Annotated in this window: 58 protein-coding genes and 1 tRNA gene (1 of these 59 cut by a window edge); 15 read left to right on the top strand and 44 right to left on the bottom strand. The window is 57.8% G+C overall.

Going from position 1 to position 56,401, the window contains the following annotated elements:
* Positions 1–776 carry the 5' portion of a peptidoglycan editing factor PgeF gene (pgeF, locus tag ACM62Q_RS02270; protein WP_415033358.1) on the bottom strand. Its footprint begins 46 nt before the window's first position, so 776 of the gene's 822 nt are visible here — the first part of the coding sequence; its start codon is at positions 774–776; its stop codon lies off the left edge, out of view.
* Positions 769–1,722 carry a 23S rRNA pseudouridine(1911/1915/1917) synthase RluD gene (gene rluD / locus ACM62Q_RS02265; RefSeq protein WP_415033357.1) on the bottom strand — a complete coding sequence of 318 codons (954 nt, stop codon included), beginning with the start codon at positions 1,720–1,722 and terminating at the stop codon, positions 769–771. Before rluD ends, pgeF begins: the two co-directional genes overlap by 8 nt.
* On the opposite strand from rluD, the gene ACM62Q_RS02260 reads away from it, so the two are divergent.
* Complete coding sequence (locus ACM62Q_RS02260) at positions 1,721–2,560, top strand: outer membrane protein assembly factor BamD (protein WP_415033356.1); 840 nt, start codon at positions 1,721–1,723, stop codon at positions 2,558–2,560. The genes rluD and ACM62Q_RS02260 overlap by 2 nt on opposite strands.
* Positions 2,561–2,785: 225 nt before the next feature.
* Here the strand turns inward: ACM62Q_RS02260 and pnp are convergent, their stop codons facing one another.
* The 15 genes from pnp to ACM62Q_RS02185 form a co-directional block, all read right to left on the bottom strand.
* Positions 2,786–4,909: a polyribonucleotide nucleotidyltransferase gene (pnp, locus tag ACM62Q_RS02255; protein ID WP_415033355.1), complete on the bottom strand. Its 2,124-nt coding sequence runs from the start codon at positions 4,907–4,909 to the stop codon at positions 2,786–2,788.
* Positions 4,910–5,048: 139 nt separating this feature from the next.
* A complete protein-coding gene (rpsO, locus tag ACM62Q_RS02250; protein ID WP_415033354.1) occupies positions 5,049–5,318 on the bottom strand; it encodes a 30S ribosomal protein S15 in 270 nt (89 codons plus the stop codon).
* A 97-nt stretch (positions 5,319–5,415) separates the two neighbouring features.
* On the bottom strand, positions 5,416–6,333 hold the full coding sequence (gene truB / locus ACM62Q_RS02245; protein WP_415033353.1) for a tRNA pseudouridine(55) synthase TruB: 918 nt from the start codon (positions 6,331–6,333) through the stop codon (positions 5,416–5,418).
* Positions 6,334–6,335: 2 nt separating this feature from the next.
* Positions 6,336–6,713: a 30S ribosome-binding factor RbfA gene (rbfA, locus tag ACM62Q_RS02240; RefSeq protein ID WP_415033352.1), complete on the bottom strand. Its 378-nt coding sequence runs from the start codon at positions 6,711–6,713 to the stop codon at positions 6,336–6,338.
* 14 nt (positions 6,714–6,727) lie between these two features.
* Positions 6,728–9,565 (bottom strand): translation initiation factor IF-2, encoded by a 2,838-nt coding sequence (gene infB / locus ACM62Q_RS02235; RefSeq protein WP_415033351.1) that lies wholly within the window; start codon positions 9,563–9,565, stop codon positions 6,728–6,730.
* A 17-nt stretch (positions 9,566–9,582) separates the two neighbouring features.
* A complete protein-coding gene (gene nusA / locus ACM62Q_RS02230) occupies positions 9,583–11,055 on the bottom strand; it encodes a transcription termination factor NusA (protein ID WP_415033350.1) in 1,473 nt (490 codons plus the stop codon).
* Positions 11,056–11,088: 33 nt separating this feature from the next.
* Positions 11,089–11,541, bottom strand: a complete 453-nt coding sequence (rimP, locus tag ACM62Q_RS02225; RefSeq protein WP_415033349.1) for a ribosome maturation factor RimP — start codon at positions 11,539–11,541, stop codon at positions 11,089–11,091.
* 190 nt (positions 11,542–11,731) lie between these two features.
* Positions 11,732–12,688: a 23S rRNA pseudouridine(2605) synthase RluB gene (gene rluB, locus ACM62Q_RS02220; RefSeq protein WP_415033348.1), complete on the bottom strand. Its 957-nt coding sequence runs from the start codon at positions 12,686–12,688 to the stop codon at positions 11,732–11,734.
* A complete protein-coding gene (gene scpB, locus ACM62Q_RS02215) occupies positions 12,663–13,220 on the bottom strand; it encodes an SMC-Scp complex subunit ScpB (RefSeq protein WP_415033347.1) in 558 nt (185 codons plus the stop codon). The genes rluB and scpB overlap by 26 nt, the downstream gene beginning before the upstream one ends.
* A complete protein-coding gene (locus tag ACM62Q_RS02210; protein ID WP_415033346.1) occupies positions 13,189–14,127 on the bottom strand; it encodes a segregation and condensation protein A in 939 nt (312 codons plus the stop codon). Before ACM62Q_RS02210 ends, scpB begins: the two co-directional genes overlap by 32 nt.
* The gene (locus ACM62Q_RS02205) at positions 14,124–15,329 is read right to left on the bottom strand and encodes a tryptophan--tRNA ligase (protein WP_415033345.1); all 1,206 of its coding nucleotides are present in this window, start codon (positions 15,327–15,329) and stop codon (positions 14,124–14,126) included. Before ACM62Q_RS02205 ends, ACM62Q_RS02210 begins: the two co-directional genes overlap by 4 nt.
* Before the next feature lie 21 nt (positions 15,330–15,350).
* Positions 15,351–16,001 carry a site-2 protease family protein gene (locus ACM62Q_RS02200; RefSeq protein WP_415033392.1) on the bottom strand — a complete coding sequence of 217 codons (651 nt, stop codon included), beginning with the start codon at positions 15,999–16,001 and terminating at the stop codon, positions 15,351–15,353.
* 13 nt (positions 16,002–16,014) lie between these two features.
* Positions 16,015–16,641 carry an L-threonylcarbamoyladenylate synthase gene (locus ACM62Q_RS02195; protein ID WP_415033344.1) on the bottom strand — a complete coding sequence of 209 codons (627 nt, stop codon included), beginning with the start codon at positions 16,639–16,641 and terminating at the stop codon, positions 16,015–16,017.
* Between the two features lie 9 nt (positions 16,642–16,650).
* Positions 16,651–17,490, bottom strand: a complete 840-nt coding sequence (locus tag ACM62Q_RS02190) for a 3',5'-nucleoside bisphosphate phosphatase (protein WP_415033343.1) — start codon at positions 17,488–17,490, stop codon at positions 16,651–16,653.
* A 216-nt stretch (positions 17,491–17,706) separates the two neighbouring features.
* Complete coding sequence (locus tag ACM62Q_RS02185; protein ID WP_415033342.1) at positions 17,707–20,004, bottom strand: DNA translocase FtsK; 2,298 nt, start codon at positions 20,002–20,004, stop codon at positions 17,707–17,709.
* Between the two features lie 322 nt (positions 20,005–20,326).
* On the opposite strand from ACM62Q_RS02185, the gene trxB reads away from it, so the two are divergent.
* The 8 genes from trxB to ACM62Q_RS02145 all read left to right on the top strand — a co-directional run bounded on the left by trxB (position 20,327) and on the right by ACM62Q_RS02145 (position 27,327).
* Positions 20,327–21,286, top strand: a complete 960-nt coding sequence (gene trxB / locus ACM62Q_RS02180; RefSeq protein ID WP_415033341.1) for a thioredoxin-disulfide reductase — start codon at positions 20,327–20,329, stop codon at positions 21,284–21,286.
* A 239-nt stretch (positions 21,287–21,525) separates the two neighbouring features.
* A complete protein-coding gene (locus ACM62Q_RS02175; protein WP_415033340.1) occupies positions 21,526–23,568 on the top strand; it encodes a sodium-translocating pyrophosphatase in 2,043 nt (680 codons plus the stop codon).
* A 116-nt stretch (positions 23,569–23,684) separates the two neighbouring features.
* Positions 23,685–23,775: transfer RNA gene (locus ACM62Q_RS02170), tRNA-Ser, on the top strand.
* Positions 23,776–24,119: 344 nt separating this feature from the next.
* A complete protein-coding gene (locus ACM62Q_RS02165; RefSeq protein WP_415033339.1) occupies positions 24,120–24,470 on the top strand; it encodes a plasmid mobilization protein in 351 nt (116 codons plus the stop codon).
* Positions 24,470–26,368, top strand: coding sequence for a TraI/MobA(P) family conjugative relaxase (gene traI, locus ACM62Q_RS02160; RefSeq protein WP_415033338.1), 1,899 nt, complete (start codon positions 24,470–24,472; stop codon positions 26,366–26,368). The genes ACM62Q_RS02165 and traI overlap by 1 nt, the downstream gene beginning before the upstream one ends.
* A gap of 213 nt (positions 26,369–26,581) precedes the next feature.
* Positions 26,582–26,770 (top strand): hypothetical protein, encoded by a 189-nt coding sequence (locus ACM62Q_RS02155; RefSeq protein ID WP_415033337.1) that lies wholly within the window; start codon positions 26,582–26,584, stop codon positions 26,768–26,770.
* Between the two features lies 1 nt (position 26,771).
* A complete protein-coding gene (locus ACM62Q_RS02150) occupies positions 26,772–27,005 on the top strand; it encodes an antitoxin MazE-like protein (protein ID WP_415033336.1) in 234 nt (77 codons plus the stop codon).
* Positions 26,998–27,327 carry a hypothetical protein gene (locus ACM62Q_RS02145; RefSeq protein ID WP_415033335.1) on the top strand — a complete coding sequence of 110 codons (330 nt, stop codon included), beginning with the start codon at positions 26,998–27,000 and terminating at the stop codon, positions 27,325–27,327. Before ACM62Q_RS02150 ends, ACM62Q_RS02145 begins: the two co-directional genes overlap by 8 nt.
* A gap of 79 nt (positions 27,328–27,406) precedes the next feature.
* Here ACM62Q_RS02145 and traF read toward each other — a convergent pair whose 3' ends face one another.
* The 14 genes from traF to trbJ form a co-directional block, all read right to left on the bottom strand.
* On the bottom strand, positions 27,407–27,916 hold the full coding sequence (traF, locus tag ACM62Q_RS02140) for a conjugative transfer signal peptidase TraF (protein ID WP_415033334.1): 510 nt from the start codon (positions 27,914–27,916) through the stop codon (positions 27,407–27,409).
* Positions 27,916–29,811 carry a type IV secretory system conjugative DNA transfer family protein gene (locus tag ACM62Q_RS02135; RefSeq protein ID WP_415033333.1) on the bottom strand — a complete coding sequence of 632 codons (1,896 nt, stop codon included), beginning with the start codon at positions 29,809–29,811 and terminating at the stop codon, positions 27,916–27,918. Before ACM62Q_RS02135 ends, traF begins: the two co-directional genes overlap by 1 nt.
* Before the next feature lie 95 nt (positions 29,812–29,906).
* A complete protein-coding gene (locus ACM62Q_RS02130; protein ID WP_415033332.1) occupies positions 29,907–30,125 on the bottom strand; it encodes a hypothetical protein in 219 nt (72 codons plus the stop codon).
* Positions 30,122–31,357, bottom strand: a complete 1,236-nt coding sequence (locus ACM62Q_RS02125; RefSeq protein ID WP_415033331.1) for an ArdC family protein — start codon at positions 31,355–31,357, stop codon at positions 30,122–30,124. Before ACM62Q_RS02125 ends, ACM62Q_RS02130 begins: the two co-directional genes overlap by 4 nt.
* Before the next feature lie 27 nt (positions 31,358–31,384).
* Positions 31,385–32,008, bottom strand: a complete 624-nt coding sequence (locus ACM62Q_RS02120; protein ID WP_415033330.1) for a hypothetical protein — start codon at positions 32,006–32,008, stop codon at positions 31,385–31,387.
* 56 nt (positions 32,009–32,064) lie between these two features.
* A complete protein-coding gene (locus ACM62Q_RS02115) occupies positions 32,065–33,426 on the bottom strand; it encodes an LPD7 domain-containing protein (protein WP_415033329.1) in 1,362 nt (453 codons plus the stop codon).
* A 327-nt stretch (positions 33,427–33,753) separates the two neighbouring features.
* Complete coding sequence (locus ACM62Q_RS02110; protein WP_415033328.1) at positions 33,754–34,386, bottom strand: hypothetical protein; 633 nt, start codon at positions 34,384–34,386, stop codon at positions 33,754–33,756.
* A gap of 4 nt (positions 34,387–34,390) precedes the next feature.
* A complete protein-coding gene (locus ACM62Q_RS02105) occupies positions 34,391–35,713 on the bottom strand; it encodes a TrbI/VirB10 family protein (RefSeq protein ID WP_415033327.1) in 1,323 nt (440 codons plus the stop codon).
* A gap of 11 nt (positions 35,714–35,724) precedes the next feature.
* Entirely contained in the window at positions 35,725–36,777 is a 1,053-nt protein-coding gene (locus ACM62Q_RS02100; protein ID WP_415033326.1) for a TrbG/VirB9 family P-type conjugative transfer protein, read from the bottom strand.
* On the bottom strand, positions 36,774–37,430 hold the full coding sequence (locus ACM62Q_RS02095) for a VirB8/TrbF family protein (RefSeq protein ID WP_415033325.1): 657 nt from the start codon (positions 37,428–37,430) through the stop codon (positions 36,774–36,776). Before ACM62Q_RS02095 ends, ACM62Q_RS02100 begins: the two co-directional genes overlap by 4 nt.
* Before the next feature lie 49 nt (positions 37,431–37,479).
* Positions 37,480–38,904, bottom strand: a complete 1,425-nt coding sequence (locus ACM62Q_RS02090) for a hypothetical protein (protein ID WP_415033324.1) — start codon at positions 38,902–38,904, stop codon at positions 37,480–37,482.
* Positions 38,905–39,026: 122 nt separating this feature from the next.
* Positions 39,027–40,649: a P-type conjugative transfer protein TrbL gene (gene trbL, locus ACM62Q_RS02085; RefSeq protein WP_415033323.1), complete on the bottom strand. Its 1,623-nt coding sequence runs from the start codon at positions 40,647–40,649 to the stop codon at positions 39,027–39,029.
* A gap of 2 nt (positions 40,650–40,651) precedes the next feature.
* The gene (locus tag ACM62Q_RS02080; RefSeq protein ID WP_415033322.1) at positions 40,652–40,915 is read right to left on the bottom strand and encodes a hypothetical protein; all 264 of its coding nucleotides are present in this window, start codon (positions 40,913–40,915) and stop codon (positions 40,652–40,654) included.
* Between the two features lie 10 nt (positions 40,916–40,925).
* On the bottom strand, positions 40,926–41,627 hold the full coding sequence (trbJ, locus tag ACM62Q_RS02075) for a P-type conjugative transfer protein TrbJ (RefSeq protein ID WP_415033321.1): 702 nt from the start codon (positions 41,625–41,627) through the stop codon (positions 40,926–40,928).
* On the opposite strand from trbJ, the gene ACM62Q_RS02070 reads away from it, so the two are divergent.
* Positions 41,627–41,920, top strand: coding sequence for a hypothetical protein (locus ACM62Q_RS02070; protein ID WP_415033320.1), 294 nt, complete (start codon positions 41,627–41,629; stop codon positions 41,918–41,920). The genes trbJ and ACM62Q_RS02070 overlap by 1 nt on opposite strands.
* Here the strand turns inward: ACM62Q_RS02070 and ACM62Q_RS02065 are convergent.
* The 5 genes from ACM62Q_RS02065 to trbB form a co-directional block, all read right to left on the bottom strand.
* A complete protein-coding gene (locus ACM62Q_RS02065) occupies positions 41,914–44,355 on the bottom strand; it encodes a helicase HerA domain-containing protein (RefSeq protein ID WP_415033319.1) in 2,442 nt (813 codons plus the stop codon). The genes ACM62Q_RS02070 and ACM62Q_RS02065 overlap by 7 nt on opposite strands.
* Positions 44,355–44,663: a conjugal transfer protein TrbD gene (trbD, locus tag ACM62Q_RS02060; protein ID WP_415033318.1), complete on the bottom strand. Its 309-nt coding sequence runs from the start codon at positions 44,661–44,663 to the stop codon at positions 44,355–44,357. The genes ACM62Q_RS02065 and trbD overlap by 1 nt, the downstream gene beginning before the upstream one ends.
* A gap of 15 nt (positions 44,664–44,678) precedes the next feature.
* Positions 44,679–45,011, bottom strand: a complete 333-nt coding sequence (locus ACM62Q_RS02055; RefSeq protein ID WP_415033317.1) for a TrbC/VirB2 family protein — start codon at positions 45,009–45,011, stop codon at positions 44,679–44,681.
* Between the two features lie 674 nt (positions 45,012–45,685).
* Complete coding sequence (locus ACM62Q_RS02050) at positions 45,686–46,294, bottom strand: hypothetical protein (protein ID WP_415033316.1); 609 nt, start codon at positions 46,292–46,294, stop codon at positions 45,686–45,688.
* Between the two features lie 415 nt (positions 46,295–46,709).
* The gene (gene trbB, locus ACM62Q_RS02045; protein ID WP_415033315.1) at positions 46,710–47,666 is read right to left on the bottom strand and encodes a P-type conjugative transfer ATPase TrbB; all 957 of its coding nucleotides are present in this window, start codon (positions 47,664–47,666) and stop codon (positions 46,710–46,712) included.
* Positions 47,667–48,101: 435 nt separating this feature from the next.
* Here trbB and ACM62Q_RS02040 point away from each other — a divergent pair, with 435 nt between their 5' ends.
* Together ACM62Q_RS02040 and ACM62Q_RS02035 are read left to right on the top strand one after the other, a co-directional pair.
* Entirely contained in the window at positions 48,102–48,494 is a 393-nt protein-coding gene (locus ACM62Q_RS02040) for a hypothetical protein (protein WP_415033314.1), read from the top strand.
* A 31-nt stretch (positions 48,495–48,525) separates the two neighbouring features.
* Positions 48,526–49,269, top strand: a complete 744-nt coding sequence (locus ACM62Q_RS02035; protein ID WP_415033313.1) for a hypothetical protein — start codon at positions 48,526–48,528, stop codon at positions 49,267–49,269.
* Positions 49,270–49,280: 11 nt separating this feature from the next.
* Here the strand turns inward: ACM62Q_RS02035 and ACM62Q_RS02030 are convergent, their stop codons facing one another.
* Genes ACM62Q_RS02030 through ACM62Q_RS02015 form a run of 4 tightly spaced genes read right to left on the bottom strand, consistent with a single transcriptional unit; the run spans position 49,281 to position 51,672 of the window.
* A complete protein-coding gene (locus tag ACM62Q_RS02030) occupies positions 49,281–49,844 on the bottom strand; it encodes a lytic transglycosylase domain-containing protein (RefSeq protein WP_415033312.1) in 564 nt (187 codons plus the stop codon).
* A complete protein-coding gene (locus tag ACM62Q_RS02025) occupies positions 49,844–50,494 on the bottom strand; it encodes a hypothetical protein (protein ID WP_415033311.1) in 651 nt (216 codons plus the stop codon). The genes ACM62Q_RS02030 and ACM62Q_RS02025 overlap by 1 nt, the downstream gene beginning before the upstream one ends.
* A complete protein-coding gene (locus tag ACM62Q_RS02020) occupies positions 50,481–51,299 on the bottom strand; it encodes a hypothetical protein (RefSeq protein ID WP_415033310.1) in 819 nt (272 codons plus the stop codon). Before ACM62Q_RS02020 ends, ACM62Q_RS02025 begins: the two co-directional genes overlap by 14 nt.
* Positions 51,292–51,672: a hypothetical protein gene (locus tag ACM62Q_RS02015; RefSeq protein ID WP_415033309.1), complete on the bottom strand. Its 381-nt coding sequence runs from the start codon at positions 51,670–51,672 to the stop codon at positions 51,292–51,294. The genes ACM62Q_RS02020 and ACM62Q_RS02015 overlap by 8 nt, the downstream gene beginning before the upstream one ends.
* Positions 51,673–52,594: 922 nt before the next feature.
* Between ACM62Q_RS02015 and ACM62Q_RS02010 the strand changes: the two genes are divergently transcribed.
* The 3 genes from ACM62Q_RS02010 to ACM62Q_RS02000 are packed head-to-tail and all read left to right on the top strand — an operon-like array spanning position 52,595 to position 53,801.
* Positions 52,595–52,816, top strand: a complete 222-nt coding sequence (locus ACM62Q_RS02010; RefSeq protein WP_415033308.1) for a hypothetical protein — start codon at positions 52,595–52,597, stop codon at positions 52,814–52,816.
* Positions 52,813–53,184 carry a DUF4878 domain-containing protein gene (locus ACM62Q_RS02005; RefSeq protein ID WP_415033307.1) on the top strand — a complete coding sequence of 124 codons (372 nt, stop codon included), beginning with the start codon at positions 52,813–52,815 and terminating at the stop codon, positions 53,182–53,184. The genes ACM62Q_RS02010 and ACM62Q_RS02005 overlap by 4 nt, the downstream gene beginning before the upstream one ends.
* Positions 53,181–53,801, top strand: a complete 621-nt coding sequence (locus ACM62Q_RS02000) for a YiiX/YebB-like N1pC/P60 family cysteine hydrolase (protein WP_415033306.1) — start codon at positions 53,181–53,183, stop codon at positions 53,799–53,801. Before ACM62Q_RS02005 ends, ACM62Q_RS02000 begins: the two co-directional genes overlap by 4 nt.
* A gap of 105 nt (positions 53,802–53,906) precedes the next feature.
* Here ACM62Q_RS02000 and ACM62Q_RS01995 read toward each other — a convergent pair whose 3' ends face one another.
* Genes ACM62Q_RS01995 through ACM62Q_RS01980 form a run of 4 tightly spaced genes read right to left on the bottom strand, consistent with a single transcriptional unit; the run spans position 53,907 to position 56,323 of the window.
* Positions 53,907–54,719, bottom strand: a complete 813-nt coding sequence (locus ACM62Q_RS01995; protein WP_415033305.1) for a DUF6036 family nucleotidyltransferase — start codon at positions 54,717–54,719, stop codon at positions 53,907–53,909.
* Positions 54,709–55,029 (bottom strand): hypothetical protein, encoded by a 321-nt coding sequence (locus ACM62Q_RS01990; protein ID WP_415033304.1) that lies wholly within the window; start codon positions 55,027–55,029, stop codon positions 54,709–54,711. Before ACM62Q_RS01990 ends, ACM62Q_RS01995 begins: the two co-directional genes overlap by 11 nt.
* Positions 54,992–55,909, bottom strand: a complete 918-nt coding sequence (locus tag ACM62Q_RS01985; protein WP_415033303.1) for a hypothetical protein — start codon at positions 55,907–55,909, stop codon at positions 54,992–54,994. Before ACM62Q_RS01985 ends, ACM62Q_RS01990 begins: the two co-directional genes overlap by 38 nt.
* Before the next feature lie 48 nt (positions 55,910–55,957).
* Positions 55,958–56,323: a hypothetical protein gene (locus ACM62Q_RS01980; protein ID WP_415033302.1), complete on the bottom strand. Its 366-nt coding sequence runs from the start codon at positions 56,321–56,323 to the stop codon at positions 55,958–55,960.
* Positions 56,324–56,401 lie beyond the last annotated feature (78 nt).

The following is a 56,401-nucleotide window of genomic DNA, read 5'->3' as shown; positions in this document are numbered from 1 at the left end:
CGCCGATAGGAAAAGAAGCGCTCCCGCTCACGCACGGTACAGAATCCACCGCCGTAAATCGCACGGACGCCGGCGCGCGCTAGGCGCAAACGGGCGAGTTGATAAAGATCGCACCACCACTTTCCGGGCGCACCGGGGCGAAAAGCACGCGCGACATCGAGATCGAGGCACGCATCAAGAAACGCGCCAGACGGTATTTTGAGTGAATTACTTTGGGATTTTCTGGCTTCTTCTGTCGCGCCAAGCGCCGCACTTTCCAGAAAGGCTGCGCGCACTTCGTCGCCGACTTCAAAACTATCCGGCCCAATCGCCGGCCCCAGCCAAGCAAGAACGGTTTGCGGCGGCACGGCCATCGCGGCCAATGTATTTTCCAGAATCCCGGCCTGCAAACCGCGCCAACCGGCGTGCGCGGCGGCGACCACCGTCGCCGCCTCATCGCAAAACAACACCGGCAGGCAATCTGCCGTCATCACCGCGCAAACCTGCCCTGACTGGCGACTGAAACTGGCATCGGCGGCACTGCCGGGTGTCGTACATGCCACATCTACCACTTGCGTACCATGCACCTGCGCCAACCAGCATGGCGCTGCCGGCAGTTGCGTGGCCAAGCTGCGCCGATTGACCGCGACCTGCTCGGGCGCATCGCCGACGTGCTCGGCCAGATTGAAACCATCCCAGGGTGGCGCGCTGCCACCGCCCCGGCGCGTGGTTTGCAGGGTGCGCACCCGCGCCGGGGCCGGCCATTCTGGAAAAATAAAATCAGCCTGCTCAGGCATAGCCCAGCTCCGCCAATAATTGACGCATATCATCTGGCGGCGGCGCTTCCCATTGCATGTATTGCTGCGTCAAAGGATGCAAAAGCGCCAAACGCGTCGCGTGCAAGGCTTGGCGCGCAAACACCGGCAGACGAGGATCACGCTTGCCATAGACTGGATCGCCCACCAAGGGGTGCGCGATATGCGCCATATGCACGCGTATCTGGTGCGTACGCCCAGTTTCCAAAGTGCACTCGAGATAGGTGCAGCTGGGAAATATGAGCAAGGGCCGGTAATAGGTCAGGGCCGCTTTGCCGCCCCGGCTTTCCGGCACCACCGCCATTTTTACGCGCTGCACGGGGTGGCGGCCAATCGGCACATCAACGCCGCCGCTGCGCTCGATGCGCCCTGCCACCAAAGCAAGATACTGGCGCTTTACCGTGCGCGCCTGCAACTGGCGCACCAAATCGGTCTGCGCTTCCAGAGTTTTGGCCACCACCATCAAGCCGCTGGTATCTTTGTCCAGACGATGCACGATGCCGGCGCGTGGAATCTGGGCGCTGTCCGGCAGATAGTGCAGCAAGGCATTGAGGAGCGTACCTTCACGATTGCCGCTACCCGGGTGCACAACGAGTCCCGGCGGTTTGTTGATCACCAGCAAGGCATCGTCTTCAAACACGATATTGAGCGGGATGTTTTCGGCCAGCGCTTCATTTTTTTCACCCTCCGGCAAGGCAAGGCACAGGCGCTCGCCGCCGGCAAGCTTGTGTTTGACTTCCGCGATGACCGCACCGTCCAGCCGCAGCAGGCCTTCGCGTATCCAGCCTTGCAAGCGGCTGCGCGAATGTTGCGGCAAAAGTTCAGCCAACACCTGGTCGAGCCTGCGGCCGCCGCAAGCCAGCGGGACCACCCTGTCGAAAGCTTCGCTTAGGCTATAATCGCCCGCGTTCTGATAAGGATCATTCATGATGCGCAGTGTACCTGCAATTGCTTTCGTATTTTCCGCCCCTTCTTTCATTGTGCTGCGCCGCCTGCTGGCGGTTTTCGCCGTGATTGCCCTGAGCGCCTGCAGCAGCACCAGCGAATACGACGAAACCGCCGGCTGGTCGGCCAATAAACTGTATGGCGAAGCCAAGGAAGCGCAGGCCGAAGGTGCCTGGGAAAACGCCGTCAAATTCCTGGAAAAACTCGAAGCCCGCTACCCCTACGGGCGCTTCGCCCAGCAGGCGCAACTGGAATTGGCCTACGTGTACTGGAAAGCCGGCGAACCGGGTTCCGCGCTGGCCGCCGCCGACCGTTTCATCAAGCTGCACCCCAACCATCCCGCCGTGGATTACGCCTATTACCTGAAAGGGCTGGTCAATTTCAACGAAGACCTGGGCCTGATTTCCTACCTCAACACGCAGGATCAGACCGAACGCGACCCCAAGGCGGCACGCGAAGCCTTCGATACTTTCAAGGAACTGAGCACCCGCTTCCCCAAGAGCAAATACACGCCGGACGCCATCGCCCGCATGAATTATCTGGTGAATGCGCTGGCCTCGCTGGAAGTGCACGTCGCCCGCTATTATTTCAAACGCGGTGCCTACATCGCTACCGTCAACCGTGCTCAAAAAGCAATGGAAACCTACCCGCAGGCTCCGGCGATCGAAGAAGCGCTCTACATGATGGCGCTCGCCTACGACAAGCTCGGCATGCAGGATTTACGCGACGACGCCGACCGCGTGTTCAAGAAAAACTTCCCCAATAGCCGCTACATCAGCGACGGCCTGGAAAAAAAGACGCCGTGGTGGCAGCTTTGGTAAACGGCTGAGCGAAAATTAAGGCTATTCGTAAAAGTGGGTTGAAACGGGATCAAAGCTCACCCGCCTCGATCATGCGGATGAGTGTTGAAATGTCCGCACCGTAGTTCTTACGAATACCCAAAATTAAAAGCATAAAAAAGGCAGCCAAGGCTGCCTTTTTTATGCGCACTGTTTTTGCACGCCACATTGCCCCGAAGCGTGAAATACCCCGGGGCAATGGCTTTCTTACTCCTGGGCCGGAGCCTCGGCAGCGGCCGGGGCGTCTTCCAGCAAGGCCTTCATCGAGAGCTTGACGCGGCCGCGGTCGTCGGTTTCCAGCACCTTGACGCGCACGATCTGGCCTTCCTTGACGTAGTCCTCGACCTTGTTGACGCGCTCTTTGGCGATCTGCGAAATGTGCAAGAGACCATCTTTGCCCGGCAGCACCTGCACGATGGCGCCGAATTCGAGAATCTTGAGCACGGTGCCTTCGTAGATCTTGCCGATTTCGACTTCCGCCGTAATCGCGTCAATCCTGGCGCGGGCCAGTGCGGCAGCCTCGCCCGAGGTAGCGGCGATGGTGATGGTGCCGTCGTCCTGGATGTCGATGGTGGTGCCGGTTTCTTCGGTCAGGGCGCGGATCACTGCACCGCCCTTGCCGATCACGTCGCGGATTTTTTCCGGGTTGATCTTGAAGGTGTAGAGACGCGGCGCGTAGGCCGACATTTCTTCACGCGGGCCGGCGGCGGCTTCCTGCATCAGACCGAGGATGTGCAGACGGGCGTCCTTGGCCTGGGCCAGAGCGACCTGCATGATTTCCTTGGTGATGCCCTGAATCTTGATGTCCATTTGCAGGGCGGTGATGCCGCCGGTGGTGCCGGCCACCTTGAAATCCATGTCGCCGAGGTGATCTTCGTCGCCGAGGATGTCGGTGAGCACGGCGAAGCGGTTGCCGTCCTTGATCAGGCCCATGGCGATGCCGGCGACGTGCGCTTTCAGCGGCACGCCAGCGTCCATCAGCGCCAGACAGCCGCCGCAGACGGAAGCCATCGAGGAAGAGCCGTTCGATTCGGTGATTTCTGACACCACGCGCATCGAGTAGGAAAAATCTTCTGGCTTCGGCAACACGGCGAGCAGCGCGCGCTTGGCGAGGCGGCCATGGCCGATTTCACGGCGCTTGGGCGAGCCGACACGGCCGCATTCGCCGGTGGCGTAGGGCGGCATGTTGTAGTGCAGCATGAAGCGGTCGCGGTATTCGCCGGCCAGGGCGTCGATGATCTGCTCATCGCGGTTGGTACCCAGCGTAGCCACCGCCAGCGCCTGCGTTTCGCCACGGGTGAACAGGGCCGAGCCGTGGGTGCGCGGCAGGACACCGGAGCGCATGGTGATCGGGCGCACGGTGCGGGTGTCGCGGCCGTCGATGCGCGGCTGGCCGGAGAGGATGCGGCCACGCACGATGGCAGCTTCCATCTCGAACACCTGGTTGCCGACGGTGTTGGCGTCCGGCGCGCCGTCTTCGCCGGTGCACAGGGCGGCCACGGCTTCAGCATTGATTTCCTTGACGCGCTGGCTGCGCGCCTGCTTGGAGGTGATGCTGTAGGCTTCTTCCAGCTTGGCACCGATCAGTGCCTGCAGGCGGGCGACCAGGACTTCATCCTTGGCGGGCGCTTGCCATTCCCATTCGGGCTTGCCGGCTTCTTCCACCAGGGCGTTGATGGCATCGATCGCCTTCTGCATTTCGCTGTGGCCATAGACCACCGCGCCGAGCATGACGTCTTCGGAGAGTTGGTCGGCTTCCGATTCCACCATCAGCACGGCAGATTCGGTACCAGCGACGACCAGATCGAGCTGGCTGTCTTTCAGCTGGGAAAGCGTCGGACACAGTACATATTCGCCGTTGATATAACCGACACGGGCGGCACCAATCGGACCGGCGAAGGGAATACCGGAAATCGCCAGGGCGGCGGAAGCGCCGATCATGGCAGGAATGTCGGAATCAATTTCCGGATTCAGCGACATCACGGTGGCGACCACCTGCACTTCGTTATAAAAACCTTCCGGGAACAGCGGGCGGATGGGGCGGTCGATCAGGCGCGAGGTGAGAATTTCCTTTTCCGAGGGACGGCCTTCGCGCTTGAAGAAACCGCCGGGAATGCGCCCGGCGGCATACACTTTTTCTTGATAATCAACGGTCAGCGGAAAAAAATCCTGACCCGGTTTGGCGTTTTTAGCGCCGACAACGGTGACCAGAACAACGGTTTCTTCCATCGACACCACGACAGCACCGCCAGCCTGACGGGCGACTTCACCCGTTTCCAGAGTGACCTGGTGTGCGCCGTAAGCAAAAGTTTTTTTCACTTGATTGAACATGAACTTCCTTTCTCTCTCACAATAATCAACAATAACAACAAGTTACAACCCAAAAGAAAAACAAAAAGCGGCCGGAATCCCCTGGCCGCTTTTTCCTTGCGCTTTTTTGTTTGCGCTTTTTGTGTAATCACCCAGCAAATTACTTACGCAGACCGAGCTTGGTGATCAGGGTACGGTAACGCTCCACATCCTTGCCCTTCAGATAGTCGAGCAGTTTGCGACGTTGCGACACCAAACGCAGCAGACCACGACGCGAGTGGTGATCCTTCATATGCTCTTTGAAGTGCGGCTGCAGATCGTTGATGCGGGCGCTCAGAAGCGCCACCTGGACTTCCGGCGAACCGGTATCGCCCTTGGCTTGTGCATATTCAGCGACGATGCTCGCCTTTTGTTCAGTGGTCATTGCCATTTCAAAACCCTCTTTCGTAAAGCGACGCTGCCCCGGTTTGATAGAGCCTGCGCCAGTGGATAAACCCCAGACGGGGAAAGCGCGCGATTGTAGCAGATCAGACGTCCAAATGGAGTAATCTTTTCGGCCACAAACGGCCGTCAGCGCCCGCTTCACCAATACCAAGCAAGCGCCCCGCGCCATAAGCGCGAATTTTCCCCTGCAAACCGGGCGGCAAAGCCACCGGATTGCCATGACGAAAACGCTGCGCCGCCTCGGCATCCAGAGCGAGCGCCGGCAGGTTTTGCAACAAGGCATCGAGCGGCAGCAAAAACTGCCCGCGCGCGTTTTCCTCGCAGGCTTCCAGCGCGGCCAGACTAACCGCCGCGCGCAAATCCAGCGCGGCGACCTGGGTGCGGCGTAGCGCCGTCAAATGCGCGCCACAGCCCAAAGCCGCACCGATATCGGCGGCCAGCACGCGAATATAAGTCCCCTTGCTGCAGCGCACGCGCAAACGCAGGCGATCCCCTTGCAACCCCAAGTTGTCGATGGCATGAATTTTTACCGGCCGCGCCGCACGCTCGACACTAATCCCCTGGCGCGCAAGTTCATAGAGTGGCCTGCCATCCCGTTTCAAAGCAGAATGCATGGGCGGTATCTGCAAAATATCGCCGATGAAGGCCGGCAGCACGCGGGCAATGTCTAGCGCTGTGACCTGCACCGGCCCGGTGGCCAATATCTGCCCTTCGGCATCGCCCGAATCCGTCGTCACGCCGAGACAAAGTTCGGCTTCGTAGGTTTTGTCTGCATCGAGCAAATCAGCAGAGAACTTGGTGGCCTCGCCAAAGCACAGGGGCAAAAGGCCGCTGGCCAAAGGATCGAGGGTGCCGGTATGGCCGCCTTTGGCCGCCGAAAAAAGACGCCGCGCTTTTTGCAGGGCATCGTTTGAAGTCAAACCCAGGGGCTTGTCGAGAAGCAGCACGCCGTCGATCTTGCGCCAGATTTTTTTCGGGCGCTGCGGCAAAGATGTCGCCAAGCTCAATCTTCCGGCGTCTGGTCGCTGACCGCTTTTGCCTGCTCGATCAGAGCCGTCATGCTGGCACCGTATTCGAGCGAATTGTCATGCACGAAATGCAGTTCCGGCAGGGTGTGAATATGGATGCGCCGGCCCAGTTCGCGGCGCAAAAAACCGGCAGCGCGGCGTAAACCCTGCTCGATCTCCGGCAGTTGCGCCGAATTGAGCGTGCTGAAAAACACCTTGGCGTGCGCGTAATCCGGCGTCAATTCGACCGCCGTCAGACTGATCATGCCAATGCGCGGATCTTTCAATTCACTGCGAATCAGCTCGGCCAGATCGCGGCGCACCTGCTCCGCGACCCGATCCGAGCGTTTGAAACCATGGGTTTGGCGTTTCATCTTTCAGCGTTTCATCACAAGGAACGGGCGACTTCCTGGATTTCGTATGCTTCCAGTTGATCACCTTCCTGAATGTCGTTATTGCCGCGCAAAGACAGACCGCACTCGAAGTTGGAACGCACTTCCTTGACATCATCCTTGAAGCGCTTGAGCGACTCCAGCTCGCCATCCCACTGCACCACGTTGTTGCGCAGCAAGCGCACGCGCGAGGAGCGCTTGACCAGACCTTCCAACACATAACAACCGGCAATCGCGCCGACCTTGGAAACGTGGAACACCTGGCGGATTTCCACCATGCCGGTGACCTGCTCGCGTTTTTCCGGAGACAACATGCCAGAAAGCGCCGCCTTGATTTCTTCCACGGCGTCGTAAATCACGTTGTAGTAACGCAGATCGACGCCGAAGTTTTCCGCCAACTTGCGCGCCCCTGCTTCTGCACGGATGTTGAAGCCGATGATGACGGCACCGGAAGCCTGCGCGAGATTGACGTCGGATTCGGTAATCGCGCCCACCCCGCCGTGAATGACATTGACCCGTACCTCCTCGTTGGAAAGCTTTTGCAAGGTCTGCACCAAGGCTTCCTGCGAACCCTGCACGTCAGACTTGACCACCAGCGGCAGGGTTTTGACCTCGCCCTCTTCCATCTGCTGGAACATGTTTTCCAGCTTGGCCGCTTGCTGCTTGGCAAGTTTCACGTCGCGGAATTTGCCCTGACGGAACAGGGCGATTTCGCGCGCTTTTTTCTCGTCGGCGAGCACGATAGCCTCCTCACCAGCTGCCGGCACGTCCGACAGGCCTAGGATTTCTACCGGAATCGAGGGGCCAGCGACATCGATCGGCTTGCCGTTTTCATCGAGCATGGCGCGCACCTTGCCGAAGACCTGACCGGCCAATACGGTGTCACCGCGCTTCAAAGTGCCGGATTGCACCAGCATGGTCGCCACCACGCCGCGCCCCTTGTCAAGGCTGGCCTCGATGATCAAACCCTTGGCCGGCGCGTCCTTGGCGGCCGTCAATTCAAGCATTTCGGCCTGCAAAAGGACTTGTTCGAGCAACTCGTCGATACCCATGCCTTTTTTAGCCGATACCGGGCAGAAGGGCGAATCGCCGCCGTATTCTTCCGGCACCACGCCTTCGGCCACCAGCTCCTGCTTGACGCGGTCCGGGTTGGCTTCCGGTTTGTCGATCTTGTTCACCGCCACCACCAGCGGCACACCGGCGGCCTTGGCGTGGTGAATGGCTTCCTTGGTCTGCGGCATCACGCCGTCATCGGCGGCCACCACCAGAATCACGATGTCGGTCGCCTTGGCACCGCGCGCGCGCATCGCCGTAAATGCTTCGTGACCCGGCGTATCGAGGAAAGTAATCATGCCGCGCGCCGTTTCGACGTGATAGGCACCGATGTGCTGGGTAATGCCACCGAATTCACCGGAGGCCACCTTGGCGCGACGAATGTAGTCGAGCAAGGAGGTTTTACCGTGATCGACGTGGCCCATGACGGTAACGACCGGCGCACGCGGCTCCAGCACCACATCTTTGTGTTCGCCGCTGTCTTCGAGGAAGGCATCCGGATCGTCGAGTTTGGCGGCAAATGCCTTGTGCCCCATTTCTTCGACCAGAATCATGGCCGTTTCCTGATCGAGCACCTGATTGATGGTAACCATGGAACCCATCTTCATCAGGGTTTTGATCAGCTCGATCGCCTTCACCGACATCTTGTGGGCCAGATCGGCCACCGAGATGGTTTCCGGCACATGCACTTCGCGCGCCACCGGCTCGGTCGGGGCCTGGAAGCTGCCCTGGCCGTCATCGACACGCGCCGATTTCTTATTGCCGTGGCGACCATCTTTCCAGGCACTGCCGCTGTCAGAACCCCGCGTTTTGATGCCGGCTTTCTTCTTGCCCTCATCGCCCTGACGACCGCGTTCGCCCTTCTTGGCTCCCGGCGCATCCGGGCGCTTGTGCAACGTGCCTTTTTCGCCGCCTTCGGCATTACGCGCTTGCGCGGCGGCCGCATTTTTCGCTTGTTCGGCTTCCTTAGCTGCTGCCGCCGCAACTTCTGCTTGCTGGCGCAGCTGCGCCAACTGAATCTCGCGCGCCTGTTTCTCTTTCAACTCGCGCTCTTGAATTTCGCGCAGACGATTATGCCGACGCGCTTCTTCTTCGCGCGCCTTCAGCTCTTTTTCGCCAATGATGGCGGCGCGATCCAGCGTGCGGCGAACCGGCGCGGGCGCAGCCTCTTTGTTCCCTGGGGCAACGTCTGAGGCAGTTTCCTCGGCTTTTGGAGCAACTTCCGGGGCAGGCTCAGAGGCTGCCTCGAGAGTGGTTTCAACGGCGACTTCCGGCGCTGCGGCTTCTACGATTTCCGGCTCCGGCTCGGGGCTTAACTCCGGCAGCGGGTGCTCTTCCACCACTTCCGGCGCGGCACTCGATGTTTCGAGCAGCGGCGTTTCTACGGTGGCAGACAAATCGTTTTCTTCGCGCTCGGCAAGCAGATCAACTTCTGCCGCCAAAGCATCCCCTGCCGGTACATCGCCCCCCGCCGCATCCGGCGTATCGCGCTTGACCAAAACACGTTTCTTGCGCACCTCCACCTGCACCGTGCGGGCGCGGCCATGCGCGTCTTTCGCCTTGATTTCCGAGGTTGATTTACGGGTCAAGGTGATTTTGTTTTTCGGCTCGGCTTCTCCGTGCGAACGGCGCAAAAAATCGAGCAGATTGTTTTTGTCCTGGTCGGTCAGGCTGTCGTCAGGACCTGCCTTATTCACGCCGGCGCGGGCCAGTTGTTCCAGGAGCGCCGCAACCGGCATTTTGAGTTCACTCGCAAAGTGCGAGACTGTAGTCGTAGACATGTTGTTAGCTCCTTTACTCACTCGAACCAGTGAGCGCGTGCTTTAAGGATCAATTCCTTGGCACGTTCTTCATCGATACCGGTCATTTCGGTCAGTTCGTCGACCGCCAGTTCTGCCAGATCATCACGCGTCTTGATCTCGTGTTCGGCCAGTTGTGCGGCCAATTCCTTGCTCATACCTTCCAGACCGATCAAGTCTTCCGCCACGCTTTCCAGCTTTTCTTCCGTGGCAATCGCTTCGGTCAGGAGCGCATTGCGGGCGCGATTACGCAATTCATTGACGATAGCTTCATCCAGCCCTTCGATTTCCAGCATCTCGGCGAGCGGCACATAGGCCACTTCTTCCAGCGTGGAGAAACCCTCTTCGATCAGCAGATCCGCCAACTCTTCGTCGATATCGAGTTTTTCCATGAAGGTGATGCGGGTCACGGCGTATTCGGCTTCCGCTTTCTTCGCCGATTCGTCTTGCGTCATCAGGTTGATGGTCCAGCCGGTCAGCTCGGAGGCCAGACGCACGTTCTGGCCGCTGCGGCCGATGGCAATCGCCAGATTGTCTTCATCGACCACCACATCCATGGCGTGTTTTTCTTCATCGACGACGATGGAAGTCACCTCCGCCGGCGACAGCGCGCCAATCACGAACTGCGCCGGATCAGCCGACCACAGCACGATGTCGATATTTTCGCCGCCGATTTCGTTACGCACGGCAGTAACGCGCGAGCCGCGCAGACCAACACAGGTGCCGATCGGATCGATACGCGGGTCGTTCGACTTGACGGCGATCTTGGCGCGCAGCCCGGGATCGCGGGCGCAGGCTTTCAATTCCATCAAACCGTCGTCGATTTCCGGCACTTCCAGGGCGAACAGCTTGATGACGAATTCCGGCGCGGTGCGCGACAAAATGATCTGCGGCCCACGCTGACCGCGGTCGATGCGCAGCAAATAGGCGCGCACGCGGTCACCGACGCGCAGGTTTTCCTTGGGAATCATCTGGTCGCGCGGCAGCAAGGCTTCGATTTTGCCCGCTTCGACCACCGCGTTACCGCGTTCCATGCGTTTGATGGTGCCGGAGACGACAAACTCCTTGCGCTCCAGAAAATCTTGCAAAATCTGCTCGCGCTCGGCATCACGAATACGCTGCAAAATCACCTGCTTGGCAGCCTGCGCCCCGATACGGCCAAAATCGATGGGTTCGAGCGATTCCTCGATGCAATCACCAATCTCGATTTCCGGATCTTCCTTGAGCGCTTCCGACAAGGGCAGCTGCTGGTACTCATTGACATATTCGTTATCGGCCACGATGAACCAGCGGCGAAAGGATTCGTAATCGCCCGTGGCGCGATCGATCGTCACGCGCACTTCGGCATCGTCATGGATGCGTTTTTTGGTCGCCGAAGCCAGGGCCATTTCCAGCGCGCCAAACACGATTTCCTTGCCGACGTTTTTTTCGCGCGCCAGGGCATCGACCAACAGTAACAATTCACGGCTCATGACTCAGCTCTCTCCAGAATTTCAGTGGACTATTCAGTTAAATTGCGGCACCAGCCGGGCTTTTTCAATATTTTCAAAAGCTAGCGTGACAGTTTCTTCTTTACCATCGGTCGTCAGCTGCAGGCCCACCTGGCCGTTTTCGCAGCCCAGCAAGCGACCTTGAAAGTTGCGCCGGTTGTGGTGTGGAATACGCAACTTGATCTGTATGGACTGACCGGCGAAACGAGCAAAATCCTCTAGTTTCTTGACCACGCGATCCATGCCCGGCGAGGAGACTTCGAGCCGGTCGTAATCGATATTTTCGACCTCGAAGAGGCGCGTCAGCTGATTCGATACCGTGGCACAATCTTCGACATCGATGCCGCCTTCTTTGCCTGGCGCATCGATGAAAATACGGATCGTCCGTCCACGCGGCGACAACTCGACATCGACCAACTCGAAGCCCAGCCCTGAAACCGTCGTTTCCAATAACGCATTCAAATCCACGAACCCAACCCCATTGCCGTGCGGCACAAATAAAAAGTGGGCGAAACGCCCACCTTAGGAAAACAAGATGTTGGCAAACGCCGCTTTTTCCATCGAAAACCGCGAAAAGCAACGCATGCACTGAACTAAACCGTCGGATTGTAACGGATTAGCCCTTCTCCGACAAACAGTTTTACGGCGCGACAGGACTTCAGCCCGTACCCGCCCGGCTCGCACCGAGTTCTTTCAGGAGGAATTTCACCTCGTTTTCTTCCAGTTCCTTGCAGCGCCCGCGCTTGAGTTGCGGCGGCAGCAACACCGGCCCGTAGCGCACGCGCATCAGGCGACTGACGGTGCAGCCGACGGCCTCGAACAGACGGCGTACCTCGCGGTTGCGCCCCTCAAAGAGCGTCACCTTGTACCAGCGGTTGGCCCCTTCGCCGCCGGCATCGTTCAAAGTCGAGAAATGCGCCGGCCCGTCTTCCAGCTCGACGCCACTCAACAGTTGTTTTTGCGTGATTTCATCGAGCTCGCCCAGCACCCGCACAGCGTATTCGCGCACCAGTTGCGAACTGGGGTGCATCAGCTTGTTGGCCAATTCGCCAGAAGTGGTAAACAACAGCAAACCGGAGGTGTTGAAATCCAGGCGTCCGACATTGATCCAGCGCCCACCGCGCAAACGCGGCAGGGCGGAAAACACCGAGGGACGGCCCTCCGGGTCATCACGCGAGACAATTTCACCTTCCGGCTTGTGATAAAGCAGCACGCGCGGCAGGCGAACATTGCCGGTGAAGCGGATGTTGATCAGCCGCCCACCAATTTTCACCTTGTCGGTCGGCACCACGCTTTGCCCGACGGTAGCGGTTTCGCCATTGACGCTGACCTTGCCGGCCGCGATCCAGCTTTCCATTTCACGGCGCGAACCGACGCCGGCGGCGGCCAGCACCTTGTGCAGACGTTCCGGCTTGGCAGCGACGATTTGCTTGCCGTCGCGCCCGACCTGCCCCCGGTTGGCACGACCGGTGGCAGGTTTGCCCCGGCGCGGACGGGCGGGCGGCTTTTCGGCGGCGCTCTCCGAAGCGGCCTCCGGGCGGGCGGCGGAAGCGCCAGAAGAGGCGACAGGTGCGCGCAGCGGCGTGCGTTTATTGGCTTTCGGGCCTTGGCTCATGATTTAACTCCAGGGTCTGACTGATCTGTTCCAGGGGCGGCAATTCGCTGACGCTGCGCAGCCCGAGATCGTCGAGAAATTGTTTGGTGGTGGCGAACAAGGCAGGGCGGCCAGGCGTGTCACGATGCCCAACGACATCGATCCAGCCGCGTTCTTCCAGGGTTTTGATGACATTGGTGTTGACCGCAACACCGCGGATTTCCTCGATATCACCGCGCGTGACCGGCTGCCGGTAGGCAATGATAGCCAAGGTTTCCAGCACCGCGCGCGAATATTTCGGCGGACGTTCCGGGTTGATGCGCTCCAGATACGGCAGATATTCGGCGCGGGTGCGAAAGCGCCAGCCGGAAGCCAGTTGCAGCAATTCCAGCGGACCTTCGGCCCAATCGCTGCGCAATTCATCCAGCCACTTGCGCAGGGCGTCGCCGGAAAACTCCAGCTCGAACATTTTTTTCATGTCATGCACGGACAAGGGCTCGCGCGCCGACAGCAAAGCGGCTTCAAGAATGCGCTTGATCTGACTGGCTTCCATCGCCGCCCTCCTCTCTTGCTGCCGGCATGGCTTGTGCGGCCTGCCCGGCATCGAGCAAGGCATTTTCTGCTCCCTCGTCTGCCAAAACTTCTTCCGCATCACCTTGGCGCAAGCTAATGTAAATCGGCGCAAAAGCCTCGTCCTGGGTGATGCGAATCAGTTTTTCTCGGCCCAGTTCGAGCATGGCGATGAAATGCACGACCAAACCGGGCGGCCCCATGAGCGGATCGAACAGGTTTTCGAAGCGCACGAAGCCGGCGCTCTCCTGCAAATGGCGCAAGATGATGCCCATGTGCTCGCGCACCGACAGTTCCTCGCGGCTGATTTTGTGGTGGCTTTTCAGCACCGCCTGGCGCAGCACTGCCTGCCACGCCGTCTGTAAATCGTCGACCGAGACTTCCGGCAGGCGCACCAAGAGCGATTTTTCGACCAGAGTATCGACCCAGTAAAAATCGCGCTCGGCCTGCGGCAATTCGTTGAGCTTATGGCCGGCGAGCTTCATCTGCTCGTATTCCATCAGCCGGCGCACCAGTTCGGCGCGCGGATCTTCCGCCTCGGCATCGCCCGACAGTTTTGGGCGCGGCAGCAGCATGCGCGACTTGATTTCGATCAGCATCGCCGCCATTACCAGATACTCGGCCGCCAGTTCGAGGTTCTGCGCCCGCATCGCCTCGACGTAATCGAGATACTGGCGGGTGAGCGGGGCCATGGGGATGTCGAGAATGTCGACGTTGGCCTTGCGAATCAGGTAGAGCAGAAGATCGAGTGGGCCTTCAAAGGCGTCCAGCATCACCGCCAACGCATCCGGCGGGATGTAGAGGTCTTGCGGCAGGCTGTTCAGAGCCTCGCCATACACCCGCGCCAGCGGTTCGGGCAAGGCTGCCGCCGGAATATCGACGACATTCATCGACGGTAATCAAGCCCCATGGCCGCACGCACATCGCGCATGGTGTCCTGCGCCAGCGCCCGCGCCTTGTCGCAGCCCTGCTCGACGATGGCGCGCAGACGCGCCGGGTCGTCGGTATAGGCTCGCGCCCGCTCACGCATCGGCGCCAGTTCGCGCAGGATTCCCTCGATCACCGGCTGCTTGCAGTCCAGACAGCCGATACCGGCGGTGCGGCAACCCTGGCCGAGTTCCGCCCGCGTCGCTGCGTCGGTATACACCTGATGCAACTGCCACACCGGGCAACGCTCGGGGTCGCCCGGATCGGTGCGTCGCGCCCGCTGCGGGTCGGTGGGCATGGTGCGCACCTTGCGCGTCACTTCTTCCGGGCTTTCGCGCAGGGTGATGGTGTTGTGGTAGGACTTGGACATCTTCTGGCCGTCCAGCCCCGGCATTTTCGACTCCGGCGTCAGCAGATAGCCCGGCTCGACCAGGATCATCTTGCCGGTGCCTTCCAGATGCCCGGCCAGACGCTCGCGTTCGTCGTCGGTCAGCGCCGCGTTTTCGGCGAGCAGCGCCTTGCCGCGCGCCACGGCTTCCTTGTCGCCGCTTTCCTGGAAGCGTTTGCGCAGGTCGTTGAAACTGCGCCGGTTTTTGCTGTTCAAGCGCGCCAGCGCTGCCTCCACCTTTTCGGCAAAATCCGGCTCGCGGCCATACATATGATTGAAACGGCGGGCCAGTTCGCGGGTGAATTCGACGTGCGGAATCTGATCCTCGCCCACCGGCACCTTATCGGCGCGGTAGATGAGAATGTCGGCGCTCATCAGGAGCGGATAGCCGAGAAAGCCGTAGGTGGTGAGATCCTTGCCGGCGAGCTTTTCCTGCTGATCTTTATAGGTCGGCACCCGCTCCAGCCAGCCGAGCGGCGTCATCATCGACATCAAAAGGTGCAATTCGGCGTGTTCCGGCACCTTGGACTGAATGAAGATCGTCGCTTGCTCCGGATCTACGCCCGCCGCCAGCCAATCGACCACCATGTCCCAACTGGCTTGCTCGATCCCCTGCGGGTTATCGTAATTCGTCGTCAAGGCATGCCAGTCGGCAACGAAAAACAAGCAGGGATAGGTGTTTTGCAAATGCACCCAGTTTTTCAAGACACCGTGGTAATGCCCCAGATGAAGAGCGCCGGTGGGGCGCATGCCGGAAAGAACGCGTTCTGCAAACATGGTGTGCACAAAGAAAAAGGGTTAATAAAGGCCAAACAGGGTTTCAATCAGCCCCGCCGCCATTTGTACCAGGGGATACATCACCTGGCCGAGAATGCCGGTAAACAACAGCAATAAAAGAATCGGAAAGCCCCAACGTTCGATCTGGGCAAATTTATTGGCCAAGGGATAGGGCAAGAGACTGACGGCGATGCGCCCACCATCGAGCGGCGGCAGCGGCAAAAGATTGAGCACCATCAATACGCAGTTGATGATGACGCCAACCTTGCTCATTTCCGAGAGTGGCACGGTGAAATCATTGACCGGCAATTCCCAGGCAAGTTTGAGCAAAGCCGCCCATAGCAGGGCCATGAACAGGTTGGATGCCGGCCCGGCCAGCGCCACCCAGAGCATGTCGCGCTTGGGGTTGCGCAAGCGGGAAAAATTCACCGGCACCGGTTTGGCATAGCCAAAGAGGAAGCTGCCTGCCGAGAAAATCAGGATCAGCAAGGGAATCAGCACCGTCCCCACCGGGTCGATGTGGCGCAGGGGATTCAAGCTGATACGCCCGGCCTGCCAGGCAGTCGGATCACCAAAATGGCGCGCCGCGTAGCCGTGCGCCGCTTCGTGCAGGGTGATGGCAAAGACCACCGGCAAGGCGGCAATGGCAATGGTCTGGATCAGGGCGTTGATGTCGAGCATGGCCTCACTCCAGACCGAAGGGAGCGAGCGGCCCGCGCCCGGCGCGCACCAGTTCGGGCGCTGCGCCGCTCAGGTCGATGACGGTGGTCGGCTCGGTGCCGCAGTAGCCGGCATCGAGAATCCAATCCACCTGCCCGTCCAGACGGTCGGCGATTTCCCAGCCTTCGGTCAGCGGGGTTTCGTCGCCGGGCAGTTGCAGGGTGCAGGTCAGCAGGGGTTCACCCAGTTCTTCCAGTAGGGCAAGCGCCACCGGATGCGCCGGAATGCGTAGGCCAATGGTCTTGCGCTTGGGGTGCAGCACGCGGCGCGGCAACTCCTTGCTGCCTTCGAGAATAAAAACATAGCTGCCCGGCGTGGCGGCTTTCAGCAAACGGTATTGCGTGTTATCCACCCGCGCATAGGTGGCGATTTGTGACAGGTCGCGCACCATGAGCGTCAGGTGGTGACGCTCATCGATCTGGCGGATGAGACGGATGCGATCGAGCGCCTCCTTGTCACCCAGGCGGCAGCCCAGGGCATAACAAGAATCCGTCGGCAGGGCGACGATTGCGCCTTCGCGCACGAAATCCGCCGCCTGCAGCAACAAGCGCGGCTGGGGATTATCGGGGTGAATAGCGACGAGTCGGGTCATAGTGCACAATCACATTAACAAGCGCCACACCGGCTTCAAATCCGGCGGCAATTGCGGCAGACGCCCCAGGTCGACATAGCTTTCTTTCACGCCATGAAAATCGGAACCGCGTGAAGCATGAAAAGCGTAACGCCGCGCCAGACGGGCAAAGTGCACAACGTGATCGGGGCTGTGGCTGCCGCTCATCACCTCGATGGCCTGTCCGCCCAGATCGTGAAATTCGTCGAGAAAACGCAGCATTTCCCCGCCTGACATACGATAACGCCCCGGATGCGCCACCACCGCCACGCCGCCCGCCGCGTGAATCCAGCCGAGCGCTTCGGCCAGCGACACCCAGCGATGCGTCACATAACCGGGCTTGCCCGGCACCAAATAGTGCTGAAAAACGCCGCTGGTATCAGGCGCAATACCAATCGAGACCAGGTAACGGGCAAAGTGCGCCCGCGAAATCAGCTGCGGATTGGTCACCAGCGCCCGTGCGCCCTCGAACACACCGGGAATGCCGATGGCCGCGAGCGATTCACCCATGCGCCGCGCCCGCTCCAGACGGCCGCTGCGCAGCTCGCTCAAGCCATTGACCAGCTCGGGCTGTTGCGCATGAAATCCCAGGCCGACAATGTGGATCGGAATCTCGTTCCATTCAATCGAAATTTCGACGCCGTTATAAAAACGCAGCCCCAGTTTCTCAGCCGTTTCACGCGCTGCCGTAAGCCCGCCCAGATCATCGTGATCGGTCAGCGCCCAGCAATCCACAGCATTTTCCGCCGCCCGCGCCGCCACCGCCTCCGGCGGCATCAGCCCGTCGGAAACCGTAGAGTGGCAGTGAAAATCAAAGTTGGCGGGGGTCACAAAAGTCGTCGGGGGCCAGAAAAACAGCCTGGCATTCTAGCACGCCGCACCCGCCGCCCTTTGCCGCGGCCAATGTTGCGCGTAACGGTCAGGTAAATGCTGCACGACTCCCCGCGTCATTTTCGCGAAGAAGTCCGGGGATGGATGGGGTGTTCCTGCGGGAAAAACATGCCTTGCCCGCCGTTTCACCCCCCAGTTTTCCCTTGGAGAAAACGCTCACTCCTGCCCCGCCGACGCCTTGACCAGCACTTCGCGCCCGCCGCGGCCGTCCATGGTGGACACCAGACCGGCTTGCTCCATCGCTTCAATCAAACGCGCCGAGCGGTTGTAGCCGATGCGCAGATGGCGTTGCACCAGCGAAATCGAGGCGCGCTGGTTTTTCAGCACGATGTCCACCGCCTGATCGTAGAGCGGGTCGCTTTCAGCATCGCCGCCGCCCTCGCCGCCACCGCCCTCATCATCACCCGCCGGGGCGTTGAGGATGTCGGCGACGTATTCCGGCGTGCCGGTGGTTTTCAGGTGCTCGACCACGCGATGCACTTCATCGTCGGAAACGAAGGCACCATGCACCCGTGTCGGATAACCCGTACCGGGGGCCAGATAGAGCATGTCGCCCTGCCCGAGCAGCGCTTCCGCTCCCATCTGGTCAAGAATGGTGCGCGAGTCGATCTTGGAGGACACCTGGAAGGCGATGCGGGTCGGGATATTGGCCTTGATCAAACCGGTAATCACATCCACCGACGGACGCTGCGTGGCGAGCACCAGATGAATGCCGGAAGCGCGCGCCTTCTGCGCCAGACGGGCGATCTGCTCTTCCACCTTCTTGCCCACCACCATCATCAGGTCGGCCAGTTCGTCGATCACCACCACGATGTAAGGCACGGTTTGCAAAGGCTCTGGCGCTTCCGGCGTCAGAGTCAGCGGATTGGGCAGATGTTCGCCTTTTTTTGCCGCCTCCTTTATTTTGCTATTCAAACCGGCGATGTTGCGCACGCCCATGGCGGCCATCAGCTTGTAGCGTTTTTCCATCTCCGTCACGCACCAGTGCAGGGCGTTGGAGGCCTGTTTCATGTCCGTGACGACAGGGGCCAAGAGGTGCGGAATCCCTTCGTAGATGGACAACTCCAGCATTTTTGGGTCAACCATGATCAAACGCACCTGCTCCGGCTCGGCCTTGTAGAGCATGGAAAGAATCATGGCGTTGACGCCGACCGATTTCCCGGAGCCGGTCGTCCCCGCCACCAGAAGATGCGGCGTCTTGGCCAGATCGATGACCACCGGCTGCCCGCCAATATCTTTGCCCAGACAAGCCGAAAGCGGACTCGCCATGTCGTTGTAAGGCTGGCTGGCGATGATTTCGGTCAATTTGACGATCTGCCGCTTGGGGTTGGGCAACTCCAGGGCCATGCAGGATTTGCCGGGTACGGTTTCAACCACACGAACCGCCACCAGCGCCAGGGCGCGCGCCAGATCGCGGGCAAGATTGACCACTTGTGCGCCCTTCACCCCCACCGCCGGCTCGATTTCGTAACGCGTCACCACCGGCCCCGGCAGGGCCGCCACCACCTTCACCTGCACGCCGAAATCGGCCAGTTTGCGCTCGATCAAACGCGAGGTGTATTCCAAAGTTTCGGCGCTGATGGTTTCCGTTACCGGCGGCGCAGGATCGAGCAAATGCAAGGGCGGCAGGGTGCCGCCGACGATGGCTTCGGGGAAGAGCAGGGTTTGCTTTTCCCGTTCAACCCGTTTTTCTGCCTTTTTCGACACCGGCAATTCCACCGGCGCCGACATTTCGATCAACACCGGCTCATGCAACTCTTCCCGGCGCTTTTCTTCTTCGACCACCACTTCGCGTTGCTGCGCCATTTCCTTGCCGATGCGCCGGTCGCGCCAGGAATCGATACGCCGGTACGCGAACAAAAACACAGCCTCCAAAACCAAGCCCAGTTTTTCGAAGGCCCACAGCCAGGACATTCCGGAAAATACGCTCCAGGCCGCCGCCAGCACGGCCAAAAGAAACAAGGTTGCCCCGGTAAATCCCAAACCCGCCGCCAACCAGCGACTGAGCTCCAAACCGATTACCCCGCCCGGCAAAAGCGGCAGCTGCGCCCCTGAGGCGTGAAAACGCAAAGCTTCCAAACTGCAACTGGCGAGCAAAAGAACGATGAAACCCGGTAGCAACACAAACCACGGCGGCGCACTTTTCTCGCCCACATGCAAACGGCGAAAGCCCCACCACACCCACATGCCGAGCAAAATCACCCACCACCAGGCCGACAATCCAAAAACATAGAGCAGCACATCGGCCACCCAAGCGCCCAAGCGCCCGGCCGGATTTTGCAAACCCGCCTGCCCGACGGCATTCGACCAGCCCGGATCGGTACGCTGAAACCCCCACAAGGCCATGACCAAAAACACCAGCAGAGCCCCCACTCCCAACCAACGGGATTCCTGAAGCAAATGCCCGATTTTGTCGGGCATCGGTGTGTCGTCGGTCTTTCGGGCCATACGCATGAATTCTTGTCCTTAAATAGGTCGTCAAAACTGGTTTGAAATCTGTCTCTCGGTGCCACCGCCCGCCCCCTCCGGAGCGTGTCGGATGAAAATCACCCCGGAAGGATTGCTCGAACGCTTTGGCACAAAATTTCAAATTAATTTTGCCTGATGGCTTAAGCAAGAAAGCAAATCATTTTGCTTCATAGAGTTAGCTCTGGATTATAAACCTTTTTCTACATTGGGCCTGTGCGTAACAATCCAAATCGGTTACGCTCTCGCTACAAACAAGCTATATAAGCAAGTTATAATTTACACTTCACACATCCGGAGGCAAGCCGCCATGACCCAAGCCGCACGACACACTCCCCTCATCATTCTCGGCTCCGGCCCCGCCGGCTATACCGCCGCCGTCTATGCCGCACGCGCCAACCTAAAACCGGTGCTGATCACCGGCATGGCGCAGGGCGGCCAGTTGATGACCACCACCGAAGTCGATAACTGGCCGGCTGCCGCCAACGGCATTCAAGGCCCCGAATTAATGGCCAATTTCGAGGCACACGCCCGCCGTTTCGATACCGAAATCATCTTCGACCACATCCACACCGCAGAACTCAAGAGCAAGCCCTTCACCCTCAAGGGCGACAGCGGCACCTACACCTGCGATGCGCTCATCATCGCCACCGGTGCCTCCGCCATGTACCTCGGCCTGCCCTCCGAGCAGGAATTCATGGGCCGTGGCGTTTCCGCCTGCGCCACCTGCGACGGTTTCTTCTACCGCAACAAGCCGGTCGCGGTCATTGGCGGCGGCAACACGGCGGTGGAAGAAGCCCTGTATCTCGCCAACATCGCCAGCCACGTCACCGTGGTGCACCGCCGCGACAAGTTCCGCGCCGAAAAAATCATGCAGGACAAGCTGCTCGCCAAAGAAAAAGAAGGCAAGGTCACCATCCTCTGGAACAGCACGCTAGACGAAGTGCTGGGCGATGCTTCCGGCGTCACCGGGCTGCGCGTCAAGAATGTGCAAACAAATGCCACGACGCAGGTCGACGTGCACGGCCTCTTCGTCGCCATCGGCCACAAGCCCAATACTGATCTGTTCACCGGCCAACTGGAGATGGACAACGGCTATCTCGTCACCCAGACCGGGCGCCACGGCAACGCCACGCAAACCAGCATCCCCGGCGTTTTTGCCGCCGGCGACGTGCAGGACCAGATCTACAAACAAGCCTGCACCTCCGCCGCCACCGGCTGCATGGCCGCGCTCGACGCCGAACGTTATCTGGACCACCTGGCCGGCTGAATACCGGCTTCCCGGAAAATCCCGCTGCGGCGGGATTTTTTTTGGCGCTTCGGCGGCTCTGTGGCTCCACCAGTGCAATCGCATCACAACCCGGTTTGACCCCCCCGGCAAAAGCGAGTAGCTTTCCGCCATTCCAAGCTGCACGCCGTATCCCGTTCGTTCGCCCCAACATCACACCATCACGCACGTCCGCTGCGTTGATGCAGTCGTTTTTTTCGTCAGTCTAACAAGGGGGAAGTATGTCTTCAGCACTTTGGTTGGCGTTGTCCTGTGCCGTACTGGCTGTACTGTATGGTTGGTTTTCGAGTCGTTCCATTCTTGCCCTGCCCGCCGGCAACGAGCGCATGCAAGAAATCGCCAAGGCGATCCAGGAAGGGGCGGCGGCCTATCTGAGCCGGCAATACAAGACGATCGCGATGGTGGGGGTCGTCATCGCAATCCTCATTGCGATTTTCCTGGGCATGGCAACGGCGGTGGGGTTTGTCGTCGGTGCCGTGCTTTCCGGCGCGGCGGGTTTCATCGGCATGAACGTTTCGGTGCGCGCCAACGTGCGCACGGCGGAAGCGGCGCGCGGCGGCATCGCGCCGGCGCTGGCGGTAGCCTTCAAGGGCGGCGCGATCACCGGCATGCTGGTGGTCGGTCTGGGGCTGCTCGGCATCGCCGGCTACTACGCCGGGATGCTGGCCTTCGGGCTATCGCAAGATAGCGCCCTGCACGCCTTGATCGGCCTGGCTTTCGGCTCATCGCTGATTTCCATCTTCGCCCGTCTGGGCGGCGGCATCTTCACCAAGGGTGCCGACGTCGGCGCCGACCTGGTGGGCAAGGTCGAAGCCGGCATTCCCGAGGACGACCCGCGCAACCCCGCCGTGATTGCCGACAACGTCGGCGATAACGTCGGCGACTGCGCCGGCATGGCCGCCGACCTGTTCGAGACCTACGTCGTCACGGTGGTAGCCACCATGGTACTCGGCGCCTTGATGCTGAAAACCTCGGACGTGCTGGGTAATGCGCTCATCCTCTACCCGCTGGCGCTGGGCGCGGTGTCGATCATCGCTTCCATCGTCGGCTGCTACTTCGTGCGCACCTCCGACGGCGGCAAGATCATGGGCGCGCTCTACAAGGGTCTGATCGTCGCCGGCGTGCTGGCGCTGGCCTTCTATTACCCGGTCACGGCCTGGCTGATCGGCGCGGGTGACACGGCAGTGCAGGTGACGACCGGCAGCATGTTCGCCTGCGCCGTCATCGGTCTGGTGCTGACGGCGGCAATGGTATGGATCACCGAGTACTACACCGGCACCGAGTATGCGCCGGTGAAGCACGTTGCGGCATCCTGCCAGACCGGCCACGCCACCAACATCATCGCCGGCATCGGCATTTCCATGAAAGCGACGGCCTGGCCGGTACTGTCGGTGTGCGCCTCGATCTGGGCCGCTTACTCGATCGGCGGCCTCTATGGTCTGGCGATCGCCGCCACCTCCATGCTGTCGATGGCCGGCATCGTCGTCGCCCTCGACGCTTACGGGCCGATCACCGACAACGCCGGCGGCATCGCCGAAATGGCGGAACTGCCCGCCGAAGTGCGCAACGTCACCGACCCGCTGGACGCCGTCGGCAACACTACCAAGGCCGTCACCAAGGGCTACGCCATCGGTTCCGCCGGTCTGGCCGCGCTGGTGCTCTTCGCCGACTACACACATGCGCTGGAAGCCGCCACCGGCAAAATTTTCAGCTTCGATCTGTCCAACCACATGGTCATCATCGGCCTCTTCATCGGCGGCCTGATCCCCTACCTGTTCGGGGCGATGGCGATGGAAGCCGTGGGCCGCTCGGCGGGTGCCGTCGTCGTGGAAGTGCGCCGCCAGTTCAAGGAAATCGCCGGCATCATGGAAGGCACGGCCAAACCGGATTACTCGCGCGCGGTCGACATGCTGACGGTAGCGGCGATCAAGGAAATGATGATCCCGTCCATCCTGCCGGTCGCCGTGCCCATCGTCGTCGGCCTGCTGCTCGGCCCGCAGGCGCTCGGCGGCCTGCTCGTCGGCACCATCGTCACCGGCCTCTTCGTCGCCATCTCGATGACCACCGGCGGCGGTGCCTGGGACAACGCCAAGAAGTACATCGAGGACGGCAACTTCGGCGGCAAAGGCTCGGAAGCGCACAAAGCCGCCGTCACCGGCGACACCGTGGGCGACCCCTACAAGGACACCGCCGGCCCGGCCGTCAACCCCTTGATCAAGATCATCAATCTGGTCGCCCTCTTGATCGTTCCCTTGATCGTCTGATTGCCACCCGCTTTTGTCTGGCCGCGCAAAATTTTCACAAACCGCCGGCCAGACAAGCCTTCCAGCCAGACAAAAATTTGACCCCGTAGCGCTTTCTGTTAGAATGCGCGGCTTCCGGAGAGGTGGATGAGCGGTTTAAGTCGCACGCCTGGAAAGCGTGTGTGGGTTAATAGCCCACCGCGGGTTCGAATCCCGCCCTCTCCGCCAGAACACATAAAAACCCCGCCAAATCAAACGATTAGCGGGGTTTTTCTTTTTCTGCGCCGCCAATATTACCCGACAGAGGCAAAGGGTTATTAGCTCGGGCACAATTTCAAGTGTGCCCGAAGTGTGCCCGCGCAGTGCCCGAATCATTCCCGTTGGCGCTGTGTGCCCGAATAGTGCCCAAGCCGCCGGACAGCAATGCCCGCTCTCAGCAAGGCCGCTTCGGCGATTTTGCGCCAACCTAGTCGCTGACGAACAGACGGGCGAAATTGACCGCCACCGCAAAAGACTCTGTCACTTCCGCCTCGAGGCTTATCTCCATAACCCAACCAATCTTGGAGATTCAAATGCGGCAACCGTCCGAGAACGCACGGCACACTTTTATCAAAGTACGCGTCAGCAAATCTGAGCGCGAAGCTTTTGCAAACCGGGCAAGAGAACTAAGCACGACATCATCAGATCTGATTCGCCAGGCTGCCTTCGGCGAGCTCACTGTGCGCTCTCTCGATAGTGATGCAGCCTTCGAGCTGCGCCGCATCGGCGCGATGCTCAAGCATCTTTACCCGAAGAACGCGAATTGGACGAATGAGGAGAAGCGCCGGTACTGGGAGGCAATGGACACCCTGATTGGCTTTGCTGAGTCGCTTGCTCAAAACCCGGCGGCTACCGTATTGCCAGCGAAAAAGCCGGACGCCTGATGCTGGCCAAGGTAATCAACCTGAAAGCGCACCGAAACTTTTCGGTAGCGGCCGTCACGCGATACATCGCTCAGGACCGGCCGCAGCAGGACGCGCCTGAACTGCATTCAACAGATCCTACCGCCGTGGCTGAGTACATCGGAAGGGAGGGTGTCATTGAAGGCGGCAGCTTTAACCTCGATGGTCTCTCCCCGGCTGATGCGAACGACCAGGCGCTGATCATTGCGCAGATGGATCATGTTGCCCGGGCTGGACAGATGCGGACGAAGTTTTCAACCAACCCGTTTTATCACTTCGTTTTGTCATGGCGCGAAGGCGAACACCCCAGCGGCGACCAAACTGAGGAATCCATAGCAAAAACGCTAAAGGCCTTGGGCATGGAGCAAAACCAGGCGATCTTTGCGATCCACCGCGACAAGGAACATCACCACCACGTGCACGTCGTGGTCAATCGCGTTCATCCGGACACGCTCGCGCTTTCTGGGCCACCGCGTTTCGACTACCTGGTACTGGATCGTACCTGCCGGGAAATCGAGCTCTCTCAAGGCTGGCAGCACGACAATGGTCCGTACGTCGTGATCGGTGGGCAGGTTCAGCGGTTGAGCAAAAAACAGCGTGAAACCCTCGCCCTGCTCCCCCCTCGCGCCGACCGAGGAAGTGCTGCAGCGCGAATGCAAGAGAGCAAAACAGGACTCCCGTCCTTGGCCAGCTGGATGAAGGCGTATGTGGCACACGAACTGCTTGATGCGAAGACGTGGGAGGACATTCACAGCGTGCTGGCACGGCATGATCTACGCATCGAAAAGCTGAAGTCCGGGCTGCAGATCGTTGGCGCAGGCGCTGATGGCAAAGAGACAAGAACCAAGGCCTCTGCCGTCGATTACCGACTGGCGCTCGGACGCCTGGAGAAGGAAATGGGCGGGTACCGGTATTTTTCTGCGACGGAAAAGCCAAATCCTGCCCTCACCTACGCACGCCACCTGGAAAACGTCATGCGCGGTATCGAGCCAGCCGCAGGCGAAGTGCCGGCCATCACAGGCAAAACCATCGAGCGCCAGAAGCGGCGTGTAGAGCGACAGGATGAGCGTGAGGATTTATACAAGCGGTACGAAGAGGCCAAAACGGGCGGCAAGGAAGCTGCCAAGGCTTTGCGCAGGGAAATTAGCCAGCGGCATGCCGAAGAGAATCGATCACTGAGAATAAAGCTGAGTGCGATGAAGCAGCAGCGCATTTCAGAACTCGCCCGTGAACATGGCCGACAGATTGCCCTGTCGATTTGGGCCGCGGAGCGCACCGTGGCACTGAACGAGCTAGCTGCAGCTCAGCGCATTGAGAAAGCAGCGGCAACCGTGGCGACGAATCTATCCTGGAAGGCATGGGTTGCCCGCGAGGCAATCAAGGGCGACCCGGCAGCAGAAGCGGCTTTACGTGGAATCCGGTACCGGGAAAGCCGTAAAGCCGGCACAAAGATCCCCGGCTTCGAAGGAGAAGACCTCGAAGAGCACCTGACTGCAGCGCCTGCGGCGCGGGGGGGTTGGGAGCAAGGAAAGATCGGGGAAATCGGGGGATCGGTCAAGGCACTGGATCTGACGCGCTATGAGATTGACCACCTTCGCCAGCGCATCATTTACCGCGACCAGGACGGCCAGATTGCCCTGGAGGATCTGGGGCAGCGGATCGAGTGCAGACAGCACCAGGACGAAGCGACGATTCGAGCAGGGTTGCAGCTTGCCGCGCAGAAATACGGTGGCGAGGTATTCATCACGGGCAATGATGAATTCAAGGCCAGGGCTGCGACGATTGCTCAACAAATGCGCATTCGCATTGCCAACCCTGAATATCAGCAGGATATTATCGAAAAGACTCAAAAGGATAGAAACAAATGGCAAGAACGTTGATGGGGGTCGTATTTATCTGTGTATCTATGACCGTGGCGGGGCTTGTTATGGGCATTCCCTATGAGAGCGTTAAAACTCCGATGACGATTACTGTCGCGGGTTATTACTTCATGAATAATGATTTTTAATGACCCCATATATTTAACAAATAATACCTCTTTGCATCGTTACTAGATATGGTATAATTAAGCCATCGATCAATAGGAGGCAGTCATGGAAACAATCACCAACATCTGGGTTTTCACCAAGCTAATTTCCAGCATGATCTGGGGTGTTCTTGGCTTCATGACCAACGGCAATCAGGTGTTAGCAATCATTTTTATTGGTGCGGTGCTGTCCTTCTTTGGTGTAATTTACACTGGTATGGACGTGGCTCAGACGGCCGTGACAATTGGCCAGTGACATGTCCAATCGATACAAGACTGCAGCAGAAATTGAAGGGGCCCGGCGACGGACTGAGGCCCATCGGGCAAGGCTCAGGGAACAGGGATACAGGCCTCGCGAGGTCTGGCTCTCTGACCCTGAAAACAAGCGGCTCAAGGAGGTTGTGAAGCACTGGCGCGGAGAGGAGAGCTTTCTCTCCGAGGACCAGGCAAAGGCCGCAGATATTCTCAAACCTGGAGAAAGCGATGCTTGATAAATTCCATCGGGGCCTTGAGCGATTCATCGACATCGCCCGTAATTCATTACTTTGGGCAAAGAACATATTTGCCTGGGGTGTTTCAATCCTTGTTCTTTTTTACTTGCCATCAATTGTGGCTGGGTGGGCATGGGACAATCAGATGCGGGCAGGCAACGGCATTTCTGAAGCCATTGCCTGGATCTTCTTGGTATTTACCCTCTGGTATATTTTCCTCGTTGTCGTGATGAGGCCGCTTTGGTATCAGTCATGGGCAAATCTAGCCGTGCTTTATGAAACAATAACCGGCAAGCCGATTATGGTTCGAGAGCGGGGTTAAAGATTGACGGGGTCCAAAAACATAGCATGACCATTGCCAGTGCCGAGCAGATTCAGCAGGACGAAACATGGAAGACGACTTACCGTTTTTCAGAAGATCCCGCAGTTCGTGCGTACACGTTTACACTTCCAAAATACCTGGAATCAAATGAATCCGGGTGCTCGCCGGCAGTCCAGATCTGCCCTGCCACGATCCTGTGTTGGCCGTAAGCGACGGGCAATGGATCCCCGTTGCGACTTGCCTTCTTCGGCACGCTGTTTTCGAGCAGTCGGCCATTCACGGCAACCCCGCTTTCCGTCACATCGACAATATCACCCTCCACTGCCACGACGCGCTTGAGCAGCGGCAGCTTTCCACCAGGACAGGTCTTCTCAAGCCACCCCGCGGCCGGCAGCGCAGGCGTTGTGACCGGGGGGCAGAACTGAATAAAGTCGCCCAGGCCCGGCTCAGCGCTGGTTGTGTAGACTGTCCCTGGCAGAGACCCCGTGACGTTGACCTTAACGCCGGCAGTTTTAACCCCTGCAACCAGGGCAAATACCAGCGCCAACCCAGCCAGCGGCCAGCGCATTACCTTGAAATTGGCTGCCATCAGTTCTTCCCCCGACCCGTATGCTCTGCAGGCCCCATCATCTGGCGCTCTGCCAGACGCTTGTCCTTGTAGTAGATGATCTTCTGGCAATAAATCGGTGCGTGGCCAGCGACAAAAACCAACTCATCCTCCGGCGGCAGGCGCATCGTCTCATCCGTCGTTAGCAGCGGGCGCTGGACGATCTGTTCACTCGTGCTCACCCCATCCATCAGGATGCTCAGGCGCTTCCCCGAGTAGTTGCGCTGGGTGTGCGAGACCGTGGCCGTACCCGTCATCTTTGAGAGCAGTTCAGCCGTCTCCACTTTGTTTGGTGCGTACGCAATTCGGACGTGGCAGTTGGAGATAATCGACTCTTCCCGCGTGTAAGCTTTCTGCAGCTGCGAGAGATCCTGGACGATGAGCAGTGCTTTGAGGCCATAGCCAGCGATGAAGGCCAGCGCCTCCTCGAACACATCGAGCTTGCCGAGCGCCGGGAACTCATCGATCAAGAGCAGCAGTTTGTGCGGGTAACGCGACTTCGACGCGCCGGTCTTGTCGAACTCCATGGTTTCAGTGAGACGACGGACAACCTGGTTGATCACCAGCCGCAGCAACGGCTTTAAACGATCCTTGTCGGATGGCGGCACAACAAGGTAAAGCGCCGTTTTCTGCTGCATTAAGCTCTCGATCGTGAAATCAGAGACACGGGTGTTGTCGGCAACGATCGGATCCCGGTAAAGCGACAGGAAAGACAGCGCTGTGGACATGACGCCGGAGGCTTCGTTTGGCGCCTTGTTGAGATACGACTGCGCGGCCTGCGCAGCAGTTCGCCAGCCGATAGCTTCGTGCTCACCAACGCTTGCCCTGTTGGCTAGCTCAAGGCTTTGATCTCGTATGTACTCAAACACCGCCTGAACGCCGGTCGAGATTTCTTCGTCTCCCTTATTCGACGCGTGCTCTTCGGCGATCTCGCGGATGATCCCACCATCCGACATGATGGCCTGGACAGTTGCCAGGCAACGCTGGTCCGCGCCGGCTTTTCGAACATCCGGCGAGAGCAGCACGTAGAGAATGACCCCGGTGAGCAGGTCAAAGCCTGTTTTGGCCCAGTGATCGTTGAGCCCCTTGCCGTCAGGGTCAACAATGATGGTTGCGATGTTCTGAACATCCTTGACCAGATTGCCGTCAAGACGGATCTCCAGCAGCGGATTGAATCGTGCCGACTCAAGCTCAGACGGCGCAAATCGAATACAGCGTTGGCCCATGGCCTTTTCACGAAAACCGCTTGTCAGCGCCCAGTTCTCACCCTTGATGTCGTGCACAAGCACGCTTTCATCCCACGACAGCAGCGTTGGAATGACGATACCTACGCCCTTGCCGGATCGGGTGGGGGCAAATACAAGGATGTGTTCAGGGCCTTTGTGCCGCAGATACACCTGCTTTTTATCAATCTCAGTGCAGCCCAGCAGCACGCCGCCCTTGTTTTTTTCTTCGGGCAACAACCCTGATTTTTTAATTTCGGCTTCAGACGCCCAATGCGCCGAACCGTGTAGATCGTTTTGCTGGTTCTGCAGCTTCCGTGTGCGCCAGTAGACCAGGCCGACCGGAATCAAGATCGAGAGCGCACCACCTACCGCGAGCATCATGATCCCCTGGCTGATAACAGCCATCACCGCCTCGCCGTAGGCTGGAGAATAGTATTTGGCGATCCAAACGAGGCACATAAACGGCAGGTAGATCTTGTCTGAGATCTTGCCGCCCAGCTCGTTGGCGTACATCAGCTTCCATGCCAAGTATTGAGTGGCGGCTTGCATCGAGATCAGCGTAACGACGATCATGACAGCCAGCGCCAGCCAGACAAATTTGGTGATATCCCCCTTTTCCTTGGGGATTGTGTACATCGGGGTAGTGCTCATGCGGTGCTCCATATCAGTTTTGTCCTACTGATAAGCCAGCGCGCGGAAGTGATAAACCCCGCCGGAGCGGGGTGGGTTGGAGACTAATGGGGGACTTAAAACTCGATCGAGCGCCCACCGTCGAAATCGATATCACGAGGCTTGCGCTTCTTTCGCGGCCGATCGGGCGCAAGGCCTTCAACCACCCCCTCCACTATTTTCTCCGTAATTTGTTGCGCTGCCAAGGCGCCAACCGCATCCATTGCCGGTACGGCGGCAACCTCTGCAACATCGGAGACCAGCGAAATTCGTTGTGCAGTCTTGAACAAGCTCATCGCTCTACCCCTTCCTGTCGTGTTGGTCTTCCTGGGACACGGAACGGACCAACCTGCGCACCTGGAGCGGCCTTGGCTGCAATGTCGGCCAGCAATTCCTCTTGCCTTTCTGCTGACACGCCTTTTTCGGTCCAAATCTTTCGCAATGCGGCCAGTTCAGGGGCTTGGGCCTCTTCCAAGCCCCCTTCTTGCCCCCTCCCCTTCGAACGCTCTTGCTCGACCTCCTTGCCGCGCTCAATCAAGTAGTCTGCTGCCTTAGAAGCTGCAGTTGCGGCTCGGAAGAGTTCGTGCTTGTCTTTGCCCAGCGCTTCTATCCACGACCCGATATAAGCCGCGTGGTTTTCATCGCCAAAGCCAATGCCTGTTTCAGCCGCAACGAACGCACTTGTCAGCTCTGCAACCAGCTCTTCGCGGGCATATTCGGGCGACCCGAACACACCGCCGAACTCGCGGCTATTACGGTCCGCGTGGCCGGTAGCATGGCCAAGCTCATGCAGTAGCGTGCCCAGGTAGCTCTCATTTGACTCAAACTGATCCTGGTGAGGCATCTGTACACTGTCGCGGCCGGGGTTGTAAAACGCCCGATTACCGCCGTGCGACAGAGAAACGCCATCATTTTTCATGCCTTCTACAATGTAGCCGGCGCGACCAAACTCCGGATCAGAGCGAATCTGGATAGGCTCGATCTTCAAGCCATTACACTGTTCGACGTTGAAAACCGTGTGCGCCTTCGAAAAAAGCGTCGATAGAACCTGTTCCGCCTGGCGCCAGGTGTGGCGCTTGCCGTCATGAACCACGGAAATATCTTTCGTTGGCACTTCTCGACCGTTCATCAGCTTCACCTTCACGGGATTCTCCCAGGCAGGAGATTCGGCCAGCTTGACCGGCTTCCCGTCGACTTCCAGCGTCACGTCACGGCGCTTCCAGAACGGCAGCTTGTCCCAGAATTCCACAGCCACGCCCTTTTCGCCCTTCTTGACGCCGCCATCCAGGCTTTTAGCCTGGTTGAACGTCAGCCAGCGGTTGTCCTGGTAGCCAGCGGACATCCCAGCAGCAAGCAGGATCATTCGATTGCCGCCGTTGTATACCCGTCCCGTCGCAGCGTTGGAGGGCAAGCCAACAGCAGCTTGCTTGTCATCAGTCCAGCCTCGCCGCCAGGGCATCGTGCCTTGCTCCAGTGCGGCCAGAATCCGGTCTGTGACCTCTTGTCGTACGTCGCGCTCAGTTGCCATGGCCATCTTCCTCCAGGGCAACCTCGTTTAGATCCTCTGCGCCAATCTCGTAGCTGTACTCAGCGCTTTCAAAGTCGATACCGAATCGTTCTGCATCGCACACACGAATTTCGTCCATTTCAATCTCCAATTCCAAGGGCTTGTTTGATTTTCCGAAGCGGGCTTTTCCGCACGGGCGGCGGGGCAACAGCCTTCTCGACTTCCATCAAGCTTTTCAAGCAGATCAACCTCTTCACGGTCAATCCGCTGTTTGTTTCGCCAGTCGCGCCGACCTTCGCTGCGATATATTTTAAATTCGCCGTTAATGCCGCTGTGGACTTCAACTAGACGGGCTTCAAAGTAGCTAACATTGGCCAGAATATCTTTTTGACCGGCATTGCTTCGCGCTTCACACCGGTGATTACCGTCATTGACGAAATAGAGATCCCTTCCCGCAATTGTGATCTTGCAAAGCGACACCGGCTTCATTTCATCAGTATCCGTGACGCTGTTGGACACCCGATGGCTTGCATTCCAAACAATCTTGTTCAATGGCACCATCTCTTGCGTGTCGTGGGTTGATGACGGCATAAATCGCAACAAATGTTTTAGGCGATCAGCACCTTCGGGCGTTGAAAGCAGTTCGTTCAGCATTTCCAAGGGTTTTGTCATTGCAATTTCCTAGAAAACCAAGGAAGGGCACCATTTAGCGCCCTCCCCCGAGTTGTTCAGCGGCTCAATTCCGGCTGCTTGACCTTTTTGCTCGCCGGTTCCAGACTAAGCGCGGCGGCATGTTCGGGCTCAGGAATTCCGTTCGTACGATCTAGATCACGTGATTGTTCGGTTTCACGCACGCGATCACCGCTAGTGCGATAGACTGGCCAGAACACGTTACGCATTTCTGGCGAGAGTTGTTCGCGTGACTTGATAACGCGATCGTCCCGCACGAGCACAATATCGATGGCCTTTTGAGTAAGCTTGCCGTCCTCCACCAGTCCCTGGTCTTCTTTGGCTAGCTTGGCAATCTGTTCCGGCGCGAGGCCGCCGTCCAGCTTGGAAATGTCGACTTCCGCAAGAATCGGCAGCACATCCGTTGGCAATTCGCGAATTTCAGCATTCGCAGCCATCACACGCTCGCCCGGCATGACAATCGTCTCGCCGGCGGACACCTCAATGCCTGGCATCAGCTTGTCCTGGAGCGTTTTAATTGTCTGGGGATCTGCACGTAGGATAGCCGGACCGTTCAAGACAGCAACGGCACGATCCAGCGCATCGCCAGCAATGCCGTTTTCGACGGAGGGCACACGTGCAAACTCAACCGTCGTACGCTTTTCCAGTCCACGCTTGTAAGCCATCAGGACTTCCGGCTCAGTGTTCTGCAGCTTGTAACCAAGGCGGCCTGCGATTTCCGCTGAACGAGCCTTAAAGGCTGCATCGCCTGTCAGCATCAAGCCCTTTTCCATATCGAATTTTTGTGCGCCGATTTTCAGTGCAGCCTCAATGTCTCGATCATCCGAACGCTTCACATCAAGCCGGGTGCCCGTGTCAGAAATGGACACAAGCATGCCGCGCATGTAATCCATTTGGCCATCCTTGCCGGGCCGGGGCATCAGCTCAGAGACCACTGCATTTTGCGGCGGGTTCTTGAGGTGACCATCCAGCGCAGGCAGCGGCGCTGCCTTGGCCTCCTCGATCATTGAGTCCAACGTTGGATCTTCGGGCGTTTTCTGCTTGCGCTCTTCCAAGTACTCAAGCCACGTCTTCGGCACGGCCAGATCCAGCTTTCGAGCAGCGAGCTCCCGCTCGATCATGTGCTTCTCGACCATGCCGGCCAGTTCGACAGCAACCAACGAGGCAACCTGGCGATCATCACGCCCTTCGGCACGTAAGCGCTCGATGGACTTTGCCCGGGCAATCTCAAGCTCACCCTGCATCGCCATCCATTTTTCCTGAGCGCCCGCTTCATGATCGGCAAGCGCATTGTTCCGAGCTTCACGCACCGGGGCGGTTTCGGCTTGGTAAGCGTCCAGAATTTCCATGCGCTTCTTCTGTTCGTCGCTCAAGACGACCTTTTCAACAACGGTTTCCATGCACATCTCCTGAAAATATTGCCTCCATCCCATAAGCGCACAGGCGGAAATGGATTTCGACATCAAACGTCGGAAAGCAAACAGTCAACACGGTCTATTAAGTCTTCCTCTTCGCTCAACGACATCACAAGCGGTAGTGTCTGCCGCCAGGCAGCGAGGACCAGATCTGCCGCCGGCACTTGACCGCGCAGCCGCGCGATGGCTTCGATGATTTCGTTCGTTGAGCGAGCACGACCAAGACTTGTAGACTCCTGCACTAAGACAGATAGCGGGGGTGGGACCAACTCAAAAACTTCGCATTTTTTGGACATCACGCGACCTCTGTTTTTAATGAAAGCCTTCCGGGCAGTGCACGGTTGGCACCACCAAGAAATCTGCAACACGGTGCTCTTCGCGCAAACTTTTAAGCACAAGCGACTCGCGTAAATGTTCGTCGTCGTCATACTCAGTACGCCATTTACCTCGCTCTTCGAAGAGCGGACGAGCTACCTCCATGCGCTCGCGCCGGCTGCTCACCAGCTTTTCGCCCGCCGGCGTTAATACACCGTAACCGGCCTTTACGATGTAGCCCGCCAGGTGTTGACTGGTGTAGCTGCAACTCGACAAATCGACAGTTGCATACCCGTAGTCGTCATGCACAGCTTGGGGCAGGCACGCTCGAACTTCCAGTGATGCCGGAATACCGGCTCTGTGCTCCGAGTAGGGAACGAACCCGCCGCGATCCGGCTCTCTCCAGCCGAGCGGAGTTAAAAATGCGACTCGCGTCAAATCAGTGGGGTGATGAGCAGCGACATACCAAGCGCCAGGACGCCCAGCGTCGGCCGTCGATGTGTATGCAGAGACGTACAAAGTTGCATGCTCGCCCGAACATTTAACTACGGCATTACCCGACACTTGGGCTGTCGCTGTACCGGCGGCGAAAACAGCAACCGCAACAAATGAGCGAATAGCTTTTTTCATTGTGTTACCCCCGATACGCCGGCAAAACCAGCGATTTATTGACGATGACGTTGAATGTGTAGCCCGGACGAATCATTATCGTCGGCGACAACCCCTGGTTTTTGTCCAAGACTTTCCCGCCTGCTTGATTCAAGCTGTTCGCTGCTGCGCTACTTGCCTGCTGGGCGGTTGTCGGCGAAGTGTTCACGCTGGCGTTTTGAGGTTGGGACAACTGCACCCCCACGCCCAACATTGAAACAAGGAAGGCAGATCCCCAAATGCGTACGAAGTGGTTGTCCACTTGATCCGAAAAACCGGCCTGGCCGATCCCGTCCGCGCCCGACATGCCGCGCAAGTTCATGCGCTGACCATTCGGCATAATCAGCTCGTCCCAAGCTACCAGTGCACGATCCTGTCCGTACGCGACTTGCGATGAATAGCGACCAACTAGGCGCGAGCCTTGTGGAATCACCAAAACATTCTCATCGAACGTGTCATAGATCGACTGGCGTACCTGTGCAGTAATCACGCCGGGCAGATCGCTGTTAATTCCCGTCAGCATCACTGCCGGTATAATCGATCCGGCCGCCAGTTCGTGCTGTCCCATTTTTTGCTTCACCCGCTCCGGCAAATAACCCGCCTCGGCGGCTTCCCGCAAAAACTCTCTATTGCGCAACTGCTGCGCAACATTAGTATCTGCGCCCGCTGCTGCAGCCAGCATCGGCGGCATAGAGGACACCGACGCCGCTGCTGGAGTTGCGGGTGACGCCCCTGCGCCTGTCAACCCTGCCAGCGCGGAAAGGTTGCCATTGCGTGCGCCGGCAATGCGCGCCATCGGATCGTCCTGCATGCTCGCGGGACGAATCCCCCCCATAGATGCCCCCGAGGTCTTTGTCAGCTCAGAGGTATATGCCGCATCGGAAGCCAAGATCGCGCCTTGAATGCGCTCGTACTTATGCTTCTCGCGCCAGAACTCGAACTGCTCTTGCGGTGATTTCTGCTGCGGCCCGGTGTTCGTCGCGCTAGCAACGGCCACAGGCTCATCGCGGACTTGTAGCGGTCCACCTTCCTGTTCCGGCTCGCGTACTTTAATGTCCTTCGCGACGTTGTAAGCTTGGTTCTGTCCTGGCATATCGCTTGAGCTCTTTGCCTTTTCCTCAGTCTGCTTGCTGCCCGGGCCGGCATTGCTGATCCCGATCAAGACTGCGCCGAGAAGTGCGACGCCCGCAATACTGCCAATCGCCAGCCCCTTCTTCGAGACACCGACGCGAGATGACAGCGCATGCATGCGACCGTCGATCTCAAGCGGACCGTCGATATCGTCGATTTCCTGTTTTTTCTCGTTCATGATCCCCTCGCTCATTTGCGTTCGCACGTCACTGCGCGCTGATCACTACCAACGCCCAGCAGCAACTGGAACTTAGACGGGCGACCATCGATGACGTAATAGTCGCCCTTGGTGCGCAAGTTCACCAGTTCGGTTTGCTCACCACGCATGGCGAATACGGCTGGCGCATCCTTGGCCTTCTGGTCCTTCGGCATTTGCAGGTAGGTATGCGTTTCTGACCCGAAAACACGCGCTGGCAGCAGATCCTCGTTACCGCGGCAGCGATAGTCGAAATCGAGTTTAGCCGGATCAAACCCCGGCTTGAACGAGGCAATCACTTCCTGGTCGCGCTTTACCTTCACCATCTCTGCAGCCGCCTTTGCAGCTTCCGCAGCTGCAATCGCTGCGTGCTCCTGGCGCATCATTGCCGCGGGATCGTAAAAACTGACCATCGGCACATACTGCGATTTGTCTGCGACCAGGTGCATGTAGTAGACACGGCCAGCGTCCGTGGTGACCACCATGTTTGTGCTGATTGCGGCTTGAACTGGTTTGACCACGATCACTGGCTTGTTGCCGGCTGTTGATTGCTGCGCCAACCAGCGGACCGTATCACCCAGCGACAGCGAGGTGATGGACTCGCCAGGCATCAGCGTGATCGTGCAGACATGCAGCGGCGCGCAAGCAATCACGGGTCGGGCATAGCCATAGGGATACTCGATCGCGCCGTTTTGGCTAACAAGGGCCTCAGCAACACCCGACGCTTCCCAGTCACGCAGGGCAGCCAGGCGCTTTTGCTCGATCGTCTGCAAACGCTTCACGGCAGGCTGCGGTATGACGCGCTCAACGCCCGGTACCGGCGCCGGATTGGCCGCAAGCACCTCTTGCACAGGGGGCTTGACCGGCGACTGAGATTTAACCGGCGCCGGTACGGGAGTTGGGGCGGGTGCAGAGTCGTCAGGAAGCACTTCAGTGCCCGCCCACGAAACACTGAAATTACCCGTCATGGGCGTACCCGTGGCGAATGCTTGAGCAGAAAAAAGCGCTAAAACAAGCGTAAGAACGGTTCTCGAATTTGTGTTCATTGTTCGACTTCCTTCGTCCAAGAAATTTCTTTGATGTAAAGACCGTATGGGTTCCAGATTGCGACACTTGGCTTGCCTGCGAGCTCATCCGACTGCGCAACTGTGAGCAGTGCTTTCCAGCGCTGCTTTTTTGCCATCTGCCCGGAAATACTGCGCGTCTCGATCCAGGAGAACTGGTACGTATCCGCAGACTGCGGCAGCACGGAAATGATTTCGACGCTACTGGTTTCGCTGCCACCGAACGGCGAGTGGTCCTTGAACCAGCCATTCAAGTACTCAGCTGCCTGGCGGCCCGCCATCGCATAAACCTTGTCGACCATCACTTGCTGTGCGGCGACATCTGACGTGACGGTGCGAGCATTGACGATCCAATTTGCGAGAGTAGATGTGATGACTTTTTGATCGGCCTTCGCATTACTCATGCTAGCCGGCCGAGCAACTGCGACTGGCGAGCCCAGCTGATCGGTCACAACAACAAACGGTTGGATCTTCGACTGCGCTCCAACGTAGGCGATACCTGCGCAGGCAATACCTGCAACAAAAAGGGATGCCAGCGCGGTGATCTGCCAGTTCCGCGCACGCTTAATGTGATCGCCGTAGCGCTCATCCCACTCGCGCCGGCCGTTTAAATAATGATTTGCTACCTTGTCCATGTGGTCCTCCGTTTTTATTGAACCTGGTACATAAGCCACGCCGCGGAAATCACCTTTCGACGCCCTGCTTCTGATGGATCTGGCTAGAAAAAAAACGCGCCACGTCCGGGCGTTGCTGAATTTCTGCGGGAGATCTGGCTGACTCGATGTATGCCCTCACCGCATCCGGGCCTGCGGCATAAAGATCCCGGGCATCCGTACCAACGGGCGAGCCAGGCGGCGGCAATGCAACCCTCGCCGCCAACAGATCGGCGGCCTCCAGCGCCTTGGGAATGCCTTTTGAGACTGCTTTCCCATCGCGCACTGCGATGTCGTAATCAGCAGCCACCACGACAGCGGGGAACTGGGCGGCCAGCCCGCTTTCAGCAAGGTATTTCGCGACAGCTGGCAAATTGCCGGAAGACACGCAGGCAATCGGGTTGCCCGCACCAGACTCATGCACCGCCAGCGCAGTGGCAACGCCTTCGCACAGGACCAGCGGGCGCGACTTGTCGAGCGATTCTGCCCAGCGATCAAGGCTCATCTGGCCGGACCCCAGCATGGGCGACCAGGGAACTGGCACCATGCTTTCAGCCAGCTTCGACCCCGTGATCAGCATCTTGTCCGTGCCCATTGTCGTTTTTGAGCACAAGCGCTGACCGCCCGATATTTCCAGCGATTTACGATCATCCGACGGCCGAAAGAGCGGTACAACAACATCCCCGGCCAGCGGCGACCCAGGCGGCGCAACACGAAGATCTTCGCCCACCAGACGGGCGCCCGACTTGGTGAGGTGCCGATGATCGGCCGGTACCGCACTGCCTAGGCGACACGCATCATGAACAAGACTCACCAACCCAGGATCCACTGCCGGCCGCTCCTGCGGCGGCCGCTCAACCCGGGCAGGGGCTGCAACAACATTCTCAAGTGCAAGATCCCGCACCGTGACATACATCGTTTTCTCGCCAGTTCGGGTTGTATTACCAGGGCGCCACGGCGCGGGCAGATCAACATCCCCGCGAAACGACCAGACCGATGCAATGCCGTTGGAAACCGCGAGTCGGCAGGCCGGCGTTGAACCGTTGCCATCATTCATGTAAAGCACGCCTGCGCTACGCCCGCGAGCTGTCCAGCCATAGCTTTCGAGCAGAGATACCGCCGCCGCCTCAACCTCCGCATCTGGCGCTGTGAAACGCTGCACCAGCCTTGCAGCCTTCTCGATTTTTTCGCCTTCGCGAAGATTCGAGAGTCGGGCAATGTACGACGGCACCTTGCGATTTTCGGCCACACCGACCGGGTCTGAGCTCGACCAGGTGTCGCTCAACTGCAACCCGGATTGCGCGCCCCGGTGCCAGATTCTGGCTAGACCATCGCGCGTCGTTGTCGCTCGACCCGCCGGATGGATGTCGCCCTGAAGCTTGAATTGCCATAGGAACGGCCGGACCTCTTCGATGTCAGACGCACCTGCCGCCGCCAGATATTTATCGATACGCATACAACACCTCTTTTTATTGGGTGTACATATGCCGGACAGCGGAAATGAAAACCCCGCCGAAGCGGGGATCTTTAACCCTTTCTGCTGCTGAGCAGCATCAAAATTCCACACCTGTGAATAGACTAAATATTCAACCGGATATTCGGCGCACCACCCGTACTGCCGTCGTGAGGGAGCCCGCCTGAATGCTGGCGTGATGCGTACTGCATCTCACGAGCGGCGCCGTTGAGCGACTGAGCAAACCGGGAGAGCCGCGAAGGCGCTTGCTGCTGGTTGTAGCCCCCCCCTGATGCCCGCTCAAAATCGCGGCGTTCAGGATCCATCGAGCGCGGTGCCTGACTCCCCTGCCCTGCCTGGAAGCCTGGCGCTTCCCCACCACCTGCCGCTCCCGTTTGGCCAGCCGAGGTGCCAGCCGAGGTGCCGGACGATGTTTCGGGCTTGTTCTGAGCGCTTTCCTTGCTTTCCCCCTTCCCATCCTGGGTTTTCCCGTCAGCACCTTGTCCGGCTGACGGCGCAGCAGATGCATTGCCGGCGGGACCGCCAGCACCACCACCCGATCCACCGCCTGGTTTACTGCCGAGACCACTGCCTCCGCCAGCGCCGTTGCCCGGATTGCCGGAGATTGTGCCGACGCCAAGACCACCGCCCGACGGAGAACCAGAGATTGAACCTCCTTTTCCGCCACCAGCAAAGAGCGATGCAATTCCAGCTGCTCCCGCCGCACCGAGCGCCATACCGCGCGCACCAGCAGCCCCCGCGGAGAGTGTTGCACCCACCGGGGCGCTGGCCATACCTTTCCCTGCTGCAGACATATTCGACATGGACAACGACGGCGAGCCGTTGAGCATCGTGCCTGCGAGACCCGGCACCAAATAGCCTATCGCACCGTATGCAACCGATGCGCCGCCGACGCCAAGGAAGTCCGTGAAGCCAAGGTGACCGCCGTTTGCCGCAGCAATAGTTGAGATGTGATCCATGATAGCCGTCGTCATCGTTGATCCAAGTCCGACGATCAGATACAGCGTCAAGAGCTTCACGCCGATCGACACGGCGTAGCCAAAGAATCGCTCACCAAAACTCATCGTCCAGCGCGACCCCGTGAAACCGAGCATCAAGATCCCGCCGCCGATCACGATAAACGACTCGATCAGGGTAATTGCAAGCTGCACCGCTACGACAACGTACGCCAAGACAACCATAATCCCGGACAAGCCGATGATGATTGCGCTCAAGAACCACTTGCCAAGGCCGTCCCCGAACGCTGCTTGCATAAAACCCCCATTCATGCCCATGCCACGCTCGATCATTAGAGCGGCAACACCAATGCCTTGGTCAATAACGCTCGATGGAGAAAGGTTTGGCGCCCCCGCGATGTTTTGTCCGGCGATCTTGAAAGACTCAATGACAATCGGCATCCACGTCGGCGCCATGGTGAGCATCATCCCAAAAAAGCCGATCGTGACGATCTTCATCAGCAAGCCGACAACCGCTTCCGATAACTCACTCTTCTGCAGCAACAGTTGCGTGCCGGCCCACACAAATTCAATCGCTGCCAAGCCAAAAAACAGATTTTGTGCGTAGCCCAGAGCGGTATTAACCCAGCCGCCCGAGGCGATCTCGGCTGAGTTGACGATGGTATCCACGATGCCCGTCGCGTGCGCTGCGGGCATTGCGGCGGCAAGCACAAGCAAGAGCAAGCCCTGCAAGTAATGCCGGTTAATTCGACTTACCGTTTTCGTGTTCATGATCAGCCCCAGCTGTTCCGTTTACGCAGCCATTCTTTGAATTGCTCGTTGTTGTCCTGCTGCTTGATTGTGTATTCCTTGCACGCCGATTCAGACGGCGAGGCCGTTATCGCGCCGACTGCAACACCCAACGCCAGACCAGCCGCGCTGGCGATCAGGATGTTGCGACCGCCGACCACCTTTTCAGCGAATTCAAGACCGGTTTTGGCAATGTCGATTGCCGTTCCCCAATCAAACTTTTTCTTTTCCTGGTTCTTCTGTTCCATTTCTACTCCCTTACCAACCCGTGCTACGGGGCGACTTCAGCCATTTTTGATATGCTGCACGCTCTTGCGCATCACGGTTTTCTTGGATCGCCACCGCGTTCAGTCGGGCCTGCTCGGCTGCAATCATTGTGCTGTGCAAGCTCTGCATCTCATTAACCATTAGCCCTGCAATCTGATTGCCGGCCTGTAGTACCTGCATACGTCCAGTTGCAGACTGCGACGCGGCTTGTATTTGCGCGAGCGCTTGCTGTGTCGAACTAAAACGGTTCGCGTTCATACCCATCTGCTCGAGAGCTGTACCGATCTGACGGTTCAAGCCTTGCGTCCAAGCGCGCAGGCGCGTCTCGTACGCGTCCAACAAATCGCCGTTACCAAATTGCTGCTCAACCTGAGCGAGCGCGCCTTCTGTTGCATTGACCACGCCGTTGACGGCAGCAATTGCATTAACAAGAGCGGTCAGCCGATTGTCGATACCGCTCCACGCTTGTATCGGCAACGAGTTGGTATTTGTGACCATGTTTTCCAACATCGACAACTGCTGCGCCAGTTGTTCAATTTCGGTCATATAAATCGACACCAGCTCAATGTTGTTCAGAATCTGAGTGACCTCCGTGGCGCCCCCGGTTGCGCCACCAGCATGTGCGGTGGGGATAGAAGCAAGCGGCAATGCGACAGCTATTGCCAAAGCCAACATGCGTTTCTGGATTTTCATTGCTTGTCCTTTCGAAACTCGACGGAATAATCACGCTCAGCATCCGACACCGAGCCCTCGCCGCCACAGGCGAAGGCGGCAGCAAAAAAAATGATTGCGAGAAAAACACCCACAACTACCTCCTCTATTTAAAGCCTACTGATATGCCCGGCGGCGGAAATGACCACGCCAGCGACCAGCGCAAGCTCGAGGCACGCGCGAAAGTGGCCTCGTGGCCTTTCGACCACGTGAAACCCGCTGGAGGCTTGCGGGAAAACCGGACGGCCAGACCGGTTTTTGATGAGCATCAGTAGCTCTCCCAAATCACGGCGGCGTCATACTGGCCACGCTCTCTCAGCCAAGCTGCCGGCCACGCATGACCAACGGTGTCGCGTAACGTCTTAATCCTTGCCAGGCTTTCGCGGTCTGAAGCACCAACAAACGCCAGTTCCGGCGGCGTGAGGCCCAGATCGAACAGACGGCGCCCCTCTGGGTGCAGGTGGTAATAGCTTCGCTTTGGCGTCATCGTAGAAATGATCTGGACTTGCCGATCATTAAGTCCAATCGCTTGGTACAGCGGCCGAAGCGCATCCGTACCTGCTTCTGCGTTTGCTAACAAAATCTTCGATGGACACGACTCAAAGATCACATCGGCAATGCCAGAACGTGACAAATCGGAAAGCGATTGCGTAGCAAAAATGACTGACACGTTCCGCTTGCGCAGCACCTTCAGCCACTCGCGAATCTTGGCCTTGAACACGGGGTGCCCCAGGAGAATCCAGGCTTCATCAAGAATCAAAAGCGTGGGCGAGCCATCAAAACGCTGTTCCAGCCGGTGGAACAGGTATGCAAGGGTCGGCAGCACAATACGATCGCCCCTGTTGAGCAAGTGCTCCATTTCGAACACTTGAAATACATCTTCTTGGAGCGAATCGCTCTCAGCGTCGAGCAGTCGGCCGGCGACACCGGCGAGCGTATATTGCTGCACCGCATCACGTAGCGTCTGATCTTGCAGAGAAATGACCAGGTTCGTGATCGTCCGATGAGCAGCGCTATCAGTCGATTCTGCCAGCTGCTGCACCGCCCGGAAGATCTCCTTGCGGTACTCTGGTGTCATCGTGACACCTTGCAGCTCACAAAGGTTTTCAACCCACTCTACAGCCCACTCCCGTTCTGACTGTGTGTGAATCTGGCCAAGCGGACAGAACGCGATGTCATCTGTATCGCCGGCAATGTCGTAGTGCTGACCACCGGCCGCCCAGACGAGCGGCTGCATCGAATAGCCCTTGTCGAACACGAACACCTTTGCGTTCGTATACCGGAAGTGCTGCGCGGCCAGTGTCGCGACGAGGGTCGATTTACCTGAGCCCGTCGGGCCGACGATCGCCGTGTGTCCGAGATCCCCAGCATGCAAGCACAAGCGATATGGCGTTGAACCATCCGTGCGGGCTTGTAGCAAGACGGGCGAATTTGGCGGATAAAACGGGCACGGCTGTTCCTTGGCGCCTGCCCAAACAGCTGTCATCGGCAACAAATGCGACAGATTTGCGGTATTGATCAGCGGCCGGCGGACATTTGCAACGATGTTGCCGGGGATCGAGCCCAGGTACGCTTCGACCGCGTTGACTTCCTCAATCCGTGCATCGAAGCCGATATTCGTGACGTGCTTGACCACTTGCCGGGCAATTTCGCGCACTTGCTGCGGATTTTCCCCGTGCAGGAGGATGGTCGAAGTGTAGTAGCCGAATCGAACGATCCCGGACGAATTCTCTGCCAGCGCATTGACCGCGTCGTTGGCCATATCGTCCGCGTCGAGGTTGGTATGCGTAGCCGTGCCGCCCGAGTTTTCCTTCATCAAATTAAAGAGGCTCTTGCGCTTCTGACCCCATTTCGAGCGATAGCCATTGAGCACCTTGTCGGCCTGGCGCTCATTGAGGTAGATGAAGCGACTGGACCAGCGGTATTCGACAGGCAGACGCGACAGGAAGTCGAGTATCCCCGGGAACGAACGCCCCGGAAAACCAACGATCGACACGGGAATCACGGTCGTCTTGCCAACCTTCGGCTCGAAGCCAGTGACAAACGGCCGGCGCCCGATGATCGAATCAAGATACATCGGGGTTTCAGGGAGCAAAAATGGACCGCGCGGCGCGAACGTTACACACGCTTGCAGGTGCCCAATGAGCTCACTTGACAAACCATCTTCCGTCTCGCTGTCGAGCAGCTGGCGGATATGCACAACGCCTGACATGCGATCATAGATCTCGTTCAACGCTTGCTTGAAGCGTGTCAAGCTGCGGGCGGCAATACCGACGTCTTTGCGTCCGTCAACGAACGTTGCTGCCATCTTTGACGCTGCGTCCGGGTCCGGTTGCCAAAAAACAGTCAAGTAAAACCGGCCTTCAAAGCCGGCCGACTCTTCAGATTCATGCGCGAGGCGGCGCACATCGTCGATCAAACGCGTCGTGCGGTCGATGAATGCACCCTGTGGCATGTAGCCTGGTGCTGCACCACGCACCGCATCAACAAAGATGGACCAGCCGTCATCAAGCTTTAGCGCATCGTTTACGCGAGACGCCATGGCGGCCAGTTCGGCCTTTGTGGCGCTGTCCAGGTCCGGTCCACGGAATTCAAAAGCGGCGAGGAAGCCCCCGCTTTTTGTGAGCACAATGCCGTTGTCGACAAGTGCCGCGAACGGCAGCAGGTCCGGTAGACAGTGCGCCTTGCTACGAAAATCCTTGAGCAACATTATTTAACCTCCCGTACCGGCGCAAACGGCGTCGACTCGGAGGAGTAGATGCGCTTGTACCGCAACGAACGAATGCCTGTTTTTGAGAGCTGGGGGTCGTATCGACCGGCTCGGACCATGAAAAACATGCCGATCAGCCAGAGCGCGACACCAAGTAGGGCCGCCCAAAGTTGGGCAAGCGAAAAGATGAAAACCCCCGCGAGGGTTGCGAGCGCGAGCACAAATTCACGCTCCCCGCCCAGCATCAGCATCGGCCGGGTGAGAGAGCGATGAATCGGGACGCTGATGTCGTCGTGTTCCTGCGACATGCCAGCGCCCCCCGCTTACACCAAGGCGCCAGCGGAAACAATGCCCAAAGCCGACAGGAACTGAAGGCCGAACACGACAATGCAGACCCCGAGGACAACATAGAGAATCCGCTTCGCGATCGAGCTCATGTCCTCGCCACCAAAGATCAGCGCCACGCCGGCGGCGACGAAGGCGACCACAGAGACGCTGGCGGCAAACGGGCCAGTCAGGTTGTTGCGCAGCGTCTCAAGCGGGCCATCCCACGGCAACGATGCGCCGCCGGCCGCTGCGCTGGCAGAGACCAGGGCAGTGCTGATTGCGGCAAAGCCGCGGGCAAAACACGATTTTGTAGATGCGATGATTTTCATTTGGTAAGCCTCCAGGCTAGTTGGAAAAGGTATGGCTGGGCCATACACATAAGCCAACAAGCGGAAATGATTTTCTGGGCGACGGGGGCGTAAAAAACCCGGCGCTTGGCCGGGCTTGGAGGGCTGGGCATCAGGAGGCCACCGCCAGAGCTTGATGTCGATGTAGTGATCCTGGCTGGCGACATTGTGGCGACATTGGTATCCATACACGCGGCCTTGCCTGGGCCGGCAGGACGTTTAGGCAGCCAGTCATTTGCGTTGCCGGCAATCACGAATATTACGAAGCCCAACTGGGCATGCTGGCCGAGCTCAAAAAGCCAGCGCCAGAACGTCCGCAAGTCCTATTCCGAGGCGTATATGGCTGTCGCCAAGCATTCCATCAACGACTATTGGATGATCTACGGCCGCGGCGATCCGTCGGAATACGCAAGCAACGGCTTTCGCACACTGATGAGCAGCAGCAGAGCCCGTACCAAGCGCGCGGGACCGGCCAAGCGCCGGAAGGCTTCGCCGGGGGCCTACCGGCCGCGGGGCTAGCAAAGCAAAAACCTCAAACCCCGAAAAGCCTATTGTTTCGGCGGCTCGTTGGCCGCCTCATGTGGGTTCGTCGATTACTACCCAGTGTAGGATAAGTAAACTATGTTCCTGTTTCAGGTGGTATTACTGCCTGCAACTCAATACTTGAATGCCGGCCCCGCCTCTACAGGCTTTGACTGGGCCTGGAACTGGCGGTTCATCTTGTAACTTGTGAGTGTGATGGCGGTCGTATCCAACTTCGAGGTCGAGTAGCGCAGTGCAAACGCACCCTCTTTATCGCACATAAACCCACGTTTGATGGTGGCTGGGTCCGTGCGCTTGTCACACCAAATTGCACTTTCCCGCCGACCAGGCTCTGACCGACGAATGGTCGGTGGGCCATAACGCTTAGCAGTCTCGTTGATAGCGCCAACCCAGTTGGCCGCGGTCATCGCAGCGGGTAATCGCGTCGTAACGTCGTAGACGCGTGGCGGATTCGATTCGCTCAGCATTACCACAGTGTACATTCCCTCAACTGTGCTGTGAAGCGGATGCGACGACAGCAACGTGGGGTGCGCACCGCCTTTGACGTAGATGTCTGCCGGCGACTTCTTGTAGTGACTAGCCATGGCGGCCTTTGCTTCATCAGCGGTCATGCCCAATTTCACGCCGGCCAAGCTGAAGTCATTGATATCGTACACCGGCGGCGCCGCAATTGCCCCGAGACTACCTGCCGCCAGCACCAGCGTCACAAGAATTTTTCGCATATCAACTCCCCTTATTCATGTCTAATCAAACGCCGCAACCCAATTGCTCAGCTCCGCGAGCGCGGCAGCTGCCCTAACAAAATTAGTATCTAAAACTCAGCAGCGGGTGCACATCCATCACAATAGTTGGCTGCTGGTGCTCATCACGTACAAAGCAAACATCGACCAATGAGTCCTTGCTGTAAGAGGAATCAGAAAACTGAGGAACACGAAGCGGGTGAACCAACAGCTCAACACCCTTCAATAGTTTACCTGAACCAAGAACAACATCAAGCCGGGCGTGACATAGCGGATTGCCGGGGTCATTTTCTTCGCGCGAGCTTCGATGTCTTCGATCTGAGTACTAGAGATAGCCATTCTTGCGTGCCAAAGGCCTGCCCCTGCGGGGCGGGGGGGTTGGGGGCAAAGAAAAGGGTTACCCCACCTTTTCAAACCGAAATCCACTCCGGCTGTCGTAGCCTGATACCTCCACAATCTCGCCAATCCGGCGGCTGCCTCGCTCACGCTGGATGCTGACAACAACATTGACAGCTTCGGCAATCAGATCTGGCGCGGGCGGCACACCAGCCTCTTGTACCAGCTGCCCGACCCGCACCAGAGCGGCTGCGGCATCGTTAGCGTGCACCGTTCCCACTCCTCCCGGATGACCGGTATTCCACGCTTTGAGCAGCGCCAGGGCAGACCTGTCGCGGACCTCACCCACAACGATGCGATCGGGCCTCAGGCGCATCGTGGCGCGCAGTAGCTGCGTCATGTCGACTTGATCTGAGGTCCGCAGGTAAACAGTGTTCGGCGCTTGGCACTGCAGCTCCCGGGTGTCTTCGATGATCACAATGCGATGCTCTGCCGCGCGCTTTGAAATGTGGTCCAACAACGCATTGGCCAGCGTCGTCTTGCCAGTCCCTGTCCCCCCAGCAACGAGGATGTTTTTCCGTTGCTCAATAGCTGCCTGGATCCGCTCGCGCTGGCGATCCGTCATGATCCCCTGGTTAACATATTGATCGAGGGTGAACACGGCCGAGGCTTTTTTCCGGATCGAAAACGTTGGCGCTTGCACGACCGGTGGAATTAGAGCCTCAAACCGGCTGCCATCTAGCGGCAGCTCACACTCAAGGATCGGACGCTCAGCGGTGACCGTTGTGTCTAAAAGGCTAGCAACCGTGGTGATGATCGACATCGCCCGCACTTGATCGATCGAGTGCACGCGCTCCAAGCCGTGGGCGCCCAGGCGCTCGACCCACAACGCACCATCTGGGTTCAGCAGCACTTCAATGACCGCGAGATCGTTCAGCAGTGCTTCAATTTCATGTCCCAGCGCCCGCTTGAGCGCATCGATCTGGCGAGTGGCAGTGTGTGTTTTATGGTTACTCATGAATATCTTCCTTGTCGATTCATGAATATAAGCACAGCCGCGGAAATACACTCTGCCGTTTTCATAAACGGCAGAATGGAGTAAATATTTACGCCGTAACAAACCGTTACCAATATTTTTAAAAAAAGTTTGTGAAGGTGTTGCAATCCGGTTGGGTCGTGGGTACAGTTAGATATATGGCTGGAACACAACGAATGAATACCGCAAGTCGTTGAGTTGCCTCCACAGGTCTTAACAGACTTGAATAACCGAAGTGGGTTAGCTAGGCATAAGAAATTATGCTGATTCCGAGGAAACAGACTCGGGTACAGAGTGCTCCCAGGGTGAACGGGCTTAGGCGTGTCAGGTTTAAGCTCAGCAAGAGGGGATCGGTTCCCGGCTTGCGGACCCGAAAAGACGTTGGTTTTTTATATCAACGTTTTTTTGGAGGTCCAAATGACAAAAAATTCAATAGCAATTCAAGCAGAATCAGTCTGTGACCGCTTGGTCGGCACTTCTATTCACGACCAGATTCTGGCTGTACGTCTCTTCTGCAACTCAGACAGCGCTTTTGTGATGTGGGCAAAGAAGACAGGTGCCGACCTGGCCGCCATCCGGAAGGCTCGCAGCCTCCAGCTGGCGTGGGCTGCACTGAAAATCGCGCGCACGCAATTCATTACGATCAAAGCGGTCCTCGCTACGATCCGCACAATGCTGCGCGAAGGAAAAATCACAAAGAAATACGCCCTGGAGATTTTCCAGATGCTGTTTTCTGGCAGCCAGAAAGCCCAAAATCGCACGAAAAAAGAAAACTCTGCTCGGCTTCAGCTTGAGCTTGGGTTGGTCTAATTTATTTATTTATTTTTTCTGGGAGGCAAAAATGAATAACGAAAAATATTTTCAGCTTTACACAGTAGCTGTCGCTCTTTCTAAAAGCTGGTTCGTCTCGATGAACATAGAAGCGCCTGGCGCTGTGCAGTACGATGACCAGATTCTGGACGAAATCATGCACCAGGTGGATTTAAAAGGTGTGGATGACCGTCTATTTAACGAAGAAAATCGAGGCGGACTTTACGCTTGCGTGCTCATGTCTCTGCGACACAAAAAAGACGCTGTAGACCGCCCGGCGCGCATTCAAAACCACTCAAGATCGGGGCGCCATGATGATGATGACGATGCCGCTCAAGCCTGGTTTGAGCGCCAAGTTTTTAAAGCAGGCGCATTCAATTTCGATAACCATTTCGTTGATGACGACGGGGACGACGACGACGACGACGGGGACGACGATGACGGGGACGATGTCAATTCGTACAATTTGCAAGAAGAGGATGCGGGCGACAGAGCAGAGTTGTTGAATGATTACGTGGAGCAGCTGCGCATCTGCCAGGGCGAGCGAATTGCAAATATGGCCGGGGAAGCCTTCGGCCTGACCTGCCGGAGCGGTCGATCGATGATCTCCGAGTCGCGCAGAGCTATCTGTGAAAAAATTATCGCTAAGGCTGCTAAAGCGGTTGGCATGTCAACTGATGAGCTGAACAAGCTTAAGGAGCAGTACAGCCCGACTGGACTTTCCGCTCGTGAGCTAAAAAAACTTAATAAGCAGCCTCAGCTAGAAGCCGCATGAAATAGATAGTTTTAAAACCAGCGCGGCGTGAACCCAGCCGGCGCCGATGGCGAAACCGGTACAACTCGGTCCGCGCGCACTTTCCCGCCAGATGAAAGCGGCGCACCAGGCGCATCAGGTAGCTCAGGTAGCCGGCCACCTGGAATCGCCGGCACCACCACGCCGGCGTGGCGGAACACTTTTTCTGTGTAAGCACGCCCGACCGACGAATCCGCTCGACCGGTGTTGTACATGCTGAGCGCCGAATTCAGATCGCCAGTGCGCTTGTAATTACCCTCAAGGATCTTCGCGCCGGCAGAGACGTTCGTGCAGGGATCCATCACTTGCTCGACAGAAAGTCCGAGACGGCGAAGGTTTTTGCTGTTGATCTGAGCTAAACCCAAGTCAACAGACGCGCCTGCAGAAATCAATTCAGTTGCCTTCAATACCGCCTCCACTTTACTAGAGAGGCGGTATGAGCGCTTGCCGGTGTTGTCATAGATCACCCAGGGGCTGCCGCCAGACTCCTGTTTGACGATGGCGGCCATCGTCACGGGATCGACAGCTGGGGCGCAAGCAAGCAGAAGCTCAAGCATCAGCGCTCCCCTCCCCTTTTCCCCATCGATTCGAACGCAGCCACCCTTGCTTCCAGGTGGGCAATGTGTTTTTCGTACGCACCTTTGTCGATAGCGATCCCGGCAAAGAAAGCAACTGAGGCAACGGTGATCAGGACTGCAGCTGCGACGCCAGGGCGGAAGGCTCGCAGGCGATCTACCCCATCATCGACGGCCTTCGTGACGACCTGGCGGATCTGGCCGACGTCAACCGGGGACGACGGCTGCACTGGTGGGCGCGACGACACCGGGGCGTATTCCGCCTCAATGAGTGCACTGGCCACTCCCCGCTCAATGCGCTTGTCCAGCGTCTGGGTGAGTTTGCCGACGGTAATATTCAAGTCAGCAAGCCTGTCCGCCTCATCGAGCGCTTTCGATGGATCCAAGCGCTTCAGGGTTTGCTGCAGCAACTCCTTGACCTCCCCATCGCTGCCTTTCAGCAGCGGCGGCAGGATGAGGATCCAAAACGGGTCTGAGTCGGCCAGGCCGTAGCCTGCACTAATGGCATTGATCACACGCTCTTCCGCCTCCGTCAGCGGCAATCCGCCCTTCAGGGCGGAAATCAGGCTGTCTCTAGGAGAGCTTGCCTGAGGCCGCTTCGAGGTGAGCTTCTTGCTATCAATGACGGACATGGCTGTACTCCAGGGCTTTCTCAAGCTGAGCACAAAATGCACGCCGGAAAGCCTGCACACCAATAGCGATTGTTGGAGACATCTCGCCATCCCGGGAAAGATCATGGGCGCGATGCAGAGGCATAGTGCCGATCTGGCGTGTTACGAAAGCATTAAGTACGCAAACAAGAATCTCCCGCCACTCGCCACGCTCGACCGCCTCACCGCGCGGTGCGCTCGTATACCAATCTTCGAATGTGCCTCGCGCAGCGGGGCCGTGATACTCGTTCAGCGCGATCAGGCCGTGCTCATAAAAAGCCGGAGCACGCTCAAGACGAGCGGCCAGTTGGTCAATGCTCGATTCGTCCTTGCCCATAACCCACACAGTGGACACAGGAGCCATCAAGCCCATGAGCTCAAGCACTGTATCGTCGATATACAGGCCTGCGCCCGCCGGGAGCGAGAAAACAAAATCGGCACCTGGTGCACTAACCTTCGCAGCCGCGTCGATCGCGGCAAACCAGTCTTCCTGGCTATTGATCGGAGTGACCAGGCCAAGCACTTCCACACCGACAACCATTTCCTTGGCATGAAATCCGTTCGGGCAAACAACGTCGGCATTTGACGGGTCACAATCCACGATCACGACACGACCGCTTTCCTTTTTCTGAATCAGAAAATCCGCGAGCGCACGAGCAACGAAAGATTTTCCCGTGCCGCCCTTATCGCCATCAACAATAAAACAAGCCATTTGAATCTCCAGTGCTTGGTTAATAGGTGTACATAAGCCAGCAAGCGGAAATAACCTGGCGAACTCTTCAGTCAAGGTGATCAGCGACTGTTTTCGCTAAATCGATAGTCAGTGGTGGTAGCTCAGCTCGCTTGTAAGCGATGAGCAATCTGCCGCTTCCGCCAACAACGCAAACGCCCGCATTTACCAGCCAGTCGCGGCGGGCATTGGCGTACATGACTGACGCCATCTGAAATTTCGGACGAAGGGAATTGTCGTTTTCAATATCCTTCGGCGCGTCTTGCAGGACATCGAGCACTCGACCGTCAGGCGCGGTCCAGAAACGCAGGGCATTCAACTGTGCGGTGAAATCGCGGCCTGGCTTCGGTACTTCGTCCAGGAGACGATGCATGAGCTTTTTGTCCTCCTCGGACACTCGTGCGTTTGCCTCTTGAATGCGCGCGAGCATTGACGCCGCGCCTGGTGTAAGTGGGCGTGAATCTACCCGGCGAGGGATTGGCGCCTGAGCGGTTTGCGCCGGGGCTGGTGTCGGCACCTGTACTGGTACAGGTGCATGAACCGGCAGAGACTCAGCGAGCCTTTCTTGCCCCCCTCCCCCCTCCGAACTGGGTAAAGGTTGAGCCTTGGCTCGAATTGATTTCTTTGCACGAGCGTAAGTCGCCGCCAGGGAATTTGGAGTGGTGACGCACCCGAGAGCACAAAGCTCTTCTGAAATGCACTCCCACGGGACGCCCCTATCGCGGTAGTCAGTCAATAAATCGAAATACCTTCTCACCACCACCGCAGCCGCCTGGGAGGTGAGTTTTGACCACCGAAGATCCAGCCGTTTTTTCAACAGATCCCGAAATTCGTCGTTTCCTTCTTCAGTAGCCGGCTCCATTCCAGCCTCCATAAGTTCACATACCTATAAGCGTGGAGGCGGAAATAAGTTGTTACTGAGCTTGTCATGACTTGCTGCACTTCGTTTTTCAGTGCGTTGCAACTTGTTATCGAGCCGGTTGCGCAATGTTGTGAGTTGTTCTGGAGCTTGTTATGGAATGTTGTACTTTGTTATGTAGCTAGTCATGACCTGTTATTGAGCCTGTTGCAACGTGCTGCAAATTGTTATTTAGCGTGTTGTAGATTGTTACTCAGCCTGTCGCAACACGCTGTAAATCGTTGCAAAACCCCGTTTCACTGCCAATTCGTAAGGGATTTATTAGTGCAGGGTAAGGGGGTGTTCCCACGTTTCGGCAAGCCTTCACGCGCTCCCACCCCACCTGCTCAGGGCGTTGCCCCGAGACCCCGACCGTCGCGCTTTGCTTGACGATCAAAATTCATTTCCGCGCGCTGGCTTATGAATACCACTAACCGAAACTTGAGGTATCGATATGGCAAAGAAATTGGCACTATTGGGCGCTCTGATGTTCGCGATTGGCGTCGGCGCCGGCGGTGCGATTGAGCGCGAGCGACAGCTGACCGAAAATTATTCAGTCAAGCTCCCCGCTGGTGTTTCGCCCGAGGATGTGGCGGTAGCAATGGAAATCGCACACATCAAAGCACGCGGCATCATGATGGGATTGAGCGGCGCCGGCGATGAGGTGAGCAAATGAAAGCGGCAATCATCAGCACCGCACTCGCTGCGGCACTTCTGACGGGCTGCGGATCCTCGCCAGAATCGACCGTCCGGAATTTTTACAAGGCGGTCGACGCAGGCAAGGTTGACCAAGCGCTGGAATCAATCGACGAAAGCAGCAAGTCGCTTTGGGGATCCAAGCTCTCTGCGATGGTTGCCCAGAAAGTCCGCAAATACGACGCGTGCGATGGCATCAAGAGCATCGAGATCAAGGAAACGGCTGCGAAGGGCGATACCTGGACGGGCACCTCGTTTGTCTATTTCAATAACGACAAGTGCAAACCGGAGCCGGATCGCTGGCGTCTCATGAAAACGGGTGGAAAATGGCTGGCCACCGTTCAATGATCGGGCTGGCAGCTGGCGCGATGATTGCAGCTGCCGCGCTGGCTGTCTTGCCACTACAGCCGGCCGTTGCCGTAGCGCTCAGCCAGCCGGTTTCGGCTGAGCCTGCTGGCTGGCGAGACGCCCTGATTTCACACCTGCAGCCCGGCGACGTTGTGTTTAGGCGTGGCATCGGCGATATCTCCGAGGCCATCGCTGCGATGCAAGGGTTCGTTCGGCGTCAAAGCACGACCTGGTCTCATGTGGGCGTTGTGACACAGATTCGTCCGGATGGCCCGCTGTACATCGTGCATGCTATCGACCGCGGCGTTGTGTTGGAAACGCCCACTCAATTTTTTGGGCTCACTGAAGCATCGGCTGGCACGCGAATCCAGGGAAACAAAACAACTGAAGCCGCTGCCCAAGCCGCCACCCGGTACCTTGGACGCTCTTTCGACGACGACTTTTCGTTGTCTGACAACGGAGAGCGAATGTACTGCACGGAGCTCTTCGTTGTTGCGATGCGCGACGCGGGGGCAAGCGTCAAAATTGAACCGCGCAAGGTGCTAATGATCTCTGATCCGGTGATCATGCCGGACGACCTCTTTGCAGCACTTGAGACCCTATTGCCTAAAAATTAGGCAAACAACCAGCCCCCCGATAAAACAGCGCCTAGGCTGACTTATAGTAACTAGATTCGACTACCGATAAAGATCTGTGGGCAAAACCGCCAGATAGCAGCATTTTTACAGGCCCAAATCAAGGCTTTTTTTCTTGGGGAACATGTCAACCTTGGCCCGCCCATTCCTGTAACGAATCGTTGGCCTTGAGCCTTCTGGAGGAGAAACGTCCAATGTGTCGAGCAGATGAACCACAACCTCACCACAGCCTTTGGACTGAACAACAGCAGATTGGTTAGACCAGAGGACTTCGCCGCAATAACGCCCGCTCTCTAAGTCTGCTTGTCGCACTTGCTTATCCAAGTTGCCCTGAAGAAAATTTGCAAGTTCCGCATTAAAAACCCCGCCTGGGGCGAAACAAGAACTATGAAGCACTAACCCTCGCTTCACGTTCTGGCGATCTTCATCGAGGATGAAATCTGTTTCAAAGCGAACTCGTGCTTCAATTGTTGTCAGATCAAGAATGCCGTGCTCGTATCCAGCACTTATCCACCGAAAATCGTTGTCAGCACTTCGTGCGTACTTCGAGATGGCTATGTCGTTTAAATCCATAAAGAACGCAGTGACATCACCCAATTTAACCTCAGAAATCCGATCCCGCCATTTGCGCGGCAGAACGGGTAGCTCTGGACTAATGGGGTCCAAATAGAACCCATGACGCTCATGAAATGAGGAATTTTCTCCAAGAGCCAAACCGATTTCAGAGGCACGCTTAGGATTTCTGAGTGGGTAAAAGTCGATGTCAATCGACATGGCCATCATTTCTGGAGGCACATCAATCGTGCCAAGAACAGAAAGGCTCCCGCCAATAACAAACTCGGTTTGGGAGCTGACTTTGCAAGCTGCTTCGAGCGCTACCTGGATGTCTTCAAGCCGCATATCGCCGAACGGCTGACACGAACGGGCTGTTTTGCCGCATTTGGTTGGCGTTTTTCGATTTGTCTTCGAGAATTTTTGCCGCTAACTCAGGCGAATCGAGCAAGGACTCCCAAGACTCAATGTAACAAGGAGAGCAGAGCTTCTTGTCGCGCCACTTTTGAACCTGAACGCGGGCTTCTTTGATGATGACGGCTGCAACGTCTGGATCGCGAAGCGCACGAGCGACCGGCAAAAGCTTTTGGCGCCTTTGCTCATCTGCAACAAGCTTGTCTTCACGCGCCCGAATGTGGGCCAATCCGTGGCTGTTCATCACGCCCTCCATGCGGCAATGATAGCTTTTTTTGAGACCTTGTGAACACGGAGTCAGCTGAAAGTCTAGTCCAGCCAACAAAATCCAGCCAGCCCGCGCTGTAACAAGTTTCTTCGCGCTGGTCCGTCCAGCGCCGACCGCGCTCGGCAATGTCCAGTCGAAGCTCAGCGAGCTCACGTGCAATTTCCTGAACGTTTTCCCTTTTCAGCGCCGCCCTCAGATCATATTCCCTGTTGATGAAAAAATAGGCGCGATCAACACCCAGCCGCTTTGCTTCAGCCTGCCTCGTTTCCTTGCTGGAAAATTCTAGTGCGGCCAGCGCTGTAGCTCGCACAGTCTCGGGGTTCAAAGTATCGCCAAACGTTTTCCGAACAGTCTCCTCGACCAGTGCCTTGTGCTTCGCCTTGTATTCAGCATCAGCCTTGGCCTTCGCGCGTTTCGCGCCACGCTGAGCGAGCTCGAAGCCCTCATTCATTGCGTTAAAAAAGCGGGAGACCTGCTCCAGGAATGCGCGCTCAGCCGGAGGGAGGAGCGCAGCATTGACAAGCGAAAGCAGGTCTTGGGCGGTGCTGGCAGCACGAGCGCAATTGATTCGGAGTCGTTTGGCCTCCGCTTCGCCACCGTACGATCCAACCAGCCGATTTTTCAGAATGGGGATCAGCGTGGCCGGATCTGGCGTAACCGTTTTGCCAGTCGCCTTTGTTTGCACTGGCACCTTGACTTCCACGACTCGCTCAACCACCCGCTCAACGACCACCGGCTTCTGTGCCTGGTCGATCAGATCCTTCTGGCGCTGGCGCCAGGCGCGTGCTCGTTCGGCAGCGCTGGCATACGTGCCTGGCCTGCCCCGACCCCGCTTTTGGTGTTCCTGTTCCTGCATCGCCTTCTCCTATTTCGTACGCACGAAATTATTATACACCCCATTTAATTACGTTCGTACGTTATTAGCAGAATTTTCCTTGCGCAACATTTTCAGTAGATCGCCGGCCCTGGCCCGCCCCTTTGCCAGATCCTCTGGCGTTCTGGGTGGTGCGGACAAAATCCCAGCAGGCTTTTCTGGCGGCGGCGGCAGATTTTTCAAGCGAACGGCCTTTCTCAGGATGTCTTCCATTGCCTTCCGATGCACAGCACCTTCGCCAGCGTGCCGAAGATCCTGAATGCCAAATTTCTGCAGGGCATGCCATTCAGCCGACGACAGCGACCAGTAGGCGCCACTAGATGCGGCATCACACATCCGCCGCCACGACCTTGGGAAATCGATCTCAGGGACGCCAAGGTTGGCGGCAGCCTCCAACTGAGCTTCCCCCGAAATTTAGTCTGCCAAGGGTGACCTAAAATTAGCGTTACTTTTGGAAGGCAAAAAATGAAAATA

The sequence above is a fragment of the Azonexus sp. genome, assembly GCF_047638095.1.
GTDB lineage: Bacteria > Pseudomonadota > Gammaproteobacteria > Burkholderiales > Rhodocyclaceae > Azonexus.
This window is presented reverse-complemented; position numbering and strand designations above follow the sequence as displayed.

Coding starts and splice junctions, on each gene's coding strand:
- ACM62Q_RS02260 (WP_415033356.1), top strand. CDS start 1,721: ATGATGCGCAGTGTACCTGCAATTGCTTTCGTATTTTCCGCCCCTTCT.
- rluD (WP_415033357.1), bottom strand. CDS start 1,722: ATGAATGATCCTTATCAGAACGCGGGCGATTATAGCCTAAGCGAAGCT.
- pnp (WP_415033355.1), bottom strand. CDS start 4,909: ATGTTCAATCAAGTGAAAAAAACTTTTGCTTACGGCGCACACCAGGTC.
- rpsO (WP_415033354.1), bottom strand. CDS start 5,318: ATGGCAATGACCACTGAACAAAAGGCGAGCATCGTCGCTGAATATGCA.
- rbfA (WP_415033352.1), bottom strand. CDS start 6,713: ATGAAACGCCAAACCCATGGTTTCAAACGCTCGGATCGGGTCGCGGAG.
- infB (WP_415033351.1), bottom strand. CDS start 9,565: ATGTCTACGACTACAGTCTCGCACTTTGCGAGTGAACTCAAAATGCCG.
- nusA (WP_415033350.1), bottom strand. CDS start 11,055: ATGAGCCGTGAATTGTTACTGTTGGTCGATGCCCTGGCGCGCGAAAAA.
- rluB (WP_415033348.1), bottom strand. CDS start 12,688: ATGAGCCAAGGCCCGAAAGCCAATAAACGCACGCCGCTGCGCGCACCT.
- scpB (WP_415033347.1), bottom strand. CDS start 13,220: ATGGAAGCCAGTCAGATCAAGCGCATTCTTGAAGCCGCTTTGCTGTCG.
- ACM62Q_RS02210 (WP_415033346.1), bottom strand. CDS start 14,127: ATGAATGTCGTCGATATTCCGGCGGCAGCCTTGCCCGAACCGCTGGCG.
- ACM62Q_RS02205 (WP_415033345.1), bottom strand. CDS start 15,329: ATGTTTGCAGAACGCGTTCTTTCCGGCATGCGCCCCACCGGCGCTCTT.
- ACM62Q_RS02195 (WP_415033344.1), bottom strand. CDS start 16,641: ATGACCCGACTCGTCGCTATTCACCCCGATAATCCCCAGCCGCGCTTG.
- ACM62Q_RS02185 (WP_415033342.1), bottom strand. CDS start 20,004: ATGCGTATGGCCCGAAAGACCGACGACACACCGATGCCCGACAAAATC.
- trxB (WP_415033341.1), top strand. CDS start 20,327: ATGACCCAAGCCGCACGACACACTCCCCTCATCATTCTCGGCTCCGGC.
- ACM62Q_RS02175 (WP_415033340.1), top strand. CDS start 21,526: ATGTCTTCAGCACTTTGGTTGGCGTTGTCCTGTGCCGTACTGGCTGTA.
- ACM62Q_RS02165 (WP_415033339.1), top strand. CDS start 24,120: ATGCGGCAACCGTCCGAGAACGCACGGCACACTTTTATCAAAGTACGC.
- traI (WP_415033338.1), top strand. CDS start 24,470: ATGCTGGCCAAGGTAATCAACCTGAAAGCGCACCGAAACTTTTCGGTA.
- ACM62Q_RS02155 (WP_415033337.1), top strand. CDS start 26,582: ATGGAAACAATCACCAACATCTGGGTTTTCACCAAGCTAATTTCCAGC.
- ACM62Q_RS02150 (WP_415033336.1), top strand. CDS start 26,772: ATGTCCAATCGATACAAGACTGCAGCAGAAATTGAAGGGGCCCGGCGA.
- ACM62Q_RS02145 (WP_415033335.1), top strand. CDS start 26,998: ATGCTTGATAAATTCCATCGGGGCCTTGAGCGATTCATCGACATCGCC.
- traF (WP_415033334.1), bottom strand. CDS start 27,916: ATGGCAGCCAATTTCAAGGTAATGCGCTGGCCGCTGGCTGGGTTGGCG.
- ACM62Q_RS02135 (WP_415033333.1), bottom strand. CDS start 29,811: ATGAGCACTACCCCGATGTACACAATCCCCAAGGAAAAGGGGGATATC.
- ACM62Q_RS02130 (WP_415033332.1), bottom strand. CDS start 30,125: ATGAGCTTGTTCAAGACTGCACAACGAATTTCGCTGGTCTCCGATGTT.
- ACM62Q_RS02125 (WP_415033331.1), bottom strand. CDS start 31,357: ATGGCAACTGAGCGCGACGTACGACAAGAGGTCACAGACCGGATTCTG.
- ACM62Q_RS02120 (WP_415033330.1), bottom strand. CDS start 32,008: ATGACAAAACCCTTGGAAATGCTGAACGAACTGCTTTCAACGCCCGAA.
- ACM62Q_RS02115 (WP_415033329.1), bottom strand. CDS start 33,426: ATGGAAACCGTTGTTGAAAAGGTCGTCTTGAGCGACGAACAGAAGAAG.
- ACM62Q_RS02110 (WP_415033328.1), bottom strand. CDS start 34,386: ATGAAAAAAGCTATTCGCTCATTTGTTGCGGTTGCTGTTTTCGCCGCC.
- ACM62Q_RS02105 (WP_415033327.1), bottom strand. CDS start 35,713: ATGAACGAGAAAAAACAGGAAATCGACGATATCGACGGTCCGCTTGAG.
- ACM62Q_RS02100 (WP_415033326.1), bottom strand. CDS start 36,777: ATGAACACAAATTCGAGAACCGTTCTTACGCTTGTTTTAGCGCTTTTT.
- ACM62Q_RS02095 (WP_415033325.1), bottom strand. CDS start 37,430: ATGGACAAGGTAGCAAATCATTATTTAAACGGCCGGCGCGAGTGGGAT.
- ACM62Q_RS02090 (WP_415033324.1), bottom strand. CDS start 38,904: ATGCGTATCGATAAATATCTGGCGGCGGCAGGTGCGTCTGACATCGAA.
- trbL (WP_415033323.1), bottom strand. CDS start 40,649: ATGAACACGAAAACGGTAAGTCGAATTAACCGGCATTACTTGCAGGGC.
- ACM62Q_RS02080 (WP_415033322.1), bottom strand. CDS start 40,915: ATGGAACAGAAGAACCAGGAAAAGAAAAAGTTTGATTGGGGAACGGCA.
- trbJ (WP_415033321.1), bottom strand. CDS start 41,627: ATGAAAATCCAGAAACGCATGTTGGCTTTGGCAATAGCTGTCGCATTG.
- ACM62Q_RS02065 (WP_415033319.1), bottom strand. CDS start 44,355: ATGTTGCTCAAGGATTTTCGTAGCAAGGCGCACTGTCTACCGGACCTG.
- trbD (WP_415033318.1), bottom strand. CDS start 44,663: ATGTCGCAGGAACACGACGACATCAGCGTCCCGATTCATCGCTCTCTC.
- ACM62Q_RS02055 (WP_415033317.1), bottom strand. CDS start 45,011: ATGAAAATCATCGCATCTACAAAATCGTGTTTTGCCCGCGGCTTTGCC.
- ACM62Q_RS02050 (WP_415033316.1), bottom strand. CDS start 46,294: ATGCGAAAAATTCTTGTGACGCTGGTGCTGGCGGCAGGTAGTCTCGGG.
- trbB (WP_415033315.1), bottom strand. CDS start 47,666: ATGAGTAACCATAAAACACACACTGCCACTCGCCAGATCGATGCGCTC.
- ACM62Q_RS02040 (WP_415033314.1), top strand. CDS start 48,102: ATGACAAAAAATTCAATAGCAATTCAAGCAGAATCAGTCTGTGACCGC.
- ACM62Q_RS02035 (WP_415033313.1), top strand. CDS start 48,526: ATGAATAACGAAAAATATTTTCAGCTTTACACAGTAGCTGTCGCTCTT.
- ACM62Q_RS02030 (WP_415033312.1), bottom strand. CDS start 49,844: ATGCTTGAGCTTCTGCTTGCTTGCGCCCCAGCTGTCGATCCCGTGACG.
- ACM62Q_RS02025 (WP_415033311.1), bottom strand. CDS start 50,494: ATGTCCGTCATTGATAGCAAGAAGCTCACCTCGAAGCGGCCTCAGGCA.
- ACM62Q_RS02015 (WP_415033309.1), bottom strand. CDS start 51,672: ATGCTCGCGCGCATTCAAGAGGCAAACGCACGAGTGTCCGAGGAGGAC.
- ACM62Q_RS02010 (WP_415033308.1), top strand. CDS start 52,595: ATGGCAAAGAAATTGGCACTATTGGGCGCTCTGATGTTCGCGATTGGC.
- ACM62Q_RS02005 (WP_415033307.1), top strand. CDS start 52,813: ATGAAAGCGGCAATCATCAGCACCGCACTCGCTGCGGCACTTCTGACG.
- ACM62Q_RS02000 (WP_415033306.1), top strand. CDS start 53,181: ATGATCGGGCTGGCAGCTGGCGCGATGATTGCAGCTGCCGCGCTGGCT.
- ACM62Q_RS01995 (WP_415033305.1), bottom strand. CDS start 54,719: ATGCGGCTTGAAGACATCCAGGTAGCGCTCGAAGCAGCTTGCAAAGTC.
- ACM62Q_RS01990 (WP_415033304.1), bottom strand. CDS start 55,029: ATGAACAGCCACGGATTGGCCCACATTCGGGCGCGTGAAGACAAGCTT.
- ACM62Q_RS01985 (WP_415033303.1), bottom strand. CDS start 55,909: ATGCAGGAACAGGAACACCAAAAGCGGGGTCGGGGCAGGCCAGGCACG.